This window comes from Vibrio sp. TRT 21S02, assembly GCF_050113675.1.
Lineage (GTDB): Bacteria > Pseudomonadota > Gammaproteobacteria > Enterobacterales > Vibrionaceae > Vibrio.
The window spans coordinates 1-41,669 of the sequence record NZ_JBNJOI010000025.1 but is presented as its reverse complement, the minus strand read 5'-3'; the positions used below and the strand labels follow the sequence as shown (position 1 = coordinate 41,669).

Here is a 41,669-nt window from a genome sequence, read left to right as displayed (position 1 = left end):
CGACAACTACTGAGGCTTTAGTCGAAAGACTAGGGCTTTTTTACTTTCTAGCGTTTGAGCTTTGATTCGAACCCAAGATGGGGTTCGCCTGATATTCAGAACATGGCTCTTCACCGACAACTAATAAGGCTTTAGTCGAAAGACTAGGGTTTTTTACTTTCTAGCGTTTGCTCTTGATTCGAACCAGCCCTTCACTACCATTCATTCTGACAAATATTTCAGACACGTTTAGATCACGATTTGTGCAATCGAATCTGGCACTTTTCCTCGTTCCTCCTATTTTTCCTAAACAGAGATATTGGTTAAATCCACCTATAATTTCAGAGTATGGTTGTGGTTTTATATTCTATGTATTTACTTGAATGCCAGTTTGTACTTCTGTTTATTTGTATTTTTTTGGATTTTGTTTCTGTTTTGTTAAAAGTGGATAGTGTGAATACTTTATCTTTTTCGTTTTAGACTAAAAAACCTGTTTTATTAGAAAAATGAGCCAAAATAGCTATTTAAATGACTTTCACTTAGCTGGTTAATGGAATTTCTTAAAGTTATAGTTCAACAGTTAATGCAGTTTAAGTGCATAAATATTTTAGTTTTTTGCTCTAAAAGTGTTCAATTTCGACTTTTTATACTATATATGTTGCTTTTCTGTGAAATATTTGCCAGATTGATAAGCTTATAAATTACCAGAACAATATTCTGGTGGAATGGATTCAAATGTTCAGACAGGGCAGAAAGCTGCCGAAGCAGTAGAGGTCTGGTTAATGTCACTCTTAGAAGTAAAAAATCTTCGTATTGAATATCCGTCACGCCACGGGGTACATGCTGCGGTTAAATCACTCTCTTTTAATATTGAACGAGGAGAGATTGTCGGTGTGGTTGGTGAGTCTGGTGCAGGTAAGTCAACGGTCGGCAATGCCGTCATTGATCTGCTTAGCCCTCCGGGACGTATCGCTACGGGTGATGTGTATCTCGATGGAGAGCTGATTTCAGGTCTTTCTCCAGAGCAGATGCGCAGTGTTCGCGGCTCAAAAATCGGTTTTATTTTCCAAGATCCGATGACGTCGCTTAACCCGCTTTTCACCGTTGAACAGCAATTAAAAGAAACCATTCATGCCAATATGACGGTTTCCGACGAAGAAGCGTATCAGCGTGCGTTGTCTCTGATGCAGCAAGTTGGGATTCCCCAACCAGAAAACCGACTAAAACAGTATCCGCACCAATTTTCTGGTGGTATGCGCCAACGTGTAGTGATTGCGATTGCCTTAGCTGGTGAGCCTGATCTGATCATTGCGGATGAACCTACCACCGCACTGGATGTGTCTATCCAAGACCAAATCCTCAACCTGATCCGTGAACTGTGCATTAAAAACAACGTCGGTTGTATGTTAGTGACTCACGATATGGGTGTTGTATCCAATGTGACTGATCGTGTCGCAGTGATGTATCGAGGAGATTTGGTTGAATTTGGCCCAACAGCAAAAGTGCTGGGCGACCCAGATCATTCGTACACACGTAGCTTGATTTCTGCGGTACCTCGTTCTGATATCAAACTCGATCGCTTCCCATTAGTTAGTTACATCGAAGAAGCGCACGAGATGGAGCCGCTGGATGTGAAGAATCACTGGTTAGGTCAAAGCCAAGATCACCGTGATTACTCCGGGTCGCTATTGAACGTAGAAAACGTTAACCTGCGTTTTGTTACCAAGGATTCGCTATTTGAAAGCCGCCGTGAGTATGTTCAGGCGTCCAATAATGTCAGCTTTGAAGTGTTTGAAGGTGAGACGTTTGGGTTGGTGGGTGAATCGGGATCGGGTAAATCGACCATTGCCCGAGTGATCGCAGGCTTGTATCAACCAAACTCCGGTAAAGTGACCTTTGAAGGCATTGATCTGACGTCATTGAAATCGGAAAGTGAACGACGTCCACTGCGTCGCCAGATGCAGATGGTATTCCAAAACCCATACACCTCAATGAACCCGCGCATGAAAATCTTTGACATCATCGCGGAACCTATCCGTTTCCATAAACTGACGAACAGTGAAGCGGAGACCAGACAGATCGTTAACGATCTGTTGGATCATGTGGGTTTGGGCAAAATGGCAGGAGTTAAATACCCACATGAATTCTCTGGCGGTCAGCGTCAGCGCATCTCGATTGCACGTGCGCTGGCAACCCGTCCACGTCTTTTGATTTGTGATGAACCAACATCTGCACTGGATGTTTCGGTACAGGCGCAAATTCTCAACCTGCTAAAAGATTTACAAGATGAGCTCAATCTAACCATGCTGTTTATCAGTCACGATTTACCTGTGATCCGCCAGATGTGCGATCGAGTGGGTGTGATGCAAATGGGGACGTTATTGGAAGTCGCCCCAACCGAGCAGCTCTTTAGATCCCCTCAACACGAATACAGTAAACAACTGATTTCACTGATGCCCGAATTTACTGGGCTCAGAGAAGACATAAAAACGGCGTAAGTCGTAGGTAATTGTCGGGCGTTTTGCCCAGACGAATAAACAGAAGCAAATACAACAACTAGGGATTTGGATTCCCGCATAAGGAGTTATGCAATGAAAACCATGAAAAGCAAACTAGCAGTGGCTTTGATGGCTGCAGGCCTCAGTTTTGGTGCAGCAGCAGCAGACATTACTGTCGCATATGATGCTGATCCGGTGTCACTTGACCCGCATGAGCAACTGTCTGGCGGTACACTGCAAATGTCTCACATGGTCTTTGATCCGCTTATCCGCTTTAACCAGAAGATGGAATTTGAACCTCGCTTAGCTGAATCTTGGGAGCGTATTGACGGTGAAACAATGCACTTTAATATCCGCCAAGGTGTTAAGTTCCACTCAGGCAACATGTTGACGGCTGATGATGTTGTTTGGACATTTGACCGTCTGAAAAACTCACCTGACTTTAAAGGTATCTTCGGCCCAATCACGTCAATCACAAAAGCAGGTGATTACAAAGTTGAAGTGAAAACAGACGGCGTTTACCCGCTAGTTGAAAACGTGATGACCTACTTGTTCCCAATGGATAGCAAGTTCTATTCAGGTAAAACAGAAGATGGTAAAGACAAGGCTGAGCTAGTGAAGCACGGCAACTCTTACGCATCAACCAATGTATCGGGGACAGGACCATTTATCATCACGCAACGTGAACAGGGCGTAAAAGTAACGTTTGAGCGTTTTGATGATTACTGGGACAGCAGCTCTGAAGGTAACGTTGATAAGCTAACGCTCGTGCCAATTAAAGAAGACGCAACTCGTGTTGCAGCACTTCTTTCTGGTGATGTAGATATGATTGCACCTGTAGCGCCAAATGACTACAAGCGTATTAAGAAAGCTAAAGACGTTGATCTGTACACCATGCCGGGTACACGTGTGATCACCTTCCAAATGAACCAAAACAGCAATCCAGCACTGAAAGATGCGCGCGTGCGTCAGGCTATTGTGTATGCCATCAACAACGAAGGCATCACTAAAAAAGTCATGAAAGGCGCAGCGACAGCAGCAGGCCAGCAGAGCCCAGTTGGCTTCGTTGGTCATAATGCTGATCTGAAACCTCGCTACGATCTGAAGAAAGCGAAGCAGCTGATGAAAGAAGCGGGTTACGAGAAAGGCTTCACGCTAACCATGATGGCGCCAAACAACCGTTACGTGAACGACGATAAGATCGCTCAAGCATCGGCGGCAATGCTGTCTAAGATTGGTATTAAGGTTGATCTGAAGACTATGCCAAAAGCGCAGTACTGGCCTGAGTTCGATAAGTGTGCGGCAGACATGCTTATGATCGGCTGGCACCCAGATACGGAAGATTCAGGTAACTTCACTGAATTCCTAGCGATGACGCGTAATACGGATACGGGTAAAGGTCAGTACAACTGTGGCCACTACTCAAATGCTGAAGTCGATAAGCTGATCGAAGAAACCAATAAGATGACGGATCTTGGCAAGCGTAGTGCGGCGCTGAAGAAAGTTGAAGAAATCTTATACAACGAAGCAGCGTTTGTTCCTCTGCATTGGCAAGACCCTTCATGGGCAGCGAAAGGTAACGTTGAGATTGGTCCAATCATCAACGGTATGAACTTCCCATACTTCGGTGATCTTGTCGTTAAGTAAGGCATCACGCATAGCACCCGAGGTGACTCGGGTGCCATAACTTTTTGGTGCTTAGCTCTGTTTCAGTCGGGTTAGGTGCCATTTTTAAGGCTGAAAGCATACTCATCATTGCTAAATCTATGGAGTAATGATGAGTGTGAACACGGTAGTTCAAGACTGAAATCTACGGAAAGTTAAAGGGGCAGGGAATGTTTTCGTTTCTGGTCAAGCGCCTGTTTCAGGCACTGATAGTGATGTTTGTGATCAGTTTAGTGGCGTTTGCCATTCAGGATAACCTCGGCGATCCATTGCGTGAGCTAGTAGGTCAGTCGGTTTCTGAAGCAGAGCGCCAAGCTTTGCGTGACGACCTAGGTCTGAATGATCCCTTCATTACTAAATACACACGCTTTGTTGGCAATGCGCTACAAGGTGATTTAGGTACGTCTTATTTCTTCAAGCGCCCGGCGGTTGAAGTGATTCTGGATAAATTGGTGGCAACACTAGAGTTAGTGTTCGGTGCCACATTAATCATTATATTCTGTTCTATTCCTCTGGGGGTTTACTCAGCGATCCACCCTAAAAGTCTGTTTACCAAAATTGTAATGGCAGGCAGTAGTATCGGGATTTCGATCCCCGTATTCCTTACCGCCATCATGTTGATGTACGTCTTCTCGATTGAACTGGGTTGGTTACCGTCTTATGGGCGAGGAGAAACGGCGAATGTGTTGGGCTGGGAGTCCGGTTATTTCACCTTAGATGGCTTGGCTCACTTGGTGCTGCCTTGTATTGCACTGGCGTCCATCATGCTGCCACTGTTTATCCGTTTGGTCCGTTCTGAAATGTTGGAAGTCTTGAGTTCTGAGTACATCAAGTTCGGTAAAGCGAAAGGCTTGGCACTGAACAAGATTTATTACCAGCATGCGCTGAAAAATACCATGTTACCGGTACTAACGGTCGGTGGGGTGCAGATTGGTACCATGGTGGCTTATACCATACTGACTGAAACGGTTTTCCAATGGCCAGGAACTGGCTTCCTTTTCCTTGAGGCAATCAACCGAGTGGATACACCACTGATCACTGCTTACGTTATTTTCGTTGGTCTAATATTCGTGGTCACTAACACCATTGTTGACTTGCTATACGGCATCATCAACCCAACGGTGAATTTAACAGGTAAAGGAGCATAATCATGAGTCAAACAGCACTAGCTCCTTCGCGTTGGGAGCGATTTAAACAATCTGATTTCTTGTACTACTTTAAGCGCGATAAAGTCGCGATGACCAGTTTTACCGTCTTTATGCTGTTCTTAGTGATGGCATTGGCAGCGCCGATCATTTCGCCAACAGACCCATACGATTTATCCTCGATCGATATTATGGACTCAGAGCTACCACCAGCATGGATGGAAGACGGTGATGAGCGATTCCTGTTGGGCACTGATGAGCAAGGACGAGACATCCTTTCGACCATTCTGTATGGGTCTCGTTTGTCACTGACCATTGGTTTCTTAGCGGTTGGCCTACAATTGGTGCTTGGTATCGTGATTGGTTTGTCGGCGGGTTACTTTGGCGGCCGTATTGATAGCTTTTTAATGCGTTTTGCCGACGTGCAGCTCTCGTTTTCAACCATGATGGTCGCGATCATTGTCTCGGCCATTTTCAAAGCCAGTTTTGGCAGTGAGTTTTACAGTCAATATGCGGTCGTCATGCTGGTGGTGATCATTGGCGTGGCCGAATGGCCGCAGTATGCACGTACCATTCGTGCATCGGTATTGGCTGAGAAGAAGAAAGAATATGTGGAAGCTGCACGGGTGATGGGCTTTAAGTCGCCTCGTATTATGTTCCGCCATATTTTGCCAAACTGTTTGTCTCCTATTTTGGTTATTTCGACCGTACAGGTGGCCAACGCCATTATGTCTGAAGCGGCGCTGTCGTTTTTAGGTTTAGGCCTACCGGTAGACCAACCCTCTTTAGGGGCGCTGATCAGCATCGGCTTTAACTACATTTTCTCTGGAGCGTGGTGGATCACGGCTTTCCCAGGGCTAGTACTAGTGACCTTAGTCTTGGTGATTAACCTGCTGGGTGACTGGTTACGAGATGTATTCAACCCTAAGATTTATAAAGGGTAATTTTCCACTTTAAGCAAAAGCCGCGATTATTCGCGGCTTTTTTGTTTCCCTCATTATTCCAAAACAGTAATCAATGTTTGCTCGATCGGGTTGGACGGTTTGGCAGGGTTACTTGTCTGATGATCAGGCCAAATATCGAGCTGTCGTACCACCGATGGCCCGCTTGGCTGAAATAATAACAATGATGATGAAGGAAGGTGAGTGAGTGAAACCAGGAAAAACCGGAATAACGCGTGTTATACATGCAACCCAGTATTCCATGAAAGGGCTTGTGGCCGCTTGGCAGCATGAGGCTGCATTTCGTCAAGAAACCGTACTAAGCGCGGCTTTGTTTCTGGTAGCCATCTGGTTACCCGTGACCCCAGTCGAGAAGTTACTGCTGATAGGGAGTGTCTTGCTTGTGTTGATTGTTGAGTTGCTGAACTCGGCGGTTGAAGCTGTTGTCGATAGGGTTGGAAGTGAATGGCATGAACTTAGCGGACGCGCAAAAGATATGGGTTCTGCAGCGGTGTTCATTGCCTTGAGTTTTGCCTTGCTGACTTGGGGCGCTATTGTGGGAGCACTATTATGAAAAACTGGCTCAACTGGCGCTCAAATGGGGTGACTTATGTGAAGCTAACTGCGGTATTGGCGCTTTATTTTGCATTGGTGCTGAATGCTCCCATTTACAAAGAATTGCATCGTCTTTTTGCTGAAATGGACTCGGTAAAGCTTGGTTTTATCCTTTCGATCCCGCTGTTTTTCTTTGCTGCTCTCAATTTAATATTCAACCTGCTGAGTTGGCCTTTTCTGACCAAACCCTTGTTTGTGGCACTGATGATTTTATCGGCTTTGGTGAGTTATGCCGGTTATAACTACGACACCATTTTTAATGTCGACATGATCGCGAATATCATGCAAACCGACAGCAGCGAAGCGAGTGCTTACTTGAGCTGTTACTCGGTGTTGTGGGTTGTTCTATTGGGTTTCGTACCTGCCGCACTGCTTATTTCACTGCCGCTTAAACGAGAGCCTTGGTTCAAGTTTATTGGTAAAAAGCTCCTCTCCATATTGGCTTCTGTGCTGATTTTGGTTGTCATTGCGGGCAGTTACTATCAAGACTACGCCTCATTTGGTCGCAACCACAGCTACTTAAAGAAAATGATTGTGCCGACACAGCCAGTGTATGCGATCAGTCGTTATGTCAAACAAACCTACTTTACGACGCCGCAGCCTTATATTGAGTTAGGATTAGATGCGCATCAGTCCAGCGAAGCTCTGGCGCAAGCTAAAGAAAAGCCGAGCCTAGTTGTGCTGGTGGTCGGAGAAACTGCACGTTCGCAAAACTATCAATTGAACGGCTATTCACGAGAAACCAACCCTTATACCGCTGATTTGGATGTTGTTTCTTTCCAAGAGGTACGCTCTTGCGGCACCGCAACGGCGGTTTCATTACCTTGCATGTTCTCTCGGTTGACCCATGATAATTATGATCACGACCACGCGAACAACCAAGATAATGTACTCGATATTCTAAATCGGGCAGGGGTGTCGATGATTTGGGAAGACGATGATGGCGGGGATAAAAATGTCGCGCGTCATATCGAAAAGCAAATGATGGATCGCTCACGTAAAGACAGTGAATGTGATGGTAATACCTGTTATGACATGGTGCTATTGGAGAATCTAGACCGCAATATTAACAAGCTTTCTGGTAACCGAATGGTGGCCCTACATTTAATTGGCAGTCACGGCCCCACCTATTACAAGCGCTACCCGAAAAGCATGGCGGTATTTCAGCCCGATTGCCCTCGTGCAGACATTGAAAATTGTAGCAATGAGCAAATTGTGAATAGTTACGATAACAGTATTCGCTACACCGACTATGTGCTGAGTAAGGTGATAAACCGTCTGAGTGAATTACAGCAGCAATACAATACGGCGCTGATTTATCTTTCGGATCATGGGGAGTCATTAGGGGAAGGGGGCATGTATTTGCATGGGGCGCCGTATGCGTTAGCCCCAGACTATCAAACCACTGTGCCTATGATTGTTTGGATGTCGCAGGGTTTCCAGCAGGCCAAAAGCGTCGATTATGCTTGTCTCAAGCAACGTGCAGCCATTCATGGGCAATATTCTCATGATAATTTATTCCATTCACTGTTGGGTATCATGGATGTGAAGACGAAAGCCTATCAGTCATCATTGGATATCTTTGCGGCCTGCCGTGTCGAACCACAGCACGAAGAATTGGCGAAAGGGTGATCTAACCCTAAGATTTAATAACAATAATTTTCCTAAACTAACAGCCGCTACATTTTGCGGCTCTTTTTTTGCATCCTGTTATCTCAGCAGTGAGCCGTCAATAATGTCACTATTAGAGATAAGGTTAGATTGAAGAGTATGGATATCAACATGACCGCAATGCCAAAATGGTCTTTTGCGAAGCTATTGAGTCTGGTTGTTTTGGCTGTGCCTGTTGTATCAGCGCCCGTTCAGGCTGAAGGGTTTCTGTGTGATGCAACTCAGGCATCTAATCATGAGCTACCCATTTTAGATAAGGCATGTCCGATTGGTCAGGGGCTTTGGGGTAAGCAGCAACCTAAAGGTCAAAAATCCATTTTCTGGATTCAATGTGGGGTATTCGCCAAACCTTTGTCGCTTGCTGAAGCTAAAGATCTTTATCAGCATATTTCTACCGATGTATGGGCAAAGCCTGAGGGTAAGGGTTACCGGTGTCTAATCGGTCCTTATGAAGATATTCGCCAAGCTCGAAAAGATTTGGTGGGTGTCAAAAAACAGCCGGGTTACAAAGAGTCTTTTGTTCGTGAAGTGGTGAGCGGCAAAAAAAGGCCCGTTCGCCAGCCGGTAAAAGAGACATCGACCGCCGCTAAACCAGCGCAAAAAACCACAGTCCTTCCTCCGGCGAAGCCAAAACCGGAACCTGTGGTGAAACAGCCAGTGGTCGAGTCGCCACCTAAAGCCAAACAAGTGGAAATTGCCATTCGCCTAAGCACTGAAGTCGCTGGAGTAAGTTACAAAGTGCCGTACATGATGTTCAGCGATGATCAGTTCTATATGGAACATGGGTTACCTTGGAATCGCTTGGATTATGATGGTGCGATGCAGGTTTGCTCACACTTGAACATGCGATTGCCTTCTGAATCTGAATGGAACCGCCTCTTAGCGACAAATGTAATGAAAGAAAAATGGCCAATCCACTTACCTTATTGGGGAGCCGATCGCCGCGGACTCTTTACCAGTGGTAAAGTCACACGCTTAAAAGGCACGTCATTACTCAACGTGATGTGTGTGAAATAATCAAATAACAACCAGTAGCCTAGGGCTACTGGTTGTTTTTCTCCGCTTCTTTTAGTAACTCCAGATACTTTTTCTCAACGAATTCTTTCTCTTTTGCCACGTGGTGTAGCTGTTGTTGTGCCGTTTCTAGCTGTGTTTTTAGTTTACTGCTATCCCCTTGCTCAGACAGCTTCTGTTTGTAGCTTTCAATGACGGACATCAGCTGCTGTTTTTCTTGTCGATAGTTTTCTTCTACATCGCTAAAGCCACCTGCTTCACTGATCTGGATGTATTCTTTTTCTAACTGCTCAAATTGCTGTTCCAGCTGTTCTTTTTCCTGTTGTAGGCTTTCGACCGTATCATGTTGCTTGAGTAATTTGCTTTTGGCTTTACGCAGTCCTTTCACGCTTTTATCTAAATCCCCTTTGAGCTTTTTAATCAAATGATGGGATTTGCTGAGTTTTTGATTGAGTGCATCGATGGTGGCTTGGTCTTCTGCATTCAGCGTATGGTTAGCTGCGCGAATTTGTGACACCTGAGCTTCTAAGGCTTGCTGAATAATGATCAGATCATTGAGAGTATCGGTGTTTTCTGCAGTGTAATTCAGAGCATTGTCGACGGACTGTTGGCATAAGTCATAGGCAGTGCGGTCAAGGTTTTGTCCATTCACCACCTGATGAGCGAACTGACGAAACTCCCGCAGAATAAGCAGCAAGATGACAAACCAAAACAGAAGGATGAGCAAACCTAAGTTGATCGCGAGGGCGTTGAAGTTGTCGCCAGTCAGTAAAGGCGGTAAGTCCATGAGATGCATTCCTAACGTTGACGCGCTGTAGTGGTTAAGTTTAGTTGTGATGAAAAAATGTGCCTATAATTTAGACAGTTTGTCGCTCAAGGTTGAATGCTGTTTGTGAAAATACTGATCGTTGATGATAGTAAGGCCACACTAGAAATTGTCAGGCGCGCATTGGAGTGCTTTGGTTATCGTCGTCTATCGATAAAAAAGGCCAACAATGCGGTGGAAGCCCTAACGTTAGTCAGTGAATGGCAGCCGGAGATCGTGCTGACGGATTGGTATATGCCGGATATGACCGGTCTAACACTGACAGAAGAGCTGATGAAGTTAGGGCTGGGCATTAAAGTTGGCATGATCACCACGGTGGATGACCAAATTCAGATCAAGCAAGCGAAGGCGGCAGGGGCGAGTTTTGTATTATCTAAACCGTTTGATGATGAAGAGCTGCATCGTCATCTACTTCCCTTAGTTCAAGGTGCAGAAGAGAGTCAGCAGACCTTGAATGGGCTTACGGAAGTGCAAAAAGAGCTGGCACTGCCCAAACTCTCCCAATTGGAGAAGTTGCTTAAACGGGAAGTGGGCGAGAGTATTCAACTCAACAATATTGGTGTACAAGCATTTGATGAAAGTAAAATCCCATGCTTAATGGCAGTGTATGAAGATGGTGAAACCCAGCGGCCAAGAGCCGTAGCGATGCTTGATATCTATGCAGTGTGCGTGTTTGCTCGCAGCAATAGCGCTATTTCGCCACAACAGTTACAGCAAGTGATCCAGACTAAAATGGTCAGCAAAGACATTCTCGATACCTGTCAGAAGGTGTTGGACAAATCCTCTCTCGCGTTCTTAGATTCCAATTCACGTAAAAGCTTACGCCTGAAAAGTGTCAGCTTTATCCCTTCCGCGTTTGATAAATTGAAAACCCTCTATGATAAAGAAGCCAGCAAACGAGTCGACTTTTCCTGCCAGCTTGAAGAGATGGCACAAGGTAAAGTGACTTTGATTGGGTTTTGAACCTCTCTTTTACCAGATATAAGTTCTAATTGCAGAGCGAAAACTTGGCAGGTTGTTCTCTGTTTCTTCCAAATAAAAGGCGTAAACTCTACTGCATCCAGCGTAGTGAAACTGGTAACAGTAGGAAGGGAGAGATGACAGAATTTGAAAAAATGACGACAGGACAGCGGTTTGATGGTAGTGATGATTCAGTTAGCCGGATTCGCGATAAAGCCACCATGTTAGTGGCGGAGTTAAATACCTTGTCGGATGATACGTTACGAGTTCAATGGCTTGAGAAGCTGCTTGGAAAGTTTGGGCAGGGTAGCGTGATCCGTCCTCCTTTTTATTGTGAATTTGGCCAGACGATATCCGTTGGTGCACATACTTTCATTAATATGAACGCCACCATGTTAGATGGGGCTCCAATTTCTATCGGTAACCATGTGATGATTGGACCCAATGCTCAGTTTTATAGCGCAGGCCACTCGTTGGATTACCAGAGCCGTCGAAAGTGGGAAACACTTTGTAAGCCGATTGTGGTGGAAGATGATGTTTGGATTGGTGGGTGTGTGATCATCAACCAAGGGGTGACGATTGGCGCCCGCTCTGTGATTGCGGCGAACTCGGTGGTCACGCGAGATGTCCCCCCGGATTCGCTTTACGGTGGCTCTCCTGCCAAACTGATCCGGCCTTTGAATCAAGCTGAAATGGTTTAACGGCAAAACGAACAGTGCACGATATGTTTAACCAGTCGCTAACAATTCATGACGATTGGCTGACTGAGAGACAAATCGGGGTTTTAGACTGAACGGGAAACTGCACACAACTTGTTCCCATTAGTGAAAGGTGCCCCCGATGAAAAAACTTATTTCTGTTCTTGCTCTTTCTGTTGCTGCGGCAACCGCGATGCCAACAATGGCAGCAAACCCAGTTCAAAATGAACTTAAAGGTGCGATTGAGCAAAGCTCTCAGGTTGCAAAACGTGTTGGTGAGATCCAAAAAGAGCTGTCTGAAATCCGCCAAAAAGCGTTTAAAGACAACCCTGATTTGGTGAAAGCAGCTGATGCGGCAAATAGCGCACTAGAAATTGAAGCTAAAGATGTCGGTTATGATCCAAAAGGATTTGAAGCTAAGCTTCGTACGGCTCGCAGTGAGTTGTCAAAAGAAGGCTTAACGGAAGAGCAACGCCAGTCCATTTTAGGTGAGCTGAAAAAGCAGCAAAATGACCAAGCGGAAAAGCGCGCGAAATTTTTAGCAAAACCTCAGGTTCAAAAAGTAAACGCAGATCTCCAAAAGCAGATCTTGGGTGCGATGAAAAAGACCAGCCCAGATACGCAAAAGCTGCTAAACGAGCTTGATACGCTATTAAAATCGATGAAGTCGTAAAGACAAAAAAGGCCGCATTCGCGGCCTTTTTAGTTACTCTGCATTTAGCAATTAACGCATTGTCACGAACTCTTCTGAGCCCGTTGGGTGAATAGCAACCACTGAGTCGAAGTCTGCTTTGGTTGCACCCATCTTCATCGCAACACCAAAGCCTTGGATCATTTCATCAACCGTAAAGCCGATGCCGTGTAGGCCAACAACGGTTTCTTCTTCACCTGCACAGATCAGTTTCATCTTACATGGCTGGCGATGTTTAGTAACCGCTGTGTACATCGCAGTGAAGCCAGAAGTGTAGACTTTGATGTTGTCTTTGCCGTACTTCTCTTCCGCTTCTTGCGTTGTAAGACCGATAGTGCCAATTGGTGGGTGGCTGAATACGACCGTTGGTACCAAATCGTAGTCCATCTTCGCGTTTGGTTTGTTGTTGAACAGACGCTCAGATAATTGACGACCCGCTTTAACCGCAACAGGTGTTAGTTCAATGCCACCTTCCATGATGTCGCCGACACAGTAGATACCAGGAACGTTCGTTGCTTGGAATTCGTCTACCTTGATGTAGCCACGGTCGTTGGTTTCAACACCTGTAGATGCAAGGTTGATTGCGTCAGTTGCAGGGTGGCGGCCAATCGCCCAGATCAGCTGATCCACATTTTGTGTGTTACCGTTTTCAAGGTGTAGCGTTAGGCTGCCGTCGGCTTCCTTCACCACTTCTTTTGGCACTGAGTGGGTGTGTAGCGTAGGGCCTTCGGCTTCCATCACTTCGACCAACGTTTCGATGATCATTGGGTCAAAGCTACGTAGCGGAGATTCTTTACGACAGAACAGGTGTGTTTCCGTGCCTAATGCATTTAAAACGCCAGCAATTTCAACCGCAATGTAGCCAGCACCGATCACAGCAACGCGTTTTGGTTGCTCAGCAATCTCGAAGAAGCCATTTGAATCGATGCCGTATTCCGCACCCGGGATGTTTGGAATGGTAGGACGGCCACCAACGGCAATTAAGATATGGTCTGCGGTGTAGTGCTCACCGTTAACTTCAACCGTTTTCTCATCCACAAACTTTGCAAAGCCTTTGATAACGTTAACTTTATTGTTGCCAAGTACGCGATCGTAAGATTGGTGAATACGGCCGATGTAGGCTTGGCGACTTTCCACCAGCTTGCTCCAATCAAAGCCTTTTACATCAACGTCAAAGCCGTAGTCTTCGGCGTAAAGGTGCATGGCTTCTGCAATTTGAGCGCCGTGCCACATGACTTTTTTAGGCACGCAACCGACGTTTACGCAGGTACCGCCAAGGTCTTGTGCTTCGATCAGCGCTACTTTTGCGCCGTACATCGCCGCGCGGTTTGCCGATGCGATGCCGCCACTGCCGCCACCGATACAGATATAGTCAAAATGAGTCGCCATTACTTTCTCCAATTATTGTTAGGGTGAGGCTTATGTGTAAATGGGTACTGCCTCTGGCTCCCTGCGTTTAAGTCTAAGCTAATACTTTCTATATGAGGTTGGATTGGTTGAACTCAATCCACCTCGATTAAATTCTAGGTTTATTCCGGTACAATCCAGTCAACTTTCCAGTGACCCGTTGCCGGTGCAATTGCTTCTTTCAAGAATGGCAGAATGGTTTGCATCTGGTTTTCCAGTTTCCACGGTGGGTTAATCACGATCATGCCTGAGGCGGTCATGCCGCGCTCATTGGTATCGGGAGAAACACCAAGTTCAATCTGTAAAATTTTGCGAATACCTAAGCCAGCTAAGCCTTCAATCATGTCTTCAATATCACAGCGGTTCACCACTGGGTACCAAATTGCGTAAATGCCGGTCGCCCATCGTTTGTGGCTTTGGTAAATCGCTTGCACGACATCACGATACTCTTTTGCCAGTTCATACGGTGGGTCAATCAATACTAATCCACGACGCTCTTGTGGTGGCAGGCTGCCTTTCAGGCGCTTAAAGCCATCTTCCTTGTAGATGCTCACTTGGCGATCACGGTGGAATTCTTGCTCTAGTAGTGGGTGGTCCGCTGGGTGCAGTTCAGTGAGTACCATACGGTCTTGAGGACGAATGTGCGCACGTGCCACACGAGGAGAACCCGGATAATAACGTAGCTTATCACCGTTGTTCAGTGTTTTAACGGCATCAAGGTAGCTTTGAATGTCTTCTGGAATGTTAGCTTGCTCCCAGACTCGTGCGATACCTTGTTTGTATTCACCGGTTTTTTCTGACCATTCATGGGTTAAGTCATAACGCCCAACACCGGAGTGGGTGTCGTGGTACACAAAGGGTTTGTCTTTTTGCTTTAGCGCATTCAGGATCAGGCTTTGTACAATGTGCTTGACCACATCTGCGTGGTTGCCTGCGTGAAAACTGTGGCGATAACTTAACAAAATAATTCTCTCGAAATGGCTGCGTGAGCATGATCAATAATGGTTGATAGTATACGCCACTATTGAAAATTGCTGAACCTACCTATATTTACTATTTAAGACGCGAAATACAATCAATAGACGAACTCGTCAGTTCGCTTTTGCCTACAAAAGGAATGCTTTTATGCCAAATCCACTTTTAGCCTTCACTGACTTACCTCCTTTTTCTCAGATCAAACCGGAACATGTTAAGCCAGCGGTTGAACAGGCAATTGCTGACTGCCGAACTCAAATTGAACAAGTGCTTGATGGTAATACCACACCAAGTTGGGACAATGTGATTGCTCCGATTGAAGAGGTGGATGACCGCCTTAGCCGTTTATGGTCACCAGTGAGCCATATGAACTCGGTGGTCAACAGCGATGAACTGCGTGAAGCGTACGAAAGCTGTTTGCCACTGCTGTCTGAATACGGTACTTGGGTTGGTCAACACAAGGGGTTATTTGAAGCGTATAAAGCCATCAAAGCCAGTGATGCCTTTGCAACATTGACACAAGCACAGAAGAAAACCATCACCGATTCACTGCGTGATTTCGAATTATCTGGCATTGGCTTGCCTGCTGATGAGCAGCACCGTTATGGTGAGATCAGCAAGCGGATGTCTGAACTTGGCTCAAAGTTCTCAAACAATGTGCTGGATGCCACGATGGGCTGGACCAAGCACGTGACGGATGAAACCCAGCTGGCAGGTATGCCGGACTCCGCATTAGCAGCAGCGAAAGCGGCGGCTGAAGCGAAAGAGCTGGATGGCTACCTGCTCACACTTGATATTCCATCCTACCTGCCAGTGATGACCTACTGTGATAATCAAGAGCTGCGTAAAGAGCTTTACGAAGCGTATGTGACTCGTGCATCTGATCGAGGTCCAAATGCAGGCAAATGGGACAACAGCGAAATCATCAGTGAGCAGTTGAAACTGCGTCATGAAATTGCACGTATGCTTGGTTTTAACAGCTTCAGCGAAAAGTCTCTGGCAACCAAAATGGCTGAAAACCCAAGCCAAGTGCTGAACTTCCTCAACGATTTGGCAAGTAAAGCCAAAGGGCAGGGCGAACGCGAAGTGGAAGAGCTACGCCAATACGCCAAAGCCGAATTTGGTGTTGAGACGCTAAACCTATGGGATATCGCTTACTACAGTGAGAAACAAAAACAGCACTTGTTCCAGATTTCAGATGAAGAGCTGCGCCCGTATTTCCCTGAACAAAAAGCGATTAATGGCCTGTTTGAGGTGCTCAAGCGCGTATTTGGTATGAGCGTTGAAGAGCGTCATGGTGTCGATAGCTGGCATGAGTCAGTGCGCTTTTTTGATATTTTCGATAGCCAAGGTACGTTGCGCGGCAGTTTCTACCTCGACTTATACGCTCGTGAACACAAACGAGGTGGGGCATGGATGGACGAGTGTCGTGTACGCCGCATCAATGCCCAAGGTGAACTGCAAACACCAGTGGCTTACCTAACCTGTAACTTTAACCGTCCTGTGGGTGATAAGCCGGCGCTGTTTACTCATGATGAAGTGGTGACACTATTCCATGAGTTTGGCCATGGCATTCATCACATGCTGACGCAAGTGGAAACCGGTTCAGTATCGGGCATTAATGGTGTGCCGTGGGATGCGGTTGAGCTACCAAGTCAGTTCCTAGAAAACTGGTGCTGGGAAGAAGACGCGCTGGCGTTTATCTCTGGTCACTACGAAACGGGTGAGCCATTGCCTAAGGCGATGCTAGAAAAAATGCTAGCGGCTAAGAACTTCCAGTCAGCGATGTTTATTCTGCGCCAACTAGAATTCGGTTTGTTTGATTTTACTCTGCACACTGAATATGACCCAGAAGTTGGCCCACGAGTGCTGGAAACTCTTGCTGAAGTTAAAGCGAAAGTCGCGGTGCTGCCAAGCCTTGAGTGGAATCGCTTCTCTCACAGCTTTAGCCATATTTTTGCGGGTGGATACAGCGCGGGCTATTACAGCTACTTATGGGCTGAAGTGCTTTCTTCTGATGCATTCTCACGTTTTGAGGAAGAGGGGATTTTCAATACCGAAACAGGGCAAAGCTTCCTCAATAACATTCTTGAAATGGGTGGTAGTGAAGAACCAATGGAGCTCTTCAAGCGCTTCCGTGGTCGTGAGCCTCAAATCGATGCACTGCTACGTCATGCAGGGATTGCCGTGTAAAGTTGCTGTGAATTCAGGTTAATTTTTGCTGAATAAACCCACCGTCATTGGTGGGTTTATTGTGTTCAGTGTTATTATGCGGTCAATGCATTCAAGGAGGTCGTATGTTGAAAATAATGAAAGGGTTGGCGCTTGCGTCATTAATGTTGCTTGGCGTGTCTGGTTGCGCGGAGCTGAAAGATGCGGGCAAGAGTATCGGCCACGCGACGCGCGATGCAACCACGGCAATTGGTCATGCTACTCGTGATACCACTAAAGCGATTGGTCATGCATCACGTGATGCGGTTAACTCAGTCAAAGATGATTTGAGTGAAGGTGGTGAAGGCAATTAAAATATACCCAAGTCACATCATGTCACTTGGGTATATTGCTGTTATTTTGCTAGTTTATTGCGAATTAGTTTGTCGATAGAAAGTGGTCCTGCTCCCCACACGACTACGATCAGGATCATTAATCCCCACAGCTGGTGGTCATAGAAGCCTTTCTCCCACAATACTGGGTAAGAAACCACGGCAATGATATTAAACACAAACAGTGCCGCTGCCATTGGCCTTGTGAGCAAACCAAGTGCTAAAAATACCGGTAACACCAACTCAGCCGCAGTGCCTAAATAGGCAGCCAATTCCCATGGCAGTAACGGAACTTGGTATTCTAGTTCAAACAGATACAAGGTACTGTCCCAAGAGGCAATCTTAACTAGGCCTGAGTTAAAAAAGACATAGGCTACCCAGACGCGACAAAAAAGCAGCAACAGTGGTACAAAACCCATTTGAGCTTTTTCTATCCAGCTGTCATAAGTGGCAAGTAGGTTGTTCACTGGAGTCGTCATTCCATTATCCTTTTTATTGAGTGAGCGAAAAGCCTGCGATGAGACTAAGCCCCATAATTTGATTTAAATGCGCCAGCAAAGGGGTGGGAATTTCACTTAAATGTTGCCCGGCTTGAAGGTGGGAAAGTAGCTGATAAGCACCTTCGTCCAGTGGTTGGCTCCACGGGGTTCCATCTATTTGGCAAGCAATCACCCCAGCCTCTGCCTGATTGATCTCTAACCCATCTAACTGTTGAGCATGAATGGCTCGCTGCAGTGAAAATACGCCATAGTGCGAGGCAAACGTCATCACCGAGGGGGTTAAATGCAGCTGAATATGATCATGCTGCTCTGCCGGTACGTCAGCCAGTTTGCTGATTGGCAAAATGGTTTGCGTTAAATGGACGCTGCCATGCAGCTGCTGAGATAAATCCAAGCTCCATTCGAAACGTGCGACTTCAGGTAAATAGGGCGCAGCCTCCAAAACCACTGGAAACAGGGTGATGGTGTCGGAAAAGTGTTCGCCATAATGGGTGACGTCACCACTTTCTAATGGATGGGTAAGCACATGTTGGCGTGCGAGTCCGTTAAAGCACTCTTCACCCACCAATGCTACTACCATAGGGTACGTGGCTTGCAGTACTTCCGTTAAACTCATGACAAAGTTATTGCGATAGATCTGCATTCGCTCATCTGCGGTGAAGTTATCGCTGGCGATATTGCACTCTTCGCCTGTTGCTTGATAATGCAGTGCTTTGGCAAACTGGTTTTGCAGTGTGGTCAGAGAGAAGTTCATGATGCTCTCCTTTGCCTAGTTTCTGCATTGAACATACGGTCACTGGCTTTGCGCGCTTCGCCAAGTAGCACTTGTGGTTCGGGAATGTCTAAATCCCATTCGATCAAGGTGTGAGGAACACCGTGTTTTTCCGTCCATTGCTCGAACAGCTGCCAAACTTCATCGCACACTGGGCAACTGTGGGTATCAATCCAGATTTCCCCTTTGTCGAGTTTTTTTACGGTAAAACCCGCCAAATGAATTTCGTCAACAGCATGTGCGGGTAGGGCATCTAGATAAGTTTGGCAGTCAAAACCATGATTGAACGCGGAAACGTATACGTTATTCAGATCAAGCAGTAGACGACAATCGGTTCGCTTCTGAACTTCAGTCAAAAATTCCCATTCATTGATGGTTGAGTGATGAAATTTAAGGTAACTGGAGGGGTTCTCAATCAACATTTGTCGCCCCAAATACTCCTGAACTTCCATCACATTACGACAAAATACCGCTAAGGCTTCTTCTGTGTAGGGCAGAGGTAATAAGTCATTGAAATAATGTCCGCCATTTTCACTCCAACTTAAGTGGTCAGAGACGAGAAATGGATTGGTTTCATCAACTAGGGCTTTGAGCTGCGCTAAGTGTTTTGGGTTCACTCGTTCAACACTGCCAAGTGATAAACCAATACCATGACAGCTGATTTGGTAATGTTCAGTCAATTTGAGCAGGCTCTGCCTAGCGGCTGATTTAGGTTGGAAGTAGTTTTCGCTATGGATTTCCAACCAGCTTAAATTGGGTTGTTGTTGGGTAAAGAAGGCAATATGTGGTGAACGTAGACCGACACCTATTTTGTTATGATAATTTTCTGTATTCACGATGCCACCCTGAAACGATAAAAAACGGAAAGAGTGAAGTGCGCTGGTTGAGCGCCACGCACTTCACTAAGCGTGGAGCTTAAGACGATTGCGTGCTGCCACCTGTTAGCTTGCCACATAGTCCTTTTGGAACGACTACGAATGCATCTTTTTGGTTGTCTTCTTTTGCTGTACCAGCACATGAGCTGGTTTTGGTTGCACAGTCATTTTTGCCTGCTTTAGACACGCCGTAGCATTTCTCTTTTTCAGCAGCCACCGCTGGTGCTGCAGTAAGCATGGTGCCACCTAGCGCAAGTAAACCTGTTACAGCAGCAGTTACAGCAAGATTTGATTTCTTCATAGTTATATCCTCAGACTTTTTCCTTTACTTTGAAATCGCAAACCATTTCATTGGCTTGCCTAAATTAAAGGATAGAAAAGTGGTGAAAAAACTTTCAAAAAAATCATAGATTTTAATTTTTATATAACGACCAGTTATTTAACATTTTGATTTTATGGATAAAAAAAGAACAAAAAATTTATCGATTTTGCTCTGAAATTGGTTGAGTGTTTAGGTTATAATCGCTCTTCATGTATAAATAACCAGTAGCAGAGCTCATGATGGATCCCTCTTTATTACTCGACGGCCTTAACGACAAACAGCGCGAAGCCGTGGCCGCACCGTTAGAAAATATGTTGGTGTTGGCTGGAGCTGGTAGTGGTAAAACGCGAGTACTGGTCCATCGTATTGCTTGGTTGATGTCGGTTGAACAAGCGTCACCGTTTTCCATTATGTCGGTCACCTTTACCAATAAAGCTGCGGCAGAAATGCGTGGTCGAATTGAAGAACTGATGATGGGCAGTGCCTCAGGGATGTGGAATGGTACCTTTCATGGCATTTGTCATCGAATTCTACGGGCTCATTATCTTGATGCGAAGCTGCCGGAAGATTTCCAAATTATCGACAGTGATGATCAACAGCGTCTATTGAAGCGACTGATCAAAGCGCAAAATCTGGATGACAAACAGTGGCCAGCACGTCAGGTTGCTTGGTGGATTAACGGCAAAAAAGATGAAGGCCTGCGTCCGCAGCACATCGATGCCTATCACGATCCTGTGACCAAAACCTACCTTCAACTTTATACCGCTTATCAAGAGGCGTGTGATCGTGCTGGGTTGGTCGACTTTGCTGAGATCTTACTGCGTGCGCATGAGCTATTGCGTGATAACAAGTTTGTCCGTGAACATTATCAAGCGCGTTTCAAGCATATTCTGGTCGATGAATTTCAAGATACCAACAACATTCAATACGCTTGGTTGCGGATGATGGCTGGTCCTGAATGTCATGTAATGATTGTTGGGGATGATGATCAATCAATATATGGTTGGCGTGGAGCGAAAGTTGAAAACATTGAGAAATTTACTCTTGAGTTCCCAAGCGTCAGTACGATTCGCTTGGAGCAAAACTACCGTTCAACCAAAACGATTCTAGAAGCGTCGAATACGCTGATCGCCAACAACACTGAACGCATGGGTAAAGAGCTGTGGACGGATGGCGCAGAAGGGGAGCTGATCTCGGTTTATTCGGCGTATAACGAATTGGATGAAGCCCGTTTTGCGGTGAATAAAATTAAAGAGTGGCAAGATAAAGGTGGTGCGCTCGTTGATAGCGCGATGTTGTATCGCAACAACGCCCAATCACGTGTTTTGGAAGAAGCCTTGATCCAAGCCGGTCTGCCATACCGGATTTATGGTGGCATGCGCTTCTTCGAACGTCAGGAGATCAAAGACGCGCTGAGCTATTTGCGTTTGATCGCTAACCGCAATGATGATGCGGCCTTTGAACGTGTAGTGAATACTCCCACTCGTGGACTGGGTGATAAAACCTTAGAAACCATTCGTTTTGCTGCGCGCGATCGTGGCTGCACCATGTGGGAAGCTTCCATCGCATTGCTTGAAGAGAAAGTGCTTGCTGGTCGCGCGGCAGGTGCACTTAGTCGATTTATTGAACTTATTATTGCGCTCGAAGATGACACCATCGAACAACCGCTTCACCACCAAACCGATCATGTGATCAAATATTCGGGTTTGTACGCAATGTACGAGCAAGAAAAAGGTGAAAAATCCAAAGCGCGTATTGAGAACTTGGAAGAGCTTGTTACTGCAACGCGCCAATTTGAAAAACCGGAAGAAGCGGAAGAAATGACGTTGCTGACCGCGTTTCTAACTCATGCGGCACTTGAGGCAGGTGAAGGTCAGGCCGATGAATTTGAAGATGCAGTTCAGTTGATGACATTGCACAGTGCGAAAGGTCTGGAGTTCCCATTGGTATTTATGGTCGGTGTGGAAGAGGGGATGTTCCCGAGCCAGATGTCGGCAGAAGAGGCGGGCCGTTTGGAAGAAGAGCGTCGCCTTTGTTATGTGGGAATGACGCGTGCAATGGAAAAGTTGTACATCACTTATGCAGAGATGCGCCGCCTCTATGGACAGGACAAATACCACAAGCCTTCGCGCTTTATTCGTGAACTACCTGAAAGTTGTTTGGACGAAGTGCGCATGAAGGCGCAAGTGAGCCGCCCAGCTAGCTCAGGTCGTTTTAGTCAAACAGTTGTGAAAGAGAGTTTTAATGAAACTGGCTTTAATTTAGGGTCACGGGTGATGCACCCTAAATTTGGTGAAGGCACCATTATTAATTTTGAAGGCAGTGGCCCGCAAAGTCGGGTGCAAGTTGCGTTTAATGGTGAAGGCATTAAATGGTTAGTAACGGCTTACGCTAAGCTAGAGAAACTTTAAGGGAAGTGATAAGCCGCTACCGTAATGCTTTTTCTATACTGGTATAAGGGAAGGCATTGAATGGGTGCTAAATGCGGAAAGAGCAACGAGGATTTTCATTGATTGAGCTGGTGGTTGTGATTGTGATCATCGGCATTCTTGCGATTACAGTCGCCCCTAGATTTCTCAATTTACAGAAAGACGCCCGAGTAGCAGCGCTGCTCGGTGCTAAATCTGCTTTTCTCGCTGTCGATTCTTTGGTGTACACTAAGGCAGTCCTACAAGGGCAAACTGAAGTCGATGCCAGCACGTTTAATATCGATCTCGACAACAATGGCAGCGCTGATGTAGCTGGTTATTTTGGTCACATCAAGTATGTGATACCCGCGGAAGAATTGTCAGGGCTGGATCCATCGCTAACCATCACCAAATCCCCGGGTGAGGCATTTAGTACGGCTTACTTCCTTATTTCATATTTGAATCGCCCACCCGCGGATAACATTCGTTGTATGGTGGAGATTTTCTATCCAAGCGTTTCAGATGCTAATGCTTCGATCACCACGAACGTGGTTGATGAGGATTGCTAAAGCTTATTGTCATGTGATTTTAAGATAAAGAAAAACCCCGAGGGCTTGCGCCCGTCGGGGTTATAGTCTTACTCGCAGCAATCCGGCTACTAAAAGTGCTCCATGCATCTAATCCATGATAGTTGCTGTATCCTTCAGCGTAGTCCTTGCGTCGCCTTCCTAGCGGTGTCCATGACCTTATCCTGGTCTGCTAACAATCCTCGTTAGCGCACATCACTTGTTCCGTGAGCGGTGTCCCTTACATCATCCTGATGTTCAGTCCTTGCCTCATCCTGAGGTGTCCATTGTCTTCCCTAGTAGCAACCATCCTAGTCACTATTGCGTCCGTTCAATGTCCTATTTGCTTTCCATGCCGATTATTCATCCTGAACAACCGTATCTTCTTCCTGAAGATTACCTAATCCGTGGTAATTTCCTGTTCCGTGTCAGCATCCTTCCGACACCATCCATAATACGGTTTCCCGAATTTTCAGCAATGATGTGCAAACGATTTCTCTAATTTAGCAGAGTTATATATTTATTAATCTTGTTTAAAATTAATAAGTTAAGCGTTTTTGTTGCTGTTTGCCTATAGAACAAAGAGACTTTTGCTCACCTTGTTGTGAGAGATCTCGCACAAGGCAATTGGTCGATCTGCTATTTTTCGTATGCCATTCTCAATATTGAACTGGAAACTTGGTCAGTGATGTCCTACAAGGTGACATCAAGCTGTAGAGGTCAGGGTTAGGCCGCCATACAATGCCAAAATGTGTTCTGCTCGGTTTACTGTTATGGCAAGCATTTTAGATAAACAGACATTGATTGATGAAGGTAAAAGAGAGGCATTTACTGAAGAGCTCCTTAATACGACTCAAGCGGTGTCAGTAGGCTTTTTGAATCAGCATGGATATAACCTGATCGTAAAAAACACTCGGATTAAACATGACTTTGAACAGTTGGATTATCTGCTAAGGGATGGGAAAGGAATCGAAATTGCGTGTCGCTGCCGTAAGGTGGATCCAAAAGCAAATATGAATGGTGCTGATTTTATCCCTTTTGTGATTTCCAAGTTGATTCGTTCGGAAAGGCCTTTCCAATTTTTTGCCTATGGCACACAAGAGCCATGGTTAGAAAAAGGCGCGACGTCGCTATTTGAACAACGTGAATTTTTGAGTTTGGATGGTTTCCAGCAAGAATCCGATTACGCTGAACATTATGCTCAGCATGTTGAGCATGACGTTTTAAAAGTGATCGTATTGGCGATGGGGATGCCAAAGCAGGAACGAGTGGCGGAGCTATTAAAGATAACGGCTGATTCGCCGGCACTTATTTTTTGCGGTGGTGCCGTTATTGATTTTCAGGCGAAACGGTTCTCTCGTGCTCCAGAAATCTTCCAAAAGTTTGGTTTGGAGTGGTTATACCGTTTGGCGCTTGAGCCTAAACGTTTGTTTAGACGCTATGTGATTGGTATTCCGGTCTTCTTTTATCACTCCTTAGTCCAAGGCAAGTAACCACCTTACTTGTATAAATGGCACTACATTTTGCCCCTTGCTTGCTTCAAGCAAGGGGCGTTTCTTTTTACTCTCCGATGGCGGAACCTTCTCTGCGCGGATCCGCGGCACCTTCTAAGCCTGACTCAGTCATACGAATCACATGCAACCCTGAGTTCAAGTCGCGAACATTGACCTTAAAGCCCATACTTTCTAGCTTTGGTGCGAATTTCTCTGCAGAAGTTCCTTGCTCGATATCCAGTTCGCCGAATCGATTGAGCAAATGCGGTTGATTGATCGCTTGTTGGATATTCATGTCCCACTGGGTGTGCGCAATGATAGCTTGTGCGACATACCCTATGATGCGACTGCCGCCAGGGGAGCCAATAGCCATATAAGGTTTTTCATTTTGCATGATAATGGTTGGCGCCATTGATGAGCGAGGACGTTTACCCGGTTCAAGGCGGTTGGCAATTGGATGACCTTCTTTATGGGTGCGGAATGAGAAATCGGTCAGTTCGTTATTAAGCAAAAAGCCCCGAACCATTAAGCGTGAACCAAATGCATTTTCGATGGTAGTGGTAATCGAGACCACATTGCCTTCTTTGTCCACCACATTAAAGTGGCTTGTCGAAGGCAGCTCGATGGATTCATCTTGGCTCTGTATTTGTGCATAGGACCAAGGTGGTGTTCCCGCCGAAACGGTTTCCAGTGCTTTACCTGTGGTGATCAGTTTGGCTCGCTCTTTGAGGTAAGCTTGGTCGAGTAAGCCTTGTGTTGGCATTGGCACAAAATCTTCATCAGCCATGTACATGCCGCGGTCAGCAAAGGCTAAGCGAGAAGCATCTGCAATCACTTGCCATGATGTGGCACTGTCAGCTCCCCATTTTTTAAGATCAAACTGCTCTGTCATGGTTAGGATCTGCCCGACAGTTAATGCGCCGGAGCTCGGAGGGCCCATGCCACATATCTCGTAGCTCTGGTAGGGTGAACAAACGGCATCGCGTTGTTTTACCTGATACGTTGAAAGATCCCTGAGTTCCAGTACTCCCGGGTTCCCTGCGGCATGTTTCACCGTATCGATAATATCAGCCGCAATTGGGCCTTGATAAAACGCAGCCGCCCCTTGCTTTGCGATGGCGGTCAGCGTGTCAGCATAGTGGGGGTTTTTCAGTACCGTTCCCGCTGTCTTTGGTGAACCATCAAGGTTGAAGAAATACGCTTTAGTGGTTGGGAAGCGGCTTAGGCGCTCGGCGTCATTGGCGATCAATGTGGCTAAACGAGGGCTGATCTCAAAACCGTGTTGTGCCAGTTGAATGACAGGCTCAATGAGCTGCTTCCACGGTAGCTTGCCGTATTTTTGATGGGTGTCCCACATCAGCTTAACGGTGCCGGGGGTACCTACAGAACGCCCACCAACGACAGCATCGTAAAACGCCAACGGTTGTCCTTTTTCATCTTGAAATAGTGTTGGTGTGGCCTTTAACGGCGCGGTTTCTCTGCCATCATAAGTGGTGAGAGCTTGTTTTTTCGCATCCCAGTAGACTAAGAAGGCACCACCACCGATCCCGGATGATTGAGGTTCAACCAACCCAAGCATGAGCTGAACTGTCACCATTGCATCAATGGCATTGCCACCTTGTTTTAAGATGTCTGCGCCAGCTTGAGTCGCAATTGGGTTGGCTGCGGTCACCATCCAGTTTTTTGCTGTAACTAATGGCTTTTCTTGTGTGCCGCTGCTTTGTTCGGGAGCAACGGAATCCGCGGCTTGGTTAGCCCAGAGGGTGGTGGAAGCAAATAGTAGAGACGTCGATAAGAGGGTGTTTTTCCACTGCATGGTTTTTCTCCTTGTTATATGCAGATCTGATTGGGTTCAACAGAGCACTATTGAACTCAACTCAGATTGGCAGTGGTCGAATTGAATAGCTAGCTGTTTGTTATGAAATTGTAATATTGAATCAAAATTTAGACTGGTCAATCAGTGGGATTATTGATTGCCATAATATTCCGCTACCAATCAAGGTGAAAACAAAACCACATACGGTGTCAGTGTAGGTTGTGACGGCTTGTAATTTTTGTTGTAGCTTGTGGGTCGATAAAACCCAAGCTAAAAAAGAAAACCAGCCTAAAGATAAGCTAAACAATAAAGCTAACGCGCTGGCTTTGCCTTCAAGTGACATGCCTGCTGGGATCAGGCTCGACATCAAACTGACGAAAAAGACGAGTGCTTTGGGGTTAAGAATATTGGTGGCAAACCCTTTAGTGAAGGCTTGTCGTTTATTGCTTAACAACAAATGGGCAGGTTGCTCTTTGTTCTCTGAGCCAATCGCGCGGTTGTGAAGTGCGCTGCGTAGCGCTGTGATACCTAAATAGAGCAAGTAACTGCCACCAATCACTTGCAATAGGGCAAATAACGTTGGTTGTTGATGCACCAAATAACTGACGCCTGTTAGGCTCAAGAGTGAATGAATCAAGATGCCACAAGATAACCCCAACGCGATGTATAACCCAGTCTGGCGACCATATCGAGAGGCATTTTGAACCACTAAAGCGACATCTGGCCCTGGGCTCATTAAGGCAACAATATGGACAGTACTTAAGGTGGCAAGGATGGTGAGCTCGTTCATGAAAGACTCCGTTGATGATCAATGATAAGCATCATGCCGCAAGCAGCGATAGGGGACTTGTAAATAATCGACACTAAGGTCTGTTGATTTTTCGCTGCAAAAAAACAGCTCGAGAGGTCAATAGACTTTAATTAACCTGGGAAGGGGAAATCCCAAACGAGAGCTTAAAGGCTTTGCTGAAATGCGCTTGGTCGTAGTAGCCAACTTGGTGTGCAACCTCTGTTCCAGAGATTCCCGCTTTGAGTAACTTCATTGCTTGTTCTAAGCGAAGCCGGCTAAGCCACGCGTAAGGAGTCATGCCCATTTGGGCTTTAAAATGACGCTGGAATTGAGTTGGGCTTAATTGACATAATTGAGCCAGTTGTTCCAGCCGGATAGCCTGATCTAAGTTGGCTAGCAAATACTCTTTTAGCAGAGAAATCGACTTTTTACCAAGAGGTCGTGATGGGCGAGGATCAAATGATCCAAAGCGTTCGAGTAACAAGGTAAGACCTTCAAAAGGAAGACAATCTTTAGCCAGTTGACTGATGGATTGTTCATTCAATAGTCGATGAAAGTTGCACAAGTGTGAAAAGATATCTGGATCCGAGATGATCAATTGATTAAAGCTGATAATTTGACCGCTTTGCTTAGGATCTGCCAGATCGCTAAACCAGAGTGGGTCGATCGAAAATATTTTGGTTTGATAACCAGAATCAAGGATAGATTGACCATCATGCAATTCATCGGGCTGCATAATAACCAGTTGGCCCTGATTGACCTGATGTGAGCTACCTTGGTAGTGAAACTTTTGTTGCCCATGCGTGATAAGGCCAATATGAAGATCGAGATGATAGTGACGTGAAAAAGCGAAGCGCTGATAGCTTGCTTCTATCAGACTTATCGATGGGCTATGAGTATTGTGATAGCTGACCTTATCCATGACACAAAAAAAGCTTGGTGAATTTTTCACCAAGCTTATCGCTGTTGCGTTGAGATGTCTTGTAAAAAACGATCACTCTTGTTTGAGAGCTTTCAGCTTACTCTGCTTACTCGTTTTTAACCCATCGAAACTGAATACGAACAAGGCTCCCCAGATAAAGGCGAAGGTGATGGCTTTATCTAAGGTAAATGCTTCGCCATACACAAGTACGGCAAGTAAAAACATCAGGCTGGGTCCTATGTATTGGAAAAAGCCAAGGGTTGAAAGTTTTAATCGGGTTGCTGCGCCAGTGAAACACAGCAGTGGCAGGGTGGTGATTACCCCAGCAGCGACTAATAATAAGTTGAGCGTTGTTGGGTTGTTGGCAAAGTCTGCGGTGGGAGAGTCAGCAAGCCACAATAAATAAATGGCCGCAGCAGGCAGCATTACTAAGGTTTCAATAAATAAGCCTGTCAGTGCACTCACACTGACTTTTTTGCGAAGCAGGCCGTAGCAGCCAAAAGTACAAGCCAGTGCGATCGCGACGATAGGAACAGAACCAAAAGCAATGAGCTGCACCAATACGCCGCATGCAGCTAATCCGACGGCAAACCACTGTAATTTACGTAAGCGCTCACCGAGAAATAGCATCCCCAGCACCACATTGATTAACGGGTTAATGTAATAGCCCAAACTGGCATCAAGCATGTGGTTCGCATTGACCGCCCAGATGAAAATTAGCCAATTGACGCCAACTAACACCGCTGTTGAAATCAAAAACAGCAGCTTAGTTTTATTTTGGATAACATCACGGACACTATGCCAATGGCGGCCAAAATGCAGCAATACGGCGAGCAATACAAATGACCACACCACGCGATGGCTCAATATTTCAAGCGGAGAGACCGAGCTAATGGCTTTAAAGTAAATTGGTGCAATGCCCCACATGGTGTAAGCGCCAATAGCGAGGAAGATACCCTGACGCGCTCTTTGTTGTTCTTCGGGTGTCATCGTTTATCCCCTTTAAATCGGTTGAGCAGAATCGAAGTATACGGGGGTAACTTGCAATCTTCCTAACAATTTGCGGCGATAGTCGTCATGACCTTATCGAATAACCATGCAATAACTATGGACTAAGGAATCGTCGAGAAGCTCGCTTATTGTGAGTGGTTGGGTATACAATGTGCGCTTTGCTTTGCACCTGCAACGACACTCGATATCCAACTGAGAATTGAATGACCTCGACACTGTTAGCCGAACAACCTGAGCGATCAACCAGCCCTCAAACTGTATTAGAAACCGTATTCGGCTATCAGCAATTTCGTGATGGTCAACAAGAGGTGATTGATGCGGTGGTTCGAGGGCAAGACTGTCTGGTGATCATGCCTACCGGTGGTGGTAAATCTCTTTGTTACCAAATCCCAGCCTTGGTGCGAGAAGGGATCACTCTGGTTATTTCCCCGCTGATCTCTTTGATGAAAGATCAGGTCGACCAACTAAAGGCCAATGGTGTTGCAGCCGAATGCATCAATTCCACAATGAGTCGAGAGGCGCTGTTGTCGGTGTACAACAGGATGCATTCCGGTGCGATTAAACTCGTGTATGTGTCACCCGAGCGAGTGTTGATGCGAGATTTCATCGAGCGTTTGCACAACCTGCCACTTTCGATGATTGCAGTTGATGAAGCACATTGTATTTCTCAGTGGGGACACGATTTTCGTCCGGAATACGCGGCACTTGGTCAGCTAAAACAGCAGTTTTCACACGTACCATTCATGGCACTGACCGCCACCGCAGATGATGCAACTCGCACTGACATTACTCATCGTCTGCACCTCAATGACCCTCATAGTTATCTTGGCAGTTTTGACCGGCCGAACATCCGCTATAACTTGGTGGAAAAGCACAAGCCAGTTTCTCAGATCATCCGTTTTCTTGATGGGCAGCGGGGCAATTGCGGCATCATCTATTGCGGTAGCCGCAAGAAAGTCGAGATGCTGACAGAAAAACTGTGCAATAACCACATTCGAGCGGCAAGTTATCATGCAGGACTAGACGCCGATGAGCGTGCGTATGTTCAGGAAGCATTTCAGCGTGATGATATTCAAATCGTTGTAGCGACGGTGGCATTTGGCATGGGCATCAACAAGCCCAATGTGCGCTTTGTGGTGCATTTTGACATCCCGCGTAACATTGAGTCTTACTATCAGGAAACGGGACGTGCTGGTCGTGATGGCCTACCAGCCGAAGCGATGATGTTGTATGACCCAGCAGACATCAGTTGGTTGCGCCGTATGTTGGATGAGAAAGACGAAGGGCCACAGAAACAGGTTGAAGCACATAAACTGAATGCAATGAGTGCCTTTGCGGAAGCGCAAACCTGTCGTCGTCAGGTATTGCTGAACTATTTTGGTGAATACCGCGAGCAACCTTGTGGCAACTGCGATATTTGCCTAGATCCCCCGAAGCGATTTGATGCCACTGATGAAGCGCGTAAAGCGTTATCTTGTGTTTATCGAGTCAATCAGAGCTTTGGTATGGGATATGTGGTTGAAGTGTTGCGCGGTATGCAAAATATTCGGGTACGTGAAAATGGTCATGATAAGCTCTCAACCTATGGTCTCGGGCGCGATCATAGCCACGACTACTGGGTGAGTATTTTCCGTCAACTGATCCACAAAGGATTGCTGTTCCAAAACATCACCCGCAATTCGACTTTGCAGCTGACGGAAGAAGCGAGGCCATTGTTGCGGGGAGATATTGAACTCGAGCTGGCTGTACCACGCTTAGACACAGCGGCGCGTGCTGCGAAGTCAGAAAAATTGTCCAACAAGCATTACGATAAGAAGCTGTTTGCCAAATTGCGTAAGCTGCGTAAGTCGATTGCCGACGAAGATGGATTGCCACCGTATGTGGTATTCAGTGACGCTACCTTGATTGATATGGCAGAAATATTACCGACATCTTACGGTGAAATGCTGGCAGTGAATGGGGTCGGGGAGCGTAAGCTAGAAAAATACGCCGATCCATTTTTAGATTTAATTCAGGAGCACATTACTCATCATGGCTGATGCACAAAAGGAATTTGGTTTAGCAGAATATGATGCTGAGCAAGGCCGGATCATTATAACTGCCCCACGCTTTGACTACGACAGCTTCCCAATACTCGGTGATAAACTGCTGTCATTGCTATCTGCTACGCCAGTGGAGAAACAATGGGATGCCGATATCCATTCGTGGTTGATTGACTTTGAAGGTTGCCAGCTCTTTTTAAAAGCGGAGCATTACAGCGAATGTGTTTGGTTGGAAGCCCTGTCCATCTGCGACAGTAAAGAAGAGCTCGATTATCTTGCTGGTTTATTTCGCCGCGGATTTTAGCTCTTAAACGTTTGCGTCTTGTCCCACCATTGCAGCCTGATTTGATTAATGTATAATCAGCGCCCGCTCATTTATGAGCAAACTTTATTGCGCTGATTGTCAGCGTTTATTTTGACATTGTTGGTAAGAGTCCATTTGCGGTGCAAATTGATTCGATTTGGGTTCCCTCACCCCCAAACCAAACTAAAAAGGTATCGCATGAGTAACTTTACCCCTGCGCAGCAGCGCAACGCCCTTTTCTATCTGGTCATTTTTCATCTGATCATCATTGCATCGAGCAATTATCTGGTTCAACTGCCCTTTACCGTCTTTGGTTTTCATACCACTTGGGGTGCATTCACCTTCCCATTCATTTTTCTGGCCACGGATCTGACGGTGCGAATTTTTGGCGCTAAGCTGGCTCGTAAAATCATTTTCTTAGTGATGCTCCCAGCGCTCTTGGTGTCGTACGTTTTATCGGTGTTGTTTTTCGAAGGTCAGTTTCAGGGGCTCGCTCATCTTGGCGAATTTAATTTGTTTGTTGCACGTATCGCAATCGCTAGCTTCATGGCGTATTTGCTTGGACAAATTATGGATGTGCATGTGTTTAATCGCCTACGCCAAATGAAACAGTGGTGGGTTGCACCCACATGTTCCACCTTGTTTGGTAATGCCCTCGATACCATCGCTTTCTTTGCTATAGCGTTTTACCAAAGTCCAGATCCATTTATGGCGCAACACTGGCAAGAAATTGCACTGGTGGATTATGGCTTTAAGCTTGTGATTAGCCTTGGCCTGTTTGTGCCAATGTATGGTGTGCTGTTGAACTACCTGATTAAAAAGATCACGGCATCCAATCCCGAGTTTAAACCGACGACTGCGATGTAACATTGAGTCTAATTTATTGAAAGTAAAAGCCGCCTTGTAAATAAGGCGGCTTTTTTTGATAGGGATAAACTTGAATGAAGCATTTGGATCATGGGTGTCCAAATACTATGAGAGCTGTACAACGGCGGCGATAGGAACAAAAAAGGCTCCTTAAGGAGCCTTGCTATTACTGAGCATGAATAGCGAGTGGCCATCCAATGTCGGTTTGGCGGTTCGCTTCGATTTCCAGTTCAGCAGCGGTGAGTGGGTTACGTGCCAGCCACTGCTCATCAATGGAAAGCGTTAACTTGTCGTTTTCAGCACGTAGCGTAATGTGCGGCTCAAGTGAAGGATTACGTCTGTGAGTTAGTAACACCGCTAAGCGCAGCAAACGTAGCACCCGTTTACCACTGTTGCCTGATAAAGCGTGCTGTTCTGGCAACGAGGTGAGTTGTTCACGATAACGACGGACCACTTCACCCAAATAATGTTTTTGAGCACGGGTATAACCAGGTAAATCGAGATTTTGCAGCAGGTAAGCACTGTGTTCGCCGCCTTTTTTGAAATCGATGGTTAGGCCGATTTCATGCAGCTTGGCGGCGGTTTGCAACAGTATTTCCGCGTGCGCTTCTTCAATCCAGTTTCGGCCACCACATTGTGTCAGTAGCTTGCTGGCTAAAGTGGAAACCTGTTCTGCGTACTGAACATCAAGCTGGTAACGCTGTTGAACGCTACTGATCGTGCGGGCTCGGATATCATCTTGACGTAGCTCTTGCACCATTTCATACACCAGACCTTCACGTAGTGCACCGCCAGCCAGTGTCATTGAGTCGATTTCAAGCAGTTCAAAAATCGCGATCAGGATCGAAAGGCCACTTGGGAACACTAAAGCACGCTCCAGCGTTAAGCCCTCAATTTCAAGCTCTTCTAGGTGATCAGCTAGCATGGCTTGTTTTTGTAGCCGTTTGAGCTTGGCATGGGTGATCACTTCATCCATCCCTTGTGCCAACATGATTTCTTGTAATGCCTGTACCGTGCCTGAGGCACCTACGCACACATCCCAACCAAGAGTTGTATATTGCTCAAGAATAGGCTGTAAGGTCTCTTTTGCTGCGGCAATGGCATTGTTGAAGTTGGTTGCGGTTAGCTGACGATCTTTAAAATGGCGTTCTAACCAAGTGACGCAGCCCATTTTTAGGCTGGTGAGTGCACTGGCATCAAAACCTTCACCGATGATCAGCTCAGTACTGGCGCCACCAATATCGACCACAAGGCGGCGACCTAAACCACCCGATGTATGCGCCACCCCTTTATAAATAGTTGCGGCTTCTTCTTCACCAGAAATGACGTCAATATTGTGGCCAAGGATCTGATTGGCTTTTTCCAAAAATACCGCAACATTAGTTGCGGTACGTAAGGTAGCCGTTCCCACAATACGGATATTTTCTTGTGGAATGTCTTGGAGACGTTCTGCAAACAGACTCAAGCAATCCCAACCACGCTGCATGGCTTCCTGACTGAGCGCATTATTTTCGTCCAGACCAGCAGCAAGGCGAACCTTGCGCTTAATTTTTGCCATGGTTTGTACGCTACCATCGATGTGACGCACCACGAGCATATGAAAACTGTTCGACCCGAGGTCGATGGCTGCGTAGAGCGGAGAGGAAACAGCTTGAGTCATAGTCTACTTAAGAATCCTTTTGTTGACGTTGGCGAGAGCGATTGTTTTGACGACGGTTACCCGAACGAGAGCCACCTGTGTTAGTACGACGCTGCTGCGGACGATTTGAACGCATGCGGATCGGTGCAGGTAAATCTTCAATTAGGGCACTTGGATCGTAATCCGATACCGGGATCGCGTGCTCAATGTATTCTTCAATCGGTGGAAGGTTAATCGCGTAATCTTCACATGCAAAGCTGATTGAGTGACCACTTGCACCAGCACGACCAGTACGGCCGATACGGTGAACGTAATCTTCACAATCGTCAGGAAGATCGAAGTTGAACACGTGCGTCACTTGCGGAATATGTAAACCACGAGCTGCCACATCGGTTGCCACCAAAAGGTCAACATCCCCTTTGGTAAATTGATCTAGGATTCGCTCACGTTTTTTCTGTGGCACGTCACCTGTTAGTAGACCCACACGGTGACCATCGGCAGCGAGGTGGCCCCAAATAGATTCACATTTGTGTTTGGTGTTGGCGAAAATGATCGCGCGCTCTGGCCATTCTTCTTCAATCAGCGTTTGTAGCAGTGCCATTTTGTGTTCGTTAGAAGGGTAAAACAACTCTTCTTGAATACGGTGACCCGTTTTCACTTCTGGCTCAACCACCACATGCTCTGGGTTGTGCATGTGCTCGAAAGCTAGTTCTTGTACGCGGTAAGACAGCGTTGCCGAGAACAACATGTTCAAACGCTCTTTTGGCTCAGGCATGCGACGGAACAAGAAACGAATGTCTTTAATAAAGCCCAGATCGAACATGCGGTCTGCTTCATCAAGAACAACGGCTTGAATGTGATTTAGGTTAAACACGCGTTGCTTGTAGAAATCGATAATACGGCCAGTTGTGCCAATCAGTACATCAACGCCGTTTTCTAGTTTACCGAGTTGCTTATCGTAGCTTTCACCGCCGTAAGCCAGTGCGGCTTTGATGCCCGTACTCTCAATTAATGGTGCCGCATCATTGAAAATTTGGATCGCCAACTCACGGGTTGGAGCCATAATAATGGCACGTGGCTGCGTTGGCTTACGTCCTTCATGTTCTGGCGTATTTAGCAAATGGTTAAAAGTAGCGGTCAGAAAAGCCAGGGTTTTACCTGTGCCTGTTTGAGCTTGACCTGCAATGTCTTGGCCGGTGAGCAGTACCGGCAACGCCAAGGCTTGGATCGGGGTACAAAACTCGAACCCTTTTTTCTCCAATCCTTCAGTAACTTGGGGGTGTAAACCCAAATCGGCGAACTTTTGCTCTGTGATATGCGTCTTTTTCATTGCTATAGAATATCAGCTTAAGCTTGCAATACGAAAGTAAATACATTCCAATAGGGCATCTATTTACTGGCTATCATTAAACCAGTTCAGAAAAAACACATTGGAGTGGAAGATGAGTGACAAGATTTTGCAGCTAACTGATGACGGTTTTGAAAACGATGTAATCAACGCTGCAGGCCCGGTTCTAGTCGATTTTTGGGCAGAGTGGTGTGGTCCTTGTAAAATGATTGCGCCGATTCTTGACGAAATCGCAGATGAGTACGAAGGCAAACTCACTATCGGTAAACTGAATATTGACCATAACGCAGGTACTCCACCTAAGTTTGGTATTCGTGGTATTCCAACGCTGCTGCTATTTAAAGACGGTAGTGTTGCGGCAACAAAGGTTGGCGCATTGTCTAAGACTCAACTAAAAGAGTTTTTAGACGCAAACCTTTAATCTCGCAAAAATAAAACCGTGCCAAAAAATTGCGCACGGTTTTATTTTTGAACCACAACAAAAGATAGACTAGGCTAGTATTTAGTGCTAATTTATCGCACGTTAATTAAACAGAATTCTCTTCTTGGTCGATCCTGTGACCAAATCCATCTTAACTAGAAAACAGATCCTATTTTGACTAAACAAGTATCCACCACCATGAATCTAACAGAACTGAAGAACAGACCTGTGTCTGAGCTTGTGAAACTTGGCGAAAGCTTAGGCCTGGAAAACCTGGCGCGTCTGAGAAAACAAGACATCATCTTCGCCATCCTTAAAGCACATGCGAAAAGTGGTGAAGATATATTTGGCGACGGGGTGCTGGAAATTCTTCAAGACGGCTTTGGCTTCCTACGCAGTGCTGACAGCTCATACCTTGCTGGTCCAGATGATATCTACGTATCTCCAAGTCAGATTCGTCGTTTCAACTTACGTACTGGTGATTCGATTGCCGGTAAGATTCGCCCACCAAAAGATGGTGAACGTTACTTTGCGCTACTGAAAGTTAACACGGTTAATGCAGACAAACCGGATAATGCGCGTAACAAGATTTTATTTGAGAACTTGACTCCTCTGCATGCCAATGAGCGCATGGTGATGGAGCGTGGTAATGGCTCTACTGAAGATATTACGGCTCGAGTTCTAGACCTTGCGTCTCCAATTGGTAAAGGTCAGCGTGGTCTGATCGTTGCTCCGCCTAAAGCGGGTAAGACAATGCTGCTGCAAAACATTGCTCAAAGTATTGCCTACAACCACCCAGAGTGTGAGCTAATGGTACTTCTTATCGACGAACGTCCGGAAGAAGTTACTGAGATGCAGCGCCTAGTTAAAGGTGAAGTGATTGCGTCAACATTCGATGAACCAGCGTCGCGCCACGTACAAGTTGCAGAAATGGTTATCGAGAAAGCAAAACGTCTTGTTGAGCATAAGAAAGACGTGGTTATCTTGCTTGACTCTATCACGCGTCTAGCTCGTGCATACAACACCGTAGTGCCTTCATCAGGAAAAGTACTCACTGGTGGTGTGGATGCAAACGCACTGCACCGTCCTAAGCGTTTCTTCGGTGCTGCTCGTAACGTTGAAGAGGGTGGTAGCTTAACTATCCTAGCAACGGCTCTAGTTGATACTGGCTCTAAGATGGATGAAGTGATCTACGAAGAGTTTAAAGGTACAGGTAACATGGAAATTCACCTGAACCGTAAGATTGCTGAAAAACGTGTTTTCCCAGCGATTGATTTCAATCGCTCTGGTACTCGTCGTGAAGAGCTGCTTACTAAGAACGATGAACTACAGAAAATGTGGATTCTGCGTAAGATTGTTCACCCAATGGGCGAAATCGATGCAATGGAGTTCTTGATCGATAAGCTAGCAATGACCAAGACCAATGATGAATTCTTTGACGCGATGCGTCGTCAGTAATTCTTCATAAGAGTTTTTAAACGCCACCTCTATTCGAGGTGGCGTTTTTGTTTGCATTCTTGTTAAACAGTCTTCACAATGGATGAAATGTTACAAGGAGGTTAACATGCAACAAGGAATGTTGTCGTCAGTTCTCCTGTCACTTACGTTAATGACAGGCTCTCCTGTTATCTCTGCCACTGAGATGCAACCCGCTACGGTTGAGCAGTGGCTACAAGACGAACAAATGCAGCAAAAGGTCGCTGAAATGCTGCAGTATGTCGTTGAAGATGAGATAGACTCTCTCAGCTTTGCGCTTGAGCGCTTAGCCTTGCCCGAGCAAGAAGTTGTCCGTTACCTACTGCTTAAGAAAATAGAAAATCAACAGATCATATTATCCCCTCATATGGCAATGTTTGTTGAGCAGCAAAAAGCCATGGTTCCTACCTATAAAATCCTTGAGCGCGGTGATGGCTATGAATTTACGGTGCCAGCCTTTAATTATCCTGCTATCGCGAGCCGCTTGCTCAAACGGTGGAAACAAGATCAATCCACATTAGAATTTGTACTTGAAGCTGAGCGAAAAGAGTTGAATTTAAAAGATTGGTTGCGTGGCAGTGAGTCTTTGGTACAAACCAGAGAAGCATTGCTTATTAGAGAAATGGACAGCTTGTCACCAGAGGCCGTTTCTTTCTTAGTTGAGCAATTAACAGAAAAAGCGGTAACCAGTTGGCTTCCTTCTTCTGCCGTTGTGGTGCGTTTAGCACAAGTGAGTGAAGATGCAAACATGTATAAGCTGCTATGGTTAATGCGTGCCGATTACAACAGTGAGCATGAATTGGCACGGTTAGCTCGAGTTGCTGATACATTTTCTCTGCAACAAGTCATGCTAGCGGCGTCAAATCCGAGCTTGAAAGCGCAAGCCATTCAGGCGTTGAGCCGTGTTGAACCGATGCCAGAAAATGTGAAAGCATTTTTAGTGTCGCGTATGACCTTATCAGAAGAAGCACCTCTAGTTGCACAAGCGTTGGCACAGCAGGGTTATCGTTCTTGGTTAGAAGAGTTAATTGCTCAAAATCCCAATGTAAAACATCGTGCTATTTTGGGCGTGCTAAATCCCTGACACGATTGGTAATAGAAACCACACTAAAAAGAGGGATCGTCAGGTTCCTCTTTTTGGTATACTGCCCGAAGATTAACCAGCCAGTAAAAGGCCTATGAGTTTTAAGGATTTACGCGATTTTATCAGCCACTTGGAGCAAGAAGGCAAATTAAAACGCATTACTCACCCGGTAGACCCTCACTATGAAATGACTGAGATCAGCGATCGTACTTTGCGTGCTGGTGGTCCTGCTCTTCTGTTTGAAAATCCCATTGGTTACCAAATGCCAGTGCTAACCAATTTATTTGGTACGCCGGAACGTGTAGCAATCGGCATGGGGCGCCAGCATGTCAAAGAACTTCGCGAAGTTGGAAAGCTGTTGGCCTATCTAAAAGAGCCAGAACCGCCAAAGGGCTTTAAAGATGCATTGGATAAATTACCGCTGTTCAAACAAGTACTAAATATGCCGGCTAAGCGCTTGCGTAAAGCGCCTTGTCAGGAAGTGATTTGGAGTGGTGATGCGGTCGATCTCGATAAAGTTCCGGTGATGAGTTGCTGGCAAGACGATGTCGCTCCGCTTTTAACATGGGGATTAACGGTTACACGTGGACCAAACAAAAAGCGCCAGAACCTTGGGATTTATCGTCAGCAGAAGTTAGGCAAGAATAAAATTATTATGCGTTGGTTAGCTCACCGAGGGGGAGCACTAGACTTACGTGATTGGATGGAAAAACATCCGGGCGAACCTTTTCCTGTCTCCGTTGCTTTTGGAGCGGATCCCGCCACTATTCTTGGTGCCGTAACACCAGTACCAGATACGCTATCTGAATATGCGTTTGCAGGTCTGCTGCGTGGCAGTAAAACCGAAGTGGTTAAATCGATAAGCAATGACTTAGAAGTCCCTGTCAGTGCAGAGATTGTTCTCGAAGGGTACATTGATCCTAACGAGTTCGCTGATGAAGGGCCTTATGGCGATCATACTGGCTACTACAACGAAAAAGAAAAGCACCATGTGTTTACCATTACGCACATTACAATGCGTAAAGATCCAATTTATCACAGTACCTACACAGGTCGTCCGCCTGATGAGCCTGCTGTACTAGGCGTAGCACTGAATGAAGTGTTTGTGCCGATTCTGCAAAAACAGTTTCCTGAGATTGAAGATTTCTATTTGCCACCAGAAGGTTGTTCGTACCGAATGGCCGTGGTAACGATGAAGAAGCAATACCCAGGTCATGCCAAGCGCGTCATGATGGGTGTGTGGTCTTTCCTTCGTCAGTTCATGTATACCAAGTTTGTTGTCGTTTGCGATGACAGTGTTGATGCGCGTAATTGGAATGATGTTGTCAAAGCGATGACTGAGCATATGGACCCAGTGCGAGATACTTTGTTCATTGAAAACACGCCAATTGACTCTCTCGATTTCGCCTCACCAGTTGCTGGGCTTGGCTCTAAAATGGGCTTAGATGCGACCATTAAATGGCAAGCTGAATTGGTTGGTTCGCAGCAGAGTGATCAACAGCATTCTCAATCAACCCAAGCAGAACTTGATGTTTTTATCGAGCAAAATCCAGAAGTCATTGATATCTATATTCCTCCGACTGTAGTGAATAACAGCTTTGCAGTCGTAACGATGAAGAAAGAGTATGCTGGTCAATCGCAGCAACTGGCAGAAAAAGTTGAGCAGCTTCTTCTAGAGCGAGGAGAGCCTAAGTTTATTGTTGTTTGTGATGATGACGTAAACGCAAAAGATTGGAACGATATCATTTGGGCGATCACCACGCGTATGGATCCCAAACGCGACACTAAACAAGTCACCAATCTTGAGCAAAGCTCTTCACGTCTCGTGTTGGATGCAACGAACAAAGTTGAAGGTGAAGAAATTGTTCGAGAGTGGGGGACACCTATCAAGAAAGATCCCCAACTTGTGGCGAAAATCGATACGATATGGAATAAGTTAGGTATCCTATGAGCCATATCGCTGTCTTGCATCCAAATAACCTAAAATTTGAAATACAAGATGGGCAAACGGTGCTGGAAGCTGCGCTCAACAACAATATTCGCTTCCCGCATCGTTGTCAGGTAGGAGCATGTGCAGCCTGCCTATGTAGAAAAATAGAAGGCGAAGTTACATATCACCTTGAACCTATGCTCACAGAGAAAGAGCAGCAACAAGGGTGGATATTTGCTTGTCAGGCCTTTGCAGAAAGTAATTTAGTACTTACTTTTGAAGAGTAAGATTAGAGGAAGACCATGAGCATTCAATGTAAAGTTAAGTCTATTCAGCCGTTAGCCTGCAATACATACCAAATCCTACTTCACCCAGAAAGTCCGGTAAGCTTCAAAGCGGGACAATACTTGATGGTTGTTATGGGTGAGAAAGATAAACGTCCTTTCTCTATCGCAAGTAGTCCTTGCCGACATCAAGGTGAGCTTGAATTGCATATTGGTGCTGCAGAACATAATGCTTATGCGATTGAAGTGGTAGAAGCAATGCAAAAAGCGCTGGCGGAAGACGGTGAGATCACCATTGATGCGCCCCATGGTGAAGCTTGGATAAGAGAAGAAAGTGAACGTCCTCTGCTACTCATTGCCGGTGGAACAGGCTTTAGCTATGTTCGTTCGATCCTCGACCATTGTGTGGCACAAAATAAAAAGAACACCATCTATTTATACTGGGGTGGTCGTGATGATTGCCAATTGTATGCAAAAGAGGAACTGAATGAGATCGCTGAACATCATAGTAATGTTCATTTTGTTCCTGTAGTGGAAGAAGCAAATACTCAATGGAAAGGCAAAGTGGGTAATGTATTGCAAGCCATTACTGAAGACTTCGAATCATTAGAAGATTACGATATCTATATTGCAGGTCGTTTTGAAATGGCAGGGGCTGCGCGTGAACAGTTTACGCAAAACAAGAATGCAAAGAGTGAACACATGTTTGCAGATGCTTATGCTTTCATTTAAAAGCTAGTTAACTTCAGAAAAAAGAGAGCAAAAACGCTCTCTTTTTTGCCTTTTTGCTGCTTTATTCAACGAAATGGTATTTTTTTTAATTTTTTTTGAAAAAGGGGTTGCGCTAAAAGCTTAACTCCCTATAATGCGCTTCCACTGACACGGCAGACGCCACAAGGCTTTAGCCAAGGTCGTAGAGGTGAAAATCTTCTGAGAAAAGAAATTTGAAAAAGTGTTTGACTCTTCAAATTATCTCGTTAGAATGCACCTCCGCTTTGAGAGAAAACTTCTCGCAAAGCAAAGCTCTTTAACAATATAAACCTATCAATCTGTGTGGGCACTCGTTGATGATAATCCAATTAGAAGCTTCGGCTTCAAATTAGGTTTCAATGAAACGAAGTGACCATTGAATCGAAAGATTCAGCACAGTCAATTCAAACATTACTTATGT

Annotated in this window: 38 protein-coding genes; 25 read left to right on the top strand and 13 right to left on the bottom strand. The window is 45.8% G+C overall.

Annotated elements, in window-relative coordinates; genetic code table 11:
• The first annotated feature begins 761 nt into the window (after positions 1 to 761).
• The 8 genes from ACQEXU_RS20350 (at position 762) to ACQEXU_RS20315 (ending at position 9,531) form a co-directional block, all read left to right on the top strand.
• Positions 762 to 2,477, top strand: a complete 1,716-nt coding sequence (locus ACQEXU_RS20350; RefSeq protein ID WP_427012100.1) for a dipeptide ABC transporter ATP-binding protein — start codon at positions 762 to 764, stop codon at positions 2,475 to 2,477.
• Positions 2,478 to 2,570: 93 nt separating this feature from the next.
• Positions 2,571 to 4,124, top strand: coding sequence for an ABC transporter substrate-binding protein (locus ACQEXU_RS20345; RefSeq protein ID WP_427012098.1), 1,554 nt, complete (start codon positions 2,571 to 2,573; stop codon positions 4,122 to 4,124).
• Positions 4,125 to 4,312: 188 nt separating this feature from the next.
• Positions 4,313 to 5,290, top strand: a complete 978-nt coding sequence (locus tag ACQEXU_RS20340) for an ABC transporter permease (RefSeq protein ID WP_367987616.1) — start codon at positions 4,313 to 4,315, stop codon at positions 5,288 to 5,290.
• Positions 5,291 to 5,292: 2 nt separating this feature from the next.
• Positions 5,293 to 6,231: an ABC transporter permease gene (locus ACQEXU_RS20335; RefSeq protein ID WP_427012097.1), complete on the top strand. Its 939-nt coding sequence runs from the start codon at positions 5,293 to 5,295 to the stop codon at positions 6,229 to 6,231.
• A 73-nt stretch (positions 6,232 to 6,304) separates the two neighbouring features.
• The gene (locus tag ACQEXU_RS20330; protein WP_427012096.1) at positions 6,305 to 6,436 is read left to right on the top strand and encodes a hypothetical protein; all 132 of its coding nucleotides are present in this window, start codon (positions 6,305 to 6,307) and stop codon (positions 6,434 to 6,436) included.
• Entirely contained in the window at positions 6,437 to 6,802 is a 366-nt protein-coding gene (locus ACQEXU_RS20325; RefSeq protein WP_427012095.1) for a diacylglycerol kinase, read from the top strand. It begins immediately after the preceding gene.
• Positions 6,799 to 8,475, top strand: a complete 1,677-nt coding sequence (locus tag ACQEXU_RS20320) for a phosphoethanolamine transferase (protein WP_427012094.1) — start codon at positions 6,799 to 6,801, stop codon at positions 8,473 to 8,475. The genes ACQEXU_RS20325 and ACQEXU_RS20320 overlap by 4 nt, the downstream gene beginning before the upstream one ends.
• 150 nt (positions 8,476 to 8,625) lie before the next feature.
• Entirely contained in the window at positions 8,626 to 9,531 is a 906-nt protein-coding gene (locus tag ACQEXU_RS20315; RefSeq protein WP_427012093.1) for an SPOR domain-containing protein, read from the top strand.
• A gap of 25 nt (positions 9,532 to 9,556) precedes the next feature.
• On the opposite strand, the gene ACQEXU_RS20310 is transcribed toward ACQEXU_RS20315, so the two are convergent.
• Positions 9,557 to 10,315 (bottom strand): chromosome partitioning protein ParA, encoded by a 759-nt coding sequence (locus ACQEXU_RS20310; protein ID WP_427012092.1) that lies wholly within the window; start codon positions 10,313 to 10,315, stop codon positions 9,557 to 9,559.
• A 105-nt stretch (positions 10,316 to 10,420) separates the two neighbouring features.
• Between ACQEXU_RS20310 and ACQEXU_RS20305 the strand changes: the two genes are divergently transcribed.
• The 3 genes from ACQEXU_RS20305 (at position 10,421) to ACQEXU_RS20295 (ending at position 12,685) form a co-directional block, all read left to right on the top strand.
• The gene (locus ACQEXU_RS20305) at positions 10,421 to 11,317 is read left to right on the top strand and encodes a response regulator (RefSeq protein ID WP_427012091.1); all 897 of its coding nucleotides are present in this window, start codon (positions 10,421 to 10,423) and stop codon (positions 11,315 to 11,317) included.
• Positions 11,318 to 11,451: 134 nt separating this feature from the next.
• Positions 11,452 to 12,015 (top strand): sugar O-acetyltransferase, encoded by a 564-nt coding sequence (locus tag ACQEXU_RS20300; RefSeq protein ID WP_367987610.1) that lies wholly within the window; start codon positions 11,452 to 11,454, stop codon positions 12,013 to 12,015.
• A gap of 139 nt (positions 12,016 to 12,154) precedes the next feature.
• Complete coding sequence (locus ACQEXU_RS20295; RefSeq protein WP_367987609.1) at positions 12,155 to 12,685, top strand: hypothetical protein; 531 nt, start codon at positions 12,155 to 12,157, stop codon at positions 12,683 to 12,685.
• Between the two features lie 51 nt (positions 12,686 to 12,736).
• Here ACQEXU_RS20295 and gorA read toward each other — a convergent pair whose 3' ends face one another.
• Complete coding sequence (gene gorA, locus ACQEXU_RS20290) at positions 12,737 to 14,092, bottom strand: glutathione-disulfide reductase (RefSeq protein WP_427012090.1); 1,356 nt, start codon at positions 14,090 to 14,092, stop codon at positions 12,737 to 12,739.
• 140 nt (positions 14,093 to 14,232) lie between these two features.
• Positions 14,233 to 15,072, bottom strand: coding sequence for a 23S rRNA (adenine(2030)-N(6))-methyltransferase RlmJ (locus ACQEXU_RS20285; RefSeq protein ID WP_427012089.1), 840 nt, complete (start codon positions 15,070 to 15,072; stop codon positions 14,233 to 14,235).
• A 163-nt stretch (positions 15,073 to 15,235) separates the two neighbouring features.
• On the opposite strand from ACQEXU_RS20285, the gene prlC reads away from it, so the two are divergent.
• Both prlC and ACQEXU_RS20275 read left to right on the top strand, forming a co-directional pair.
• A complete protein-coding gene (gene prlC, locus ACQEXU_RS20280; RefSeq protein ID WP_427012088.1) occupies positions 15,236 to 17,278 on the top strand; it encodes an oligopeptidase A in 2,043 nt (680 codons plus the stop codon).
• Positions 17,279 to 17,382: 104 nt separating this feature from the next.
• On the top strand, positions 17,383 to 17,610 hold the full coding sequence (locus ACQEXU_RS20275) for a hypothetical protein (protein WP_367987604.1): 228 nt from the start codon (positions 17,383 to 17,385) through the stop codon (positions 17,608 to 17,610).
• Between the two features lie 41 nt (positions 17,611 to 17,651).
• Here ACQEXU_RS20275 and ACQEXU_RS20270 read toward each other — a convergent pair whose 3' ends face one another.
• The 4 genes from ACQEXU_RS20270 to ACQEXU_RS20255 form a co-directional block, all read right to left on the bottom strand.
• A complete protein-coding gene (locus tag ACQEXU_RS20270) occupies positions 17,652 to 18,107 on the bottom strand; it encodes a DoxX family protein (RefSeq protein WP_367987603.1) in 456 nt (151 codons plus the stop codon).
• Positions 18,108 to 18,120: 13 nt separating this feature from the next.
• The gene (locus ACQEXU_RS20265) at positions 18,121 to 18,882 is read right to left on the bottom strand and encodes a DNA-binding domain-containing protein (protein WP_427012087.1); all 762 of its coding nucleotides are present in this window, start codon (positions 18,880 to 18,882) and stop codon (positions 18,121 to 18,123) included.
• Complete coding sequence (locus ACQEXU_RS20260; RefSeq protein WP_427012086.1) at positions 18,879 to 19,736, bottom strand: DUF692 domain-containing protein; 858 nt, start codon at positions 19,734 to 19,736, stop codon at positions 18,879 to 18,881. Before ACQEXU_RS20260 ends, ACQEXU_RS20265 begins: the two co-directional genes overlap by 4 nt.
• A gap of 79 nt (positions 19,737 to 19,815) precedes the next feature.
• Positions 19,816 to 20,076, bottom strand: coding sequence for a BufA1 family periplasmic bufferin-type metallophore (locus tag ACQEXU_RS20255; protein ID WP_367987599.1), 261 nt, complete (start codon positions 20,074 to 20,076; stop codon positions 19,816 to 19,818).
• A 257-nt stretch (positions 20,077 to 20,333) separates the two neighbouring features.
• Between ACQEXU_RS20255 and uvrD the strand changes: the two genes are divergently transcribed.
• The 3 genes from uvrD to ACQEXU_RS20240 all read left to right on the top strand — a co-directional run bounded on the left by uvrD (position 20,334) and on the right by ACQEXU_RS20240 (position 24,564).
• A complete protein-coding gene (gene uvrD, locus ACQEXU_RS20250; RefSeq protein ID WP_367987598.1) occupies positions 20,334 to 22,508 on the top strand; it encodes a DNA helicase II in 2,175 nt (724 codons plus the stop codon).
• A 71-nt stretch (positions 22,509 to 22,579) separates the two neighbouring features.
• Positions 22,580 to 23,074 (top strand): prepilin-type N-terminal cleavage/methylation domain-containing protein, encoded by a 495-nt coding sequence (locus ACQEXU_RS20245; RefSeq protein WP_427012085.1) that lies wholly within the window; start codon positions 22,580 to 22,582, stop codon positions 23,072 to 23,074.
• 770 nt (positions 23,075 to 23,844) lie between these two features.
• Positions 23,845 to 24,564 (top strand): WecB/TagA/CpsF family glycosyltransferase, encoded by a 720-nt coding sequence (locus tag ACQEXU_RS20240; RefSeq protein ID WP_427012084.1) that lies wholly within the window; start codon positions 23,845 to 23,847, stop codon positions 24,562 to 24,564.
• A 67-nt stretch (positions 24,565 to 24,631) separates the two neighbouring features.
• On the opposite strand, the gene ggt is transcribed toward ACQEXU_RS20240, so the two are convergent.
• The 4 genes from ggt to rarD form a co-directional block, all read right to left on the bottom strand.
• On the bottom strand, positions 24,632 to 26,380 hold the full coding sequence (gene ggt / locus ACQEXU_RS20235) for a gamma-glutamyltransferase (RefSeq protein WP_427012083.1): 1,749 nt from the start codon (positions 26,378 to 26,380) through the stop codon (positions 24,632 to 24,634).
• 121 nt (positions 26,381 to 26,501) lie between these two features.
• Entirely contained in the window at positions 26,502 to 27,170 is a 669-nt protein-coding gene (locus tag ACQEXU_RS20230; protein WP_427012082.1) for a LysE family translocator, read from the bottom strand.
• 127 nt (positions 27,171 to 27,297) lie between these two features.
• Positions 27,298 to 28,092, bottom strand: a complete 795-nt coding sequence (locus tag ACQEXU_RS20225; RefSeq protein ID WP_427012099.1) for an AraC family ligand binding domain-containing protein — start codon at positions 28,090 to 28,092, stop codon at positions 27,298 to 27,300.
• Positions 28,093 to 28,164: 72 nt separating this feature from the next.
• On the bottom strand, positions 28,165 to 29,082 hold the full coding sequence (gene rarD, locus ACQEXU_RS20220; protein WP_427012081.1) for an EamA family transporter RarD: 918 nt from the start codon (positions 29,080 to 29,082) through the stop codon (positions 28,165 to 28,167).
• A gap of 224 nt (positions 29,083 to 29,306) precedes the next feature.
• Here rarD and recQ point away from each other — a divergent pair, with 224 nt between their 5' ends.
• From recQ to ACQEXU_RS20205, 3 genes are all read left to right on the top strand, one after another.
• Positions 29,307 to 31,142 carry an ATP-dependent DNA helicase RecQ gene (gene recQ, locus ACQEXU_RS20215; protein ID WP_427012080.1) on the top strand — a complete coding sequence of 612 codons (1,836 nt, stop codon included), beginning with the start codon at positions 29,307 to 29,309 and terminating at the stop codon, positions 31,140 to 31,142.
• Positions 31,135 to 31,449 carry a DUF3630 family protein gene (locus ACQEXU_RS20210; RefSeq protein ID WP_427012079.1) on the top strand — a complete coding sequence of 105 codons (315 nt, stop codon included), beginning with the start codon at positions 31,135 to 31,137 and terminating at the stop codon, positions 31,447 to 31,449. Before recQ ends, ACQEXU_RS20210 begins: the two co-directional genes overlap by 8 nt.
• A 198-nt stretch (positions 31,450 to 31,647) precedes the next feature.
• Entirely contained in the window at positions 31,648 to 32,316 is a 669-nt protein-coding gene (locus ACQEXU_RS20205; protein WP_427012078.1) for a 7-cyano-7-deazaguanine/7-aminomethyl-7-deazaguanine transporter, read from the top strand.
• A 166-nt stretch (positions 32,317 to 32,482) separates the two neighbouring features.
• Here ACQEXU_RS20205 and gppA read toward each other — a convergent pair whose 3' ends face one another.
• Both gppA and rhlB read right to left on the bottom strand, forming a co-directional pair.
• Positions 32,483 to 33,976 carry a guanosine-5'-triphosphate,3'-diphosphate diphosphatase gene (gppA, locus tag ACQEXU_RS20200; protein ID WP_427012077.1) on the bottom strand — a complete coding sequence of 498 codons (1,494 nt, stop codon included), beginning with the start codon at positions 33,974 to 33,976 and terminating at the stop codon, positions 32,483 to 32,485.
• Between the two features lie 7 nt (positions 33,977 to 33,983).
• Positions 33,984 to 35,285: an ATP-dependent RNA helicase RhlB gene (gene rhlB / locus ACQEXU_RS20195; RefSeq protein WP_367987588.1), complete on the bottom strand. Its 1,302-nt coding sequence runs from the start codon at positions 35,283 to 35,285 to the stop codon at positions 33,984 to 33,986.
• A gap of 112 nt (positions 35,286 to 35,397) precedes the next feature.
• On the opposite strand from rhlB, the gene trxA reads away from it, so the two are divergent.
• The 6 genes from trxA (at position 35,398) to fre (ending at position 41,230) form a co-directional block, all read left to right on the top strand.
• Positions 35,398 to 35,724: a thioredoxin TrxA gene (gene trxA, locus ACQEXU_RS20190; protein WP_047048192.1), complete on the top strand. Its 327-nt coding sequence runs from the start codon at positions 35,398 to 35,400 to the stop codon at positions 35,722 to 35,724.
• Positions 35,725 to 35,922: 198 nt separating this feature from the next.
• Positions 35,923 to 37,182 (top strand): transcription termination factor Rho, encoded by a 1,260-nt coding sequence (rho, locus tag ACQEXU_RS20185; RefSeq protein WP_367989220.1) that lies wholly within the window; start codon positions 35,923 to 35,925, stop codon positions 37,180 to 37,182.
• A 106-nt stretch (positions 37,183 to 37,288) separates the two neighbouring features.
• Complete coding sequence (locus ACQEXU_RS20180; protein ID WP_427012076.1) at positions 37,289 to 38,284, top strand: hypothetical protein; 996 nt, start codon at positions 37,289 to 37,291, stop codon at positions 38,282 to 38,284.
• Between the two features lie 94 nt (positions 38,285 to 38,378).
• Positions 38,379 to 40,235: a 4-hydroxy-3-polyprenylbenzoate decarboxylase gene (ubiD, locus tag ACQEXU_RS20175; protein ID WP_427012075.1), complete on the top strand. Its 1,857-nt coding sequence runs from the start codon at positions 38,379 to 38,381 to the stop codon at positions 40,233 to 40,235.
• Positions 40,232 to 40,501, top strand: coding sequence for a 2Fe-2S iron-sulfur cluster-binding protein (locus tag ACQEXU_RS20170; RefSeq protein ID WP_427012074.1), 270 nt, complete (start codon positions 40,232 to 40,234; stop codon positions 40,499 to 40,501). The genes ubiD and ACQEXU_RS20170 overlap by 4 nt, the downstream gene beginning before the upstream one ends.
• Before the next feature lie 15 nt (positions 40,502 to 40,516).
• Positions 40,517 to 41,230: an NAD(P)H-flavin reductase gene (gene fre / locus ACQEXU_RS20165; protein WP_427012073.1), complete on the top strand. Its 714-nt coding sequence runs from the start codon at positions 40,517 to 40,519 to the stop codon at positions 41,228 to 41,230.
• Positions 41,231 to 41,669 lie beyond the last annotated feature (439 nt).

Coding starts and splice junctions, on each gene's coding strand:
- trxA (WP_047048192.1), top strand. CDS start 35,398: ATGAGTGACAAGATTTTGCAGCTAACTGATGACGGTTTTGAAAACGAT.
- fre (WP_427012073.1), top strand. CDS start 40,517: ATGAGCATTCAATGTAAAGTTAAGTCTATTCAGCCGTTAGCCTGCAAT.
- ACQEXU_RS20320 (WP_427012094.1), top strand. CDS start 6,799: ATGAAAAACTGGCTCAACTGGCGCTCAAATGGGGTGACTTATGTGAAG.
- rarD (WP_427012081.1), bottom strand. CDS start 29,082: ATGACACCCGAAGAACAACAAAGAGCGCGTCAGGGTATCTTCCTCGCT.
- uvrD (WP_367987598.1), top strand. CDS start 20,334: ATGATGGATCCCTCTTTATTACTCGACGGCCTTAACGACAAACAGCGC.
- ACQEXU_RS20270 (WP_367987603.1), bottom strand. CDS start 18,107: ATGACGACTCCAGTGAACAACCTACTTGCCACTTATGACAGCTGGATA.
- ACQEXU_RS20345 (WP_427012098.1), top strand. CDS start 2,571: ATGAAAACCATGAAAAGCAAACTAGCAGTGGCTTTGATGGCTGCAGGC.
- recQ (WP_427012080.1), top strand. CDS start 29,307: ATGACCTCGACACTGTTAGCCGAACAACCTGAGCGATCAACCAGCCCT.
- ACQEXU_RS20310 (WP_427012092.1), bottom strand. CDS start 10,315: ATGGACTTACCGCCTTTACTGACTGGCGACAACTTCAACGCCCTCGCG.
- ACQEXU_RS20330 (WP_427012096.1), top strand. CDS start 6,305: ATGTTTGCTCGATCGGGTTGGACGGTTTGGCAGGGTTACTTGTCTGAT.
- ACQEXU_RS20300 (WP_367987610.1), top strand. CDS start 11,452: ATGACAGAATTTGAAAAAATGACGACAGGACAGCGGTTTGATGGTAGT.
- rhlB (WP_367987588.1), bottom strand. CDS start 35,285: ATGAAAAAGACGCATATCACAGAGCAAAAGTTCGCCGATTTGGGTTTA.
- ACQEXU_RS20240 (WP_427012084.1), top strand. CDS start 23,845: ATGGCAAGCATTTTAGATAAACAGACATTGATTGATGAAGGTAAAAGA.
- ACQEXU_RS20180 (WP_427012076.1), top strand. CDS start 37,289: ATGCAACAAGGAATGTTGTCGTCAGTTCTCCTGTCACTTACGTTAATG.
- gorA (WP_427012090.1), bottom strand. CDS start 14,092: ATGGCGACTCATTTTGACTATATCTGTATCGGTGGCGGCAGTGGCGGC.
- ubiD (WP_427012075.1), top strand. CDS start 38,379: ATGAGTTTTAAGGATTTACGCGATTTTATCAGCCACTTGGAGCAAGAA.
- rho (WP_367989220.1), top strand. CDS start 35,923: ATGAATCTAACAGAACTGAAGAACAGACCTGTGTCTGAGCTTGTGAAA.
- ACQEXU_RS20265 (WP_427012087.1), bottom strand. CDS start 18,882: ATGAACTTCTCTCTGACCACACTGCAAAACCAGTTTGCCAAAGCACTG.
- ACQEXU_RS20210 (WP_427012079.1), top strand. CDS start 31,135: ATGGCTGATGCACAAAAGGAATTTGGTTTAGCAGAATATGATGCTGAG.
- prlC (WP_427012088.1), top strand. CDS start 15,236: ATGCCAAATCCACTTTTAGCCTTCACTGACTTACCTCCTTTTTCTCAG.
- ACQEXU_RS20335 (WP_427012097.1), top strand. CDS start 5,293: ATGAGTCAAACAGCACTAGCTCCTTCGCGTTGGGAGCGATTTAAACAA.
- ACQEXU_RS20170 (WP_427012074.1), top strand. CDS start 40,232: ATGAGCCATATCGCTGTCTTGCATCCAAATAACCTAAAATTTGAAATA.
- ACQEXU_RS20295 (WP_367987609.1), top strand. CDS start 12,155: ATGAAAAAACTTATTTCTGTTCTTGCTCTTTCTGTTGCTGCGGCAACC.
- ACQEXU_RS20340 (WP_367987616.1), top strand. CDS start 4,313: ATGTTTTCGTTTCTGGTCAAGCGCCTGTTTCAGGCACTGATAGTGATG.
- gppA (WP_427012077.1), bottom strand. CDS start 33,976: ATGACTCAAGCTGTTTCCTCTCCGCTCTACGCAGCCATCGACCTCGGG.
- ACQEXU_RS20255 (WP_367987599.1), bottom strand. CDS start 20,076: ATGAAGAAATCAAATCTTGCTGTAACTGCTGCTGTAACAGGTTTACTT.
- ACQEXU_RS20230 (WP_427012082.1), bottom strand. CDS start 27,170: ATGAACGAGCTCACCATCCTTGCCACCTTAAGTACTGTCCATATTGTT.
- ACQEXU_RS20275 (WP_367987604.1), top strand. CDS start 17,383: ATGTTGAAAATAATGAAAGGGTTGGCGCTTGCGTCATTAATGTTGCTT.
- ACQEXU_RS20205 (WP_427012078.1), top strand. CDS start 31,648: ATGAGTAACTTTACCCCTGCGCAGCAGCGCAACGCCCTTTTCTATCTG.
- ggt (WP_427012083.1), bottom strand. CDS start 26,380: ATGCAGTGGAAAAACACCCTCTTATCGACGTCTCTACTATTTGCTTCC.
- ACQEXU_RS20350 (WP_427012100.1), top strand. CDS start 762: ATGTCACTCTTAGAAGTAAAAAATCTTCGTATTGAATATCCGTCACGC.
- ACQEXU_RS20245 (WP_427012085.1), top strand. CDS start 22,580: ATGCGGAAAGAGCAACGAGGATTTTCATTGATTGAGCTGGTGGTTGTG.
- ACQEXU_RS20315 (WP_427012093.1), top strand. CDS start 8,626: ATGACCGCAATGCCAAAATGGTCTTTTGCGAAGCTATTGAGTCTGGTT.
- ACQEXU_RS20225 (WP_427012099.1), bottom strand. CDS start 28,092: ATGGATAAGGTCAGCTATCACAATACTCATAGCCCATCGATAAGTCTG.